This window comes from Tardiphaga sp. 862_B3_N4_1 (assembly GCF_051811085.1).
GTDB classification, from domain to species: Bacteria; Pseudomonadota; Alphaproteobacteria; order Rhizobiales; family Xanthobacteraceae; genus Tardiphaga; species Tardiphaga robiniae.
On the sequence record NZ_JBPWQB010000001.1, the window covers coordinates 1,027,982 to 1,083,786 of the forward strand.

Consider the following 55,805-nt stretch of genomic DNA (forward strand, 5'->3'; position numbering starts at 1 on the left):
ATGCCTTGCGACCCCGCGACGGCCTGAGAGGGATCAGTGCGATGACCGGCATCTCCGATTTTTCTGCGAACGCACTGACAGGTGAGCCTGTCGCGCTCAAGCAGTTCGAAGGAAAGGTGCTGCTGATCGTCAACACCGCCAGCGCCTGCGGATTCACGCCGCAATATGCGGGGCTGGAGAAGCTGCAGCAGGATTTTGCGCCGCGCGGATTTTCCGTGCTGGGCTTTCCCTGCAACCAGTTCGGCGCGCAGGAGCCGGGCGACGCCAAGGCGATCGAGCGCTTCTGCGAGGCCAATTACCACATCACCTTCCCGCTGTTTGAGAAGATCGACGTGAATGGCGCCGGGGCGCATCCATTGTATAATTACCTGAAATCTGAAAAGTCCGGATTGCTGGGTTCGGGGATCAAATGGAATTTTACCAAATTCCTGATCGACCGTTCCGGACGGGTCGTCGAGCGTTTTGCGCCGACCGCCAAACCTGAATCACTGCGAGAGAAAATCGAGGCGCTGCTATGACCGATAACACCAATGCATCAGCCGATCTGCCCGATCGCCTGTCCACCGATCCGCGAAGCCCGTTCTACAATGCCGAAGTGCTGCAGCGCGATGTCGGCATTCGCTTCAAGGGCGCCGAGAAGACCAATGTCGAAGAATATTGCGTCAGCGAAGGCTGGGTGAAGGTGCCCGCCGGTGCGGCAAAGGACCGGTACGGCAATCCGCTGCTGATCAAGCTGTCCGGCCCTGTGGAGCCGTATTTCCGCGACTAAACGCACCAAAAGCGCCGAAAGTCCTGCTGCGGGAAACTGACTTGTTCGCAGCAGGCGCTGACTAGCAAAAAGGCGTTGCCCGCATAAATTTGAAGCTTAAAGTAATTGCAGTTTCCGGCTACGCTGTGTCCGTCAGCATGATGGACACAGTCGGGCCGTCGTGATTGCAATGCGTGCATGGCAAATGAAGGACCGGGAATGCAGGTGGTGTCGCTACGTTCGGACGCTCACGCCGAGTCGGAACCTTTATCCGGCCGCAAACCCGCTTCAGCCATGATCGAGATCGAGCACGTCTCGCAGCGCTTCCAGACCTCCGGCAAGCAAAGCCATCTGGCGCTGTCGGATATCAACCTCACCATCGAAGATGGTGCCTTCGTCTCGATCCTCGGACCCTCAGGCTGCGGCAAGTCGACCTTGCTCTATATCGTCGGCGGCTTCGTGCAGCCCACCGATGGCGTCGCCAAGGTGAAGGGCAAGGCGATCACGGGACCTGGTCCCGATCGCGGTCCGGTGTTTCAGGAATTCGCGCTGTTTCCGTGGAAGAACGTGCTCGGCAATGTCATGTATGGCATGCGCCAGCAGGGCATTAAGAAGGCTGAAGCCGAAACGCGCGGCCGCAAGCTGCTCGAGATGGTCGGCCTGAAGGGCTATGAGAATTTCTATCCGAAAGAACTCTCCGGCGGCATGAAGCAGCGCGTCGCGATCGCGCGCACGCTGGCCTACGATCCCGCCGTGCTGCTGATGGATGAGCCGTTCGGCGCGCTCGATGCGCATACCCGCACGCGGCTGCAGAACGATCTGCTCGACATCTGGGATACACAACGCAAGACGGTGCTGTTCGTCACCCATTCGGTCGAGGAAGCCGTCTATCTCTCAGACAAGGTGATCGTGATGTCGCGCTCGCCGGGCAGTATCAAGGAAATCGTCGATATCGATCTGCCGCGGCCGCGCAAGCGCGCCGATCTGCTGCTCGACGCACGTTTCCAGAAATACATCGTCGATATCGAGAAGATGATCGACGACGGCAAGGACCATCTGTGATGACCGTGCGCGGGGTGCTCAAGACACTTTCGCCATTGTTCGCCTGCATCGGGTTGCTGTGTGTCTGGCAGATTGCCTCGCTGCGGCTGGATACCGAAAGCTTCCCAACGGCACTGGAGTCGATCAAGGCCATTCCGTCGATCCTCGGGGACAAGGGATCGCTGCTGAACATTCTCGATTCCATCCGTCGCATGGCCATCGGCCTCGTACTCGCGGTGATGTTTGCGATCCCGCTCGGTTTGCTGATGGGGCGCATCAAGGCCGTGGCGTCGTTCTTCAATCCGCTGATGATGATCATCTATCCCGTGCCAAAAGCAGCGCTGATGCCCATCATCATGCTCTGGATGGGCGTTGGCGACGTCTCCAAGATCCTCGTCATCTTCCTTGGTGTCAGTCTGCCGATCATCTATCACGCTTTCCAGGGCTCCAAAGCCGTTGAAGAAAAAATGCTGTGGTCTGGTGCGGCGATGGGCATGTCGGCGCCGATGCGCATGCTCCGCATCGTGCTGCCCGCGGCGCTGCCTGAAATTCTCACGGGCTGCCGCACCGGTCTCGTGCTGGCGCTGATCACCATGATCACCTCCGAGATGATCGCGCGCCAGTCCGGCGCCGGCAACATCCTGTTCAACTCGCTCGACATGGCACAATACGACACGGTGTTTGCGATGATCCTGATCATCGGCGCCATGGGCATCATCTTCGATGCGGCCTTCGAGAAGCTTCGCCTGTCGCTCGTGCGCTGGTCGCAACCGCGCGACGACATGCCTCTCAGCTTTACGTGAGCGCAACATGAACCAGGAACGCATCAATTCGGTTCTGCTGGGCATCACGCCGATCGTGCTGTTCATCGCGCTGTGGCAGTCGCTGATCTCGTTCGGCTTCGCGCCGACGAGCTTGTTGCCGCCGCCGGGCGCGGTGTTCGGAAAGCTGGCGAAGGACTTCTTCAACGGCGACTTTCTGCACGATATCGCCGCGACGCTGATCCGTCTGTTCGCCGGCTTCGGCATTGCCGTGGTCGTCGGCGTGTTCATCGGTCTTGCTGCAGCGGTGAGCCCGGCAGTCAATGCCGTCGTCAAGCCGCTGGTGCGCGTGCTGGCGCCGATCCCGAAGATCGCGCTGTATCCCGCGCTGCTGCTGATCCTCGGCTTCGACCACGCCTCCAAGATCACGCTGGTGACTGCCGACGCGCTGTTCCCGATCCTGCTTTCGACCTATTACGGCGCGTCGATGGTCGAGCAGAAGCTGATCTGGTCCGCGATGGCCGCCGGCACGCCGCGCTGGCAGATCCTGTTCAAGGTGGTGCTGCCCGCCGCGATGCCATCGATCCTCACCGGCTGCCGCATCGGCCTCGTGATCTCCTGCATCGTGGTATTCCTCGCCGAGATGATCACCTCGACCGATGGCCTCGGTCACATGCTGGTGCAGGCCGCGCGCACGTTTCAGACCGTGGATATGTTCGTGCCGCTGATCATGATCTCGATGCTCGGCCTGATCCTGAACAGCCTGCTGCACTGGCTGCGCAGCTATCTGCTGCGGGGCTTCCCGGAAGTGTAAAGACGGCTATCAAACACTCAGCCCTCATGGTGAGGAGGCGCCTCTTCGGCGCCGTCTCGAACCATGAATGGATGTGCGGCCATCCTTCGAGACGCTGCGCAAGTGTGCGGCTCCTCAGGATGAGGGGCCGAGTTCGCAGTCGCTACAAAACCGGCGGCTTCTGCAACTGAAAGTGCTTCAGCAGATCCACGAACGCCGACAGCCGTCCTTCGCGATAGGCATCGACATCGAGCCCCTCGTAATTGAGAAAGCCTTCGCCGGTCTTGAGGCCGATCTTGCCCTCGGCCATGTTGCGGCCGACGATCTCCGGTGACGAATAGCGATCGTTGTTCAGCGCGCCTGTCAGGTACTTGCTGGCGTAATAGAGAATGTCGCCGCCGCCCCAATCGACGAATTCGAGCAGACCCAGCACCGCGAAGCGGAATCCGAAACCGTATTTGATCGCCTTGTCGATATCCTCGGGACTGGCAACGCCTTCCTCGACCATGCGCGCGGCTTCGTTCATGGCCATTGCCTGGATACGCGGCACAATATAGCCGGGTGTCGCGGCGCAAACCACGGGAACCTTGCCGATGCCTTCGAGCATCTCCTTCACCCGCACGGTAATCGCCGGATCGGTCTTGGCGCCCGGCGAGACTTCGACCAGTGGCACGAGATAGGCCGGGTTCAGCCAGTGTGCGTTGAGGAAGCGCTCGGGATGCTCGACGGCGCTGGAGATGTCATCGACGAGGATGGTCGACGTCGTCGATGCGATGATCGGCGTGGGGCCTGCGAGTTGTGAGGCGCGCGCCAGCGCATCGCGCTTCTGATCGAGCACCTCAGGCACGCCTTCGAAAATGATCGCCGAACTGCTGAGCGCAGCGCCCGCACCGGCTTCCGGCACAACGCTGATGCGTGACACCAGTGTTTCGATGTCAGCTTCTGTGAGCAGGCCGAAGCGCGCCATGCTGGCAAAGGTCTTGCGGATCTCGCCAAGCGCCTCGGCTTCCAGTGCCTTGAACTTGTCGAGGTCGCGCGCCTTGAAGTCGACGATCGCGACATTGTGGCCCGCATAGGCAAAGGCGACGGCGATGCCGCGGCCCATGCGACCCGCGCCAAGACATGCGATGGCGGCACGGGCGCTCATGCGGCAAAGCCTTCGCGCAGTAGCTTCAGCAGCGCGGCCTGATCGAGATCGCCGAAGCCGAGGCTTGCGAGCGTGCGGCCACCCTGCAGGAAATTTTCGCCGCAGATCGCGCCGCCGATGGCGAGGAAGGCTTTGGCCAGCGGTGTTTCGACGCCCGCGAGCGTGGCGCAGGACAGGAAGAACGACAGGCCCGTGCGCAGATCCTCGCGCATGTAGCGGTGCTCGGTGAGCACGATGTGCTCGCGCCAGTCACCGCTGTCGGTGAGACGATCATGCGAGCCGCGGCCATACATCCACTCTTCGCCTTCCTTGGCGTAGTGATCCGCCAGCGGGAAATGCGCGCCGTTGTAGCCAAAGGCCTCGCGGATCGCGATGCGCTCGGCGTCGAGTTGGTCGGTGACGCGGCGGATAGCCGGCTGCGTACCTTCCTTGTGAATGTCCCAGGTCGGAAAATGCTCAAGCGGCCCGGCATTCATGACGATGAGCGGCGGATGGATGATCGGGCCGGCATTCATCAGTGCGCCGGACAGCGCATCGCCGCAGGGCTCGATCACGCCGGGGAAGGCCTTGTCGATGACCTTGCAGGCATAGTCCATCATGTGAAGCGGGAACACGCCGGTCGGCAGCCGCTTGGCGCGGATGGTGATCGCCACTTCGAACGGTCCGTGTTTGCGCGCGAGCCAGGGCAGCGTGCCGGTCTCGGCGAAGGCGACCTTGGCGGTGTTGCCGGCGTCATGCGCAGCCTTGGCGAATATCATCGAGCCGAAGGTTGCAGGCGGCAGATAAACGACCTGACCATCTTTGAGGTGAGGTGCGATCCGCTTGGCGATATCAGGCTGCGCAAAGGCGGGTGCGGGGCACAGGATCAGTTCGACGTCCTTGATCACCTCGGCGATATCAGTCGTCACCAGCGTCAACTGGGTGTCGTGTGTGCCCTGGGCATTCTTGACCTTGATGCGCGAGCCGGCCTTGTTGTGTTCGGCGACAGCATCGGCGTCGCGGCGCCACAGGCGGACGTCATGGCCCTGCAGTGCGAAATCACCCGCGGCTGCGAACGAACCGTTGCCGCCACCCAATACTGCGATCTTCAATTGGTCTCTCCGTCGCTCGGCGTTGCCGCCTGAACCTGCTTCAGTTTGAAATGCTGCACCTTGCCGAGCGCTGTGCGCGGCAGGTCAGTGACGAATACGATGTCGCGCGGCTGCTTGTAGCGGGCGAGCTGCGTGAGAACATGGGCCTTCAGTGTTTCGGCGCTCACGCTGCAATTCGGCCGCAGCAGCACATAGGCGACTGGTACTTCCTGCCATTTCGGATCGGGCACACCGACGACGCCGCAATCGGCGACATCGGGATGTTCGAGCAGCACGCGTTCGACTTCGGCGGGATAGACATTCTCGCCGCCGGAAATAATCATGTTCTTCTTGCGGTCGTGGACCCAGAAATAGCCGTCATCGTCGCGCGTGCCGATATCGCCGGTGCGATACCAGCCGTCATGCAGTGCCTCGCGCGTCGCGCCCTCGTTGCCCCAATATTCGTAGAACACGTTGGGGCCGCGCACCGCGATCTCGCCGGTGGCAGTGGCAGGCAGCTCGTTGCCGTCGTCGTCGATGATGATGGCTTCGCAGCACAGGCCGGGCAAACCCGTCGATCCCGTACGCGACAGGTCGCCGCCGAGCCGCGTATAGACCGAGATCGGGCAGGTCTCCGTCGAACCATAGACCTGCAGCACGGGAATGCCGCGCGCCGTCAGGCGCTCGATTAGATGCGGTGGCACGATGCTGGAGCCGGTGGACACGGCCTTGAGGCAGGAAACATCGGTCGCAGCCCAGCCGGGATGCTCGCTCATCGCCTGGATGATCGCGGGTACCCAGACGGTCAGGGTCGGTCGCTCCTGCGCGATTGCAGCCAGCGTGGAGTCCGGGGTGAAGCGCGCATGGATTGTCACGGTGGCGCCGTGATGCAGCGCCGGCGTGGTCTGGATGTTGAGGCCACCGACATGGAAGAACGGCAGCACGGTCAGGACGTGATCGTCCGATGTGAGGCCATGCATGTGCTGGCTCATCACGCCGTTCCACAGCAGCGCTTCCTGGCGCAGCACGGCGCCTTTCGGGCGGCCTGTAGTGCCTGACGTGTAGACGATCAGCAGCGGGCAGGAGAGGTCGGTATGCGGATTGCGGCCATCTCCGGAAGCGCGGGACAGCAGTGTGTCGAATGTCTGGCCGGGGGCATCAAGCGCGAAATCGAACGCGATCACGCGCGTATCCGGCAAGTCCTTCGCAAGCGACGGGAGGATGGCCGCAAAGCCTTCCTCAAGCACCAGCACCTTTACCGAAGCATCGGACAGGATGAAGAGCTGCTCGGCGACCGCGAGCCGCCAGTTCAGCGGCACCATGATCGCGCCGAGGCGGGCGCAGGCATAGAGCAGGACCAGATAGTCTGGCCGGTTCATGCTCAGGATCGCGACGCGATCACCGCGACTAACGCCGCATTCCGTCTTCAGTGCCTTCGCCGTCGCCTCGATCCGCGCGTTGAACACGGCATAGCTGAGTGTCTTGCCCTCGAAATGAATCGCGGGCTTGTCCGGCGTGAATGCGGCGTTGCGGGCGATGAGGCTGGAGAGATCCACGATTACTCGTCTTTCTCACCGGCCTCATAGAGTGCTTCTCGGCCGATGCGGTCGAGGCAAAGCTCGGCGGTCCAGGGCAGCATCAGCGCACCGCAGCGGCTGTCGCGATAGATGCGCTCCAGCGGTAGCGTCTTCAGCATGGCCTGACCGCCGCAGGTGCGGATCGCCAGTGCCGCAAGTTCGTTGGCGCCTTCCATCACGGTGTATTGCGCGGTGTAGGCGCGCAGGACCTGCTCCTTGCTCGGATTGGCACAGGCTTCGGTCACGGCCTGGAACCAGGTCGACTTGAGCTGCTCGAGCTTGATCTGCATCTGCGCCACGGCGATCTGCTTGGTCGGATACATCCGGCGCTTGACTGGCGGCATGCCCGGGATTTCGCCGCGGAGATACTTCACGGTGAAATCGTACGATGCCTGCGCGAGACCGACGTAAGTCGGTGACAGCGTCAGGAACATGTGCGGCCAGCGCATCGCGGCCTGGAAGTAGACGCCGCGCGGCATCAGCGCTGCATCTTCCGGAACAAACACGTCCTTGAAGATCAGCGTGCGGGAGACCGTGCCGCGCATGCCGAGTGGATCCCAGTCGCCAACGACCGAGACGCCTTCGGACTTGGCGGAAATCGCCAGATACAGCGTGTTGCGGCGCGAAGCCTTCTCACCCTCAGCGACTTCGGTGCAGAGCACGCCGTAGTAATCGGCGAAGCCCGACAGCGACGCAAAGATCTTCTTGCCGTTGACGATCCAGCCGCCTTTGACGGGCTTCGCTTCGGTTCCGAATGCAACGCCGCCGGCGGCTGCTGCGCCGCCTTCGGAGAACGGCTGCGAATAGATCGCGCCGTCTTCGACGATGCGCTTGTAGTGGATAGCGCGGCGGCGGTGCTGTTCGGCGCGCATCTGGTCATCCATGTCGAGGTCGTCGGCCAGCGGGCCGGACCACAGCGTCGAGCAGACATGCATGTTCCAGGTGAGTGCCGTGGCGCCGCAATAACGGCCGATTTCGGCGGCAGCGAGCGAATAGGTCTGATAGCCGGCGCCCGAACCGCCATTGGCTTTCGGGATCGAGATGCCCAGCAGACCCGCCTTGTGCAGGTCCTTGTAGTTCTCCAGCGGGAAGGTGGCCTCGGTATCCCACTTCGCCGCGCGACCGGCGAAGTTAGCCTGCGCCAGCTCGCGCGCCTTGGCGATCAGCCCGGCCTGTTCGTCATCGAGACGATAGGCTTTCGGATCGAACATCGGCTTGTCGAGGACGATGCTGTCGAGGACGATGCTGTCGAGGTCTGGCTTACTGGCGGGCTTGTTCATGAGGATGACCCCGAAAGGTTGTGGCTGGTTTTGAGGAAGTCGGCGAGTACTTCGTTGAATTCGTGCGGACGTTCGAAACTGGCGAGATGGCCGACGCCCTCGAGTTCGACATAGGTCGACCCGGGCACGAGGCCCGCCATCTTTGCCATCGTCTTTGCCGGCGCGTTGTTGTCTTTCGAACCGGATAGGACTAAAGTCGGTATTTTGATGTCCGCGATGTTCTTGCGCAGATCGAACCCGATCATCGCCTTCATCGAGGCGCGGTAGGTGTCGGGCTTCACAGCGGCCATGCAGTCGCGTGCGAGTTCAAGGCCGGCAGGATCCGGATTGTCGCCGATCAGGCCTGCCACCAGCTTCGGCGCCATCGACACCATGGTCTCGCCACGGTCGAGCGGGCCAAGCCGGGCGTCGATGAAATTCTTCTGCCATTCGCCGTCGGAGCTGCCGAAGGCGGAGGTGGTCTGCGCCAGCACGATGGCGCAGGCGAGATCGGGATAGTCCACCATGAAGCGCTGCACGATCATGCCGCCAATGGAATGGCCGACCAGCACCGGTTTCCTGGAGCCAATCTGCGCGAGAAAGTCCTTCAGGGCTTCGGCGAAGGCCGGGATGCTTGGCTCTGGCAGTTGTTCTGAGCCGCCATAGCCCGGCATGTCCCAGCCGATGGCGTAGTAGCGGTCGCCGAACGCTTCGAGCTGGTGGCGCCAGCCGCGGCCCGCACCGCCGATCCCATGCAGAAACACCAGCGGCGTTGCCGCGGAATCGCCTTTGGCTTCAAAGCCGAAGCGGCCGTCCTTCGTCGTCAGGGCTGCAGAATTTGGCACGCATAGGCCTCCTGTGCTGTCGGACAAGGGCGATCCTAGCATGTCCGAGATATATGAAAAGCGATAGTTTTAGACTTAAAGGGTTGTGGATTGCCTCATCCGGAGGCACGTCGTTTTTAGAGGTCGGCTCTCCGGTGACGGACTATGCGCCTTCCGGTTGGCGATGTTGTGATGTCCGGCCATCGCCCTTGTCCGAAATTTCTTTAGGTTTAAAACAATGTCGATTGCCGATGCATCGAGGGAGGAAGCCATGTCCGATCAGTCATTTTTGTCCTGGCCGTTTTTCGAGGACCATCATCGCGAGCTGGCCACGGGCCTGTCGCGCTGGGCCAAGGCGACGCTGCCCGGTCTGGTCGATCACCATGACGTCGATGGCTCCTGCAAGCGTCTGGTGAAGGCGCTCGGCGACGGCGGATGGTTGCGCGCAGCGGTGCCGGCGAGCCACGGTGGATTGTATCCGACTTTCGATGTGCGCTCGCTGTGTCTGATCCGCGAAACGCTGGCCTATGAGAGCGGTCTCGCCGACTTCGCATTTGCGATGCAGGGACTCGGCACCGGCCCGATCAGCCTGTTCGGTTCGGAAGCGTTGAAATTGCGCTATCTGCCGCGCGTCGCCAGCGGTGAGGCCATTGCAGCTTTCGCATTGTCAGAGCCCGATGCAGGTTCGGATGTCGCTGCGATGACGACGACAGCGGTGCCTGATGATCCGGATCATGTCCGCATCAATGGCCTCAAGACCTGGATCTCCAATGGCGGCATTGCCGACCAGTATGTGGTGTTCCTGCGTACTGGCGAATCCGGCGCGCGCGGCATCAGCGCATTCGTTGTCGACGCGGATACGCCTGGCTTCACGATTGCAGAGCGGATCGATGTGATCGCGCCGCATCCACTGGCCACGCTGAAATTCGAGAATTGCCGCGTGCCTCTGGCGAACCGTATCGGCAAGGACGGCGAAGGCTTCAAGGTCGCGATGGCGACGCTCGACGTGTTTCGCTCGACCGTCGGTGCTGCCGCGCTCGGCCTCGCACGACGCGCGCTCGATGAAGCGCTGCATCGCTCGGTCACGCGGAAAATGTTTGGCCATACGCTGGGCGATCTTCAGCTGACGCAAGCGGGCCTCGCGGAGATGGCCACGTCGATCGATGCCTCCGCACTGCTGATCTATCGCTCGGCCTGGACCAAGGATCAGGGCGCGGCGCGCATCACACGCGAAGCCGCCATGGCCAAGATGTTCGCGACCGAAGCGGCACAGACAGTGATCGACCGCGCGGTTCAAATCTTCGGCGGCATGGGCGTGCAGTCGGGCGTCAAGGTCGAGGAGCTCTATCGCGAGATTCGCGCGCTGCGCATCTATGAAGGCGCAACCGAAGTCCAGAAGGTCATCATCGGTCGCGAGCTGATCAAGGCTGCCCAGACGGGGGCGTAGTAGTTAGTCGCCAATCTATCCATGTGTCGTCCCCGCGAAGGCGGGGACCCATACACGCTGGAGATCTGGTCGGAACACAGTCGGGGTAACTCTGCCGTTTGGACCACGTTGACCGTGGTTATGGGTCCCCGCCTTCGCGGGGACGACAATGGAGGGTGAAGCTACGTGGCCGCAGCCTCCGCCTTGTAGTTCGGCGCCGATGCAAGAAACCGCGCATAGGCGTCCGCATCTGGCGGCGTGAATTTCTCCACCAGCGTGCTGCGCCGTTTGCTGGTGGCGCCCATGTCGTCGAGCAGTTCGTCGAAGTGCTTGAAGTGATAGGGCGCCACGCATAGTCCGCCATAAACGCCGGCTGCGGGCCGTTCGACGCGTTTGAAATGCAGCATCTTGTCCATATCCGCATGCATCTGAGCGGCGGTCGGCTGTTTCGCCAGCTTGCCGTCGGCATAGCGCACCAGCCAGTTGGCGGCCATTTCCGCCGTCAGCACCGAGCAGAAGCTGGAGTTGAAGCCGACAAATCCCATGTCTGGCAGATCCGGATTGGCAATGACGCGATACAGCCGATACTGCCCGTCATCCTGGATGAGCTTGTCGCGATATTGCTGCGGCAGGAACGGTACGCCGAGTGTGAAGCCGATAGCCAGCACGGCAACGTCAGCTTCGACGCGCTGGCCTGATGACATCACAATGGTCTTGCCGTCGTAGTGATCGAAGGTACCGCGGATAGCCTTGATGCGTCCGTCGGCAACCATCGGGAAGAAGTTAGGTGTAGCGATCGGTACCGAGCAGTTGATGCCGTCCTCGATACGGCCTTCCGGCACCATGTCGCATTTCTTGAGCTTGAGCTGGGTCTTCAACATGGCCTCCAGCCCGCGCCAGTTGGCCCAGATGAATGGCTTGGCAATGGCGTGATTGAGTCGCGAGAGCGCAGTCAGGCCCCAGCCCCGAAACATCTCCTCCTGGGCGCGGATATAGAGGATGCGCTTGAAGTTGATCAGGCCGCCGATGAAATAGGGAATGCGCCAGACCGGCTCGCGATAGACGAAGGTAACGGCGCTGGCGCCGGCATTGACCGAATGCACGGCGATATCGGTGGCCGATTTCGAGCCGCCCAGCACGATGACCTTCTTGCCTTTGACGATGGATGAATCCGTGTGCTCGGCCGAATGCAGGATCACGCCGCCGGCGGCCTTGAACGCGTCTTCGCCGGGATGATGCAGTTCCTTGCGCTCGTTGAATTGCCCGGTGCAGACCGCCACGAAATCGAATGTTTCCGGCGCGGTGTTGCCAGCCGCATCGCGTGTCTCAAGCGTCCAGCCGGGGAGTCCATCTTCGCGGCGTTTCATGCTCACGACGGTCGTGTTGAAACGCATCAGCGGGATCAGATTGTAGTCGCGTGCATAATCTGTGAGATAGGCATGGACCTGCGGCCCCTTGGGCCATTTCGGATAGCTCGCCGGCATCGGCTTGTCGGTGAAGCGATAGAGTTCCTTGGGACTCTGGGTCTGCACCTCTGGATAAGAGCGGGCTGGCTCCCAGACGCCGCCGAGGTCGCCGCTGCGTTCAAGCATCGTGACCTTGTGTCCGCATGCTGTGAAGGATTTGGCGGCGGCAAGGCCGGCGATACCGGCGCCGATGACGCAAACGCTCTTCTGTTTGACCATGGCTCGTCTCCTGTCTGAATGCGGCGTTGGATCGCGGACGTGCGGGTTCGCGCGCGCAGACGGACATCTGCGCGAAACGTTCGCGTGGAGTGTTGAGTGCCGTTCGGCTGTTGAGCCTAGTCGTTGGCTTCCGGTGGCAGGAAGTTCACTTCATGCTCGGCGGAGACCCGCACGATGGCTTCGATATCGCTCATATTGTGCAATTGCTTGAACAGGGCTTCGAGCTTCTGTGTCGGCGAGACCCAGAACAGCGCGCGGGCGGGCTTGTCCGATTTGTTGAAATAGCCATGCGGAATGCCGCGAGGCAGGCGAACCAGATCGCCGGCGTGAGCGCGGACCCACTGGCCGTCGAGCTTGAGGTCGAGAATACCCTCCTGAACCAGGATGAACTCTTCCTGGGTCGGATGGATATGCACCGGCACGAACTGGCCGGGATCGCTGTTGGTCTCGAAAGCAAAGGTGGAGTCGGTCACGGCCTTCGGGAAATAGACCTGTCCAAGGATATTCCACGTGGTGCCGTTATATCCGGTGCCGTTCTGGGTAATGCCTTTTTCAAGTGCCGCCATGGTCCTGCTCCCTTGGGTTTCACGTCTGCAAGGATGCTGCGTGACCTCGGGGCCTGTCTCTAGCCGTTGAACGAATCCGCTATCCAAACGACGAAATAATTACCGGCGCAGGCGAGGGCGCGCGGCCACGCTGCGCTGCACACTCATCTTTGGAAGACGCCGGCCTGCGCATTCGTTGTGCAGCACGGCAATATTTGCGGCGCGGCGCCGACTATGCGGCGTGATGCGACATGGATAGTCTAGGCTTCAAATAACGCAGGCGATCGGACCATGGTGTTGGACGCAGCCGTATCAGGGAATGCCCAGCCGGCCCGCGCCGCAAGGCTTGCGGCGTTCTCCCGCGTCTTCGCCAGGGATATCGACGAGGCTGCCGATTCGATCGGGCGCATCTTCTGCCCGCATGCGCTTGATCCCTTACAGCGCTCCTGGCCGGATTTTCATGCGCTCCATAACTGTGCCGCGTTCGATGGCTTCTCGGTGAACTACGTCTCCTATGGCGGCTCGGTGGCGATCGATCCCGGCTGTCTCGATCGCTTCTTCTTGCTGCAGATCCCGATGCATGGCGGGGCCCGGATCAATACGGGAGGCCGGAAGATCGAGGTATCTGCAGGGCGTGTCGCGTCCTTGCTGTCACCGACCATGCCGACAAAAATGGTCTGGCAGGACGATTGTGCAAAATTGATCCTGCTGGTTGAACGACGGCTCGTCGAGGAGCGCGCGGCGGCGCTGGCGGAGAGATCCGGAGCGGTCATTGAATTCGATCCGCAGGTCGATCTCAATACGCCGTTCGGTCTAGCGATCCGGTCCCAGATCGAATACCTGGTCGATCTCGCGGAGCATCGCGGACCCGGGCAGCAGATCTCGCCGATGATGGCGGCGACCCTGCGTGACTCCGTGATTGGACTGTTGCTGACCGGTCAGCAACATACGCTCACCGATACCATCGACCGCACCCTTGCGCGCCTTGGCCCGCTGCCGTCAGTGCTGAGAAAGGCACGGGACTATCTTGAGGCTCATGCCACTGAGCCGCTCGATCTCGATCGGCTCTCGCGCGCAGCTGGCATCGGGATACGTTCGCTGCAGCTCGGCTTCCAGAAGCATTTCGGCATGTCGATCTCCGATGCGCTGCTCGATATCCGGCTGACGCATTTGAATGCGAGGTTGCTGCGGGCTGCGCCGGGCGAGCGCGTCATCGATATGGCCTTCGATCTCGGCTTTACCCATCCGAGCCGGATGGCCAGCTTCTACCGTGCCCGTTATGGCGAGAGCCCGTCGGATACGCTCCGCCGCAGCCGCTAGCAGCATGGCCTGCCTGTTTCTTGCAAAAGCTTGAAGTCTAAAATAATATCGAGGCAGGCTCATGGAGAGCCTGCGGAAGGTGACGCATGTCCGGATTGTCTCGCTCCTCCCACGCTCTGGTGACCGGCGGCGGCCGCGGCATCGGCCGCGCCATTGCAGCATCGTTGGTGCAGGCCGGCGCGACCGTCACCATCCTGGGTCGCAATCTTGCAGTGCTGAACGAGGTCGTTGCCGCTGGTGACGCGCACCATGCGATGGCCGCCGACGTGTCCGATCAAGCCGCGCTGAATGCCGCGATTGCGGATGCCGCGAAACGCCAGCCGATCGATATTCTGGTGGCGAATGCGGGTGTTGCGGAGTCTGCGCCATTCGTGAAATCGGATGCGGCACTGTTCCAGCGCATGATGGATGTTAATTTCATGGGCGTCGTTTATGCGACGCAGGCTGTGCTGCCGGATATGGTCAAGCGCAAGAGCGGCCGCATCGTTGCGGTGGCTTCGACGGCTGGCCTCAAGGGCTATGGTTATGTGAGCGCCTACAGCGCTGCGAAGCACGCCGTCATCGGTCTGGTGCGCTCGGTGGCGCCGGAAGTGGCCAAGAGCGGCGTCACCGTGAATGCGGTTTGCCCCGGTTTCACCGAAACCGATCTGCTCGAAGGCAGCATCGACAACATCATGAGCAAGACCGGCCGTACGCGGGAACAAGCTGTTGCCGAATTGGCGAAGCACAATCCGCAGGGCCGTCTGGTGACGCCTGGGGAAGTCGCCGATGCGGTCCTGTGGTTGTGCGGCGCCGGCGCCAGTTCCATCACCGGCCAGAGCATCGCCGTCGCCGGCGGCGAAGTCTGATCGAACCGTAACAACAAGAACCGAACAAATTACTGGGAGCCAATATGTCAGTCATGGTCAAGAACAAGGTCGCCAATCCCGTCACGCTGCCGCTGGCCGAGTTCAAGCCTGAGCATTTCCTGCTGGCGGTGGCCGATGGCATCGCGACGGTGACGCTGAACCGGCCCGAGCGTAAAAACCCGCTGACCTTCCAGAGCTACCGTGAGCTGACGGATTTCTTCCGCGCCTGCGCAATGGATGACGACCTCAAAGTCGTGGTCGTCACCGGCGCCGGCGGTAATTTCTCGTCGGGCGGCGACGTGTTCGAGATCATCGGCCCGTTGATTGAGATGAACACCAAAGATCTCACCGCCTTCACGCGCATGACTGGCGATCTGGTCAAGGCGATGCGGGCCGCTCCGCAGCCGATCGTGGCCGCAGTGGAAGGCATCTGCGCCGGCGCCGGCGCCATCATGGCGATGGCCTCCGACATGCGTCTGGCTGCGACCGGCACCAAGGTCGGGTTCCTGTTCAACAAAGTGGGGCTGGCCGGCTGCGACATGGGCGCTTGCGCGATCCTGCCGCGTATCATCGGCCAGTCCCGTGCGTCGGAGCTGCTCTATACCGGCCGCTTCATGACAGCCGAGGAGGGCGAGCGCTGGGGCTTCTTCAGCCGCATCGTCGCGCCTGCAGAGGTGCTGAGCCAGGCGCAGACACTGGCCAGGCAGATTTCCGAAGGCCCGACCTATGCCAACACCATGACCAAACGGATGCTGTCGATGGAGTGGGCGATGTCGGTAGAAGAGGCGATCGAGGCTGAGGCGGTGGCGCAGGCGCTGTGCATGACCACCGAGGATTTTGCCCGGGCGTTCCATGCCTTCGCGAACAAGCAGAAGCCGAAGTTCGAGGGTAATTGAGACCCTCAATATGCGGGATCGACCATGAGCGCGCTGGTCACGATGATAATTTGATGTGCATCAAAGCTGGCGAATTGCCGGTTTGTCAGGCTTGCCAGGAATTGTTTTAGGTTTAAAATATCTCCATCCAGGCACGACTGCGGAGGCTGTCATGAAGATCGCGATTATCGGTGGCGGGCCGGCGGGCCTCTATTCTGCGATCCTGCTGAAGAAGCAGCGGCCGCAGGCAGAGATCACGGTCTATGAGCGCAACCGCCCTGACGACACCTTCGGTTTCGGTGTGGTGTTCTCCGACGCCACCCTCGACAATTTCGAGAAATATGATCTTCCGAGCTATCAGCGCATCACCCAGGAATTCGCGTACTGGGATGATATCGCCGTGCACTTCCGCGGCACTGTCCACCGCGTCGGCGGCAACGGCTTCTGCGGCTGTTCGCGCCGTACGCTGCTGATGATCCTGCAAGATCGTGCCCGCGAACTCGGCGTCCATCTGCTGTTCGAAGTCGATATCACCGACGAAGCGCGTTTCGCCGATGCCGATCTGATCGTGCTGGCTGATGGCATCAACAGCCACTTCCGTAACAAGTATATCGAGCACTTCGCGCCCGAAGTGGATTTGCGTTCGAACAAGTTCACCTGGATGGGCTCCACCAAGCCGCTCGATGCCTTCACCTTCCTGTTCCAGGAAACCGAGTGGGGTCCGTTCATCGCCCACGCCTATCAATATGAGGCGGGCCGCTCGACCTGGATCTTCGAGACCGATCCGGAGACCTTCAGGCGCGCCGGCCTCGAAGGCCTCGGCGAGCAGGAATCTGCTGATCGCATGCACGATATCTTCAAGGGCTTCCTCGGCGACCACAAGCTGCTGATCAACCGTTCGATGTGGCGCAACTTTCCGATGATCCGCAACAAGCGCTGGGTCAAGGACAATATGGTGCTGCTTGGCGACGCCAAGGCGACCGCGCATTTTTCCATCGGTTCGGGCACCAAGCTCGCCATGGAAGATGCCATCGCGCTGCATGATGCGATGGCGAAGGCGCCCACTGTCGAGGCCGGGTTGCACGATTACGAACACGGTCGCCGCGAGGAGGTCGAGAAGATCCAGCATTCAGCGGATGTGTCGCTGGTCTGGTTCGAGCACGTGGATCGCTTTTGGGATTTCGACCCCGTGCAGTTCGCCTTTGGCGTCATGACCCGTGCCAAGGCGATTACCTACGATAACCTGACGCTGCGCGCGCCGGACTTCGTCAAGGAAGTCGACAAGTCGTTTGCGCAGAAGGTGCGCGCGCAGGGCTTCGACGTCGATATTGATAAGCCGGAAGTGCCGATGTTCCAGCCGTTCAAGATGCGGGATATGGTGCTTGCCAATCGCGCCGTAGTGTCGCCGATGTGTATGTATTCGGCGGAAGAGGGCGTGCCGAACGATTTCCATCTGGTGCATTACGGCTCGCGTGCCATTGGCGGCGCAGGTCTCGTCTTCACCGAAATGGTCTGCGTCGGCCGCGACGCGCGCATCACGCCCGGCTGCGCAGGTCTCTGGACCGACGAGCAGGAAGCGCAGTGGAAGCGCATCGTCGATTTTGTGCACAGCACGTCGGCTGCGAAGATCTGTCTGCAGCTCGGCCATGCCGGCCGCAAGGGCGCGACCAAGCTGATGTGGGACGGCATGGACCGTCCGCTCGCCGATGGCGCGTGGGACATCGTCTCGGCGTCGCCGCTGGCTTACTATCCGGATAGTCAGGTGCCCGCGGAAATCGATCGCACCGGTATGGACCGCGTCAAGGCGGAGTTCGTGGCCGCCACGATCCGCGGTGAGCGCTGTGGCTTCGACATGCTTGAGATGCATACGGCGCACGGCTATCTGCTGGCGAGTTTCCTGTCGCCGCTCACCAACAAGCGCACCGATGAATATGGTGGCTCCCTGGAGAACCGTCTGCGCTTCCCGCTCGAAGTGTTCACGGCGATGCGTCAAGCGTGGCCGGCACACAAGCCGATGTCGGTACGTTTCTCGGCGACCGACTGGGCCGAAGGTGGCAACACCGGTGACGATGCGGTGCAGATCGCCCGCGCCTTCGCCGAAGCCGGTGTCGATCTCGCCGATATCTCGACAGGCCAAACCGTCAAGGAGTCGCGTCCGATCTACGGCCGCATGTTCCAGACGCCGTTCTCGGATCAAGTCCGCAACGAGGCCCGCGTTGCCACTATGTGCGTCGGCAACATCACGTCCGCCGATCAGGTCAATACGATCCTGGCCGCCGGCCGTGCGGACCTCGTCGCGCTTGGTCGTCCGCACCTGACCGACCCGTCCTTCACCATCAAGGCGGCCGCCTGGTATGGTGCAAAGGATGCCTATTGCCCGCCACAATATATGCCCGGCAAGGATCAGATTTTCCGCAACAGCGTCAGGGACAAGCAGGATTTCGAAGACCTGAAAATTAAGGCTAAGCCGAAGACCCGCGCCGAGATGCGGGCGGAGGCCGCCAAGCCACTTGCGGCTGAATGACTGGGCATGCGAGTTTATTGATCACAAACGTAGGGTGGGTAGAGCGAAGCGAAACCCATGACTGCGGCGCGTATCGTTGATGGGTTTCGCAAGGGCTCTACCTATCCTACGGCATTGTATCGAGTGGAGTTGAGCTGATGAAAGCAATCATCGTGGGCGGCGGCGTTGGCGGTCTGACCACCGCCTTGATGCTGCGGGCGCGGGGCATCAATTGCGAACTCTACGAACAGGCTGACTCAATCCGCGAACTCGGCGTTGGCATCAACACGCTGCCACACGCGATCCGCGAACTCGCTGGTCTCGGTCTGCTCGATCGCCTCGATGCGGTGGCGATCCGCACCGATGAGCTGCATTATCTCAACCGTCACGGGCAGGAAGTCTGGCGCGAGAAGCGCGGCTTCGGCGCCGGCCATGACGTGCCGCAATTCTCGATCCATCGCGGCCGCCTGCAGAGTGTGATCCATCGTGCGGTGGAAGAGCGCCTTGGCGCCGAGGCGATTCACACCGGTCGTCGCCTGGGCCACTTCACGCAAGACGAAGGTGGTGTCACCGCTTATTTCTTCGATCGCAATAACAACCATGTCGAAACCGCGCGCGGCGATATCCTGATTGGCGCTGACGGTATCCACTCCAAGGTTCGGAGCACGCTGTTCCCGAATGAAGGACATCCGGTCTGGAATGGCCTGATGCTGTGGCGCGGTGCGCGCGACTGGCCGGCTTTCCTCAGCGGCAACTCGATGATCGTCGCCGGCGGTCTCCACGCCAAGGTCGTGGTCTATCCGATTGCCGAAGGTGAGACGCCGGGCAACCGGCTGACCAATTGGGCCGTGCTGGTGAAGACCGGCGAGGGGGGCACGCTGCCGCCGCGCCGCGAGGACTGGTCACGTCCCGGCAAGCGCGACGAATTGATGCCGCATGTGGCGCGTTTCAATGTGCCGCATATCGACGTGCCGGCGCTGATCACGGCGACGCCTGAGTTCTGGGAATATCCCTGCTGCGACCGCGATCCGCTGCCATACTGGTCGGGTGGCCGCGTCACCCTGCTCGGCGACGCCGCACACCCGATGTATCCGGTCGGCTCCAACGGCGCCTCGCAGGCGATCCTCGATGCGCGCGCGCTGGCCGACTCGCTGGCCCATGCCGAACATCCGCGCCAGGCGCTGATGGCCTATGAGCGCAAGCGCCTGCCGATGACCGCGGAGATCGTGCGCTCCAACCGCCGCGGCGGTCCGGAAGGCGTGATCGATGCTGTCGAGCAGATCGCGCCGGATGGCTTCGACAATGTCGAGAACGTTCTGAGCTACGCGCAGCGTGAAGCGATTGTGAAGGGCTATGCGCACAAGGCTGGCTTTGCTGCGCAGCCCGGGCTAGCGGTGGTGAACGGCTGATCCAACCGCTACACGCGCGATCAAGTTGATACGAAAATGGCCGGGCTTTGCCCGGCCATTTTGCGTTGGTGTCTGAAGCTAAAAGCGCCGCGCCTTACGCGCCGGGAGGCGGCGGCAGGAAGTGGATGTTGTATTCGGCGGCGAGCGCCACCACGTCCTCGGGCTTCTGTTCTTTCATGTTGTGGATCGCCCAGAACAGGTCATAGAGCCGGCGGCTCGGCGAAACCCAGAACAGCACTTTGGCGTTCTGATCGGACTTGTTGAAGATGCCGTGCGGAATGCCGCGCTGCAGCCGCACCAGATCGCCCGGCGTGGCCGAAGTTTCGGAGCCGCCGAGGAAGAAGTCGAGCTTGCCTTCGAGGATGTAGAGATACTCATCCTGGTCGGGATGGATGTGCGGCGGCACGAAGGTGCCGGGCGGGAAGGTGGCGTGCCACGAGAACGAATCCTCGGTGCAGTTCTTGGGCACATATGTCTGGCCGAGGATGTTCCAGGTGATGCCCTGCATGCCTTCATTGGCGCGGGTGATGCCGGCGATCTCGGTTTTCATGGTTGGTCCTTCCTTGGGTCACGCATTACGACGCGTCGGGTGGTACTCGAAAACAGTTGATCAAACGTGGAGGAAACGGTCCTTCACGGTGGAGTCGCTCTTCAGTTGCTCGGATGTGCCGGTCCACACGACGCGGCCCTTTTCGATCACTACATGACGATCGGCGAAGCCGGCGAGCGCATCGACATTCTTGTCGATGACCAGAATGGACTGACGCTCGGCCTTGAGCTTCTTCAGGCAATTCCAGATCTCAAGGCGGATGAGCGGGGCGAGGCCTTCGGTGGCTTCATCGAGAATGAGCAGCTTCGGATTGGTCATCAGCGCGCGCCCGACCGCTAGCATCTGCTGCTCGCCGCCCGACAATTGCGTGCCGAGATTGCTGCGGCGCTCCTTGAGGCGTGGAAAGAGCTCGTAGATCTTGTCCAGCGTCCAGCGCGCCGGCGGATGCCGCACGGCGGCGGTGGCAACCAGGTTTTCTTCCACGGTGAGCGTCGGGAAGATCTGGCGGCCCTCGGGCACGAGACCGATGCCGGCCTGGGCGATACGATAGGACGGCAAGCCGGCCATCGGCTTGTCGTCGAAGGTGACGGTGCCACCGGTTGGATGAATCAGGCCCATGATGGCGTTGATGGTGGTGGTCTTGCCCATGCCGTTGCGGCCGAGCAGGGTAACGACTTCACCGGCATTGATGGTGAGCGAGATATCGAACAGCACCTTGGCCGCGCCGTAAGCAGCCTGAAGATTTGAGACTGAGAGCATCAGGCGGCCTCCTCGCCGAGATAGGCAGCGCGGACTTCCGCATTGTCGCGAATGCTCTGCGGTGAACCGGACGCGATGATGCGGCCATAAACCAGGACCGAGACCCGGTCAGCCAGCGCGAAGACGGCGTCCATATCGTGTTCGATCAGCACGATGGGAAGCTCCTTGCGCAGCTCCTGCAACGTGTTGATCAGTCGCTGCGATTCATCGTGGCTGGTGCCGGCGAGCGGTTCGTCGAGCAGCAGCAGCTTCGGCTTTGCAGCCAGCGCAATGGCGATTTCGAGCTGGCGTTTCTCGCCATGCGACATCTGCCCAGCCGGCACGCCTGCGCGAGCGGCGAGGCCGAAGCGCGACAGCAGGGTCATGGCGGTGTCGTTCAGCGCCGGCTCCTTGGATGCATTGCCGAAGAAACTGAAGCTCGAGCCGCTGCGCGCCTGCACGGCGATGGCGACATTCTCTAGCGCCGAGAAGCGTGGCAGGATCGAGGTGATCTGGAACGAGCGCACCAGGCCCATCCGCGCGCGCTCCGCCATCGGCAAACGCGAAACGTCCTGTCCATCGAAGATGATACGGCCGGAGTCTGATTGTGCATGACCGGAGATCTGGTGGATCAGCGTGGTCTTGCCGGCACCGTTGGGGCCGATGATGGCGTGCAACTCGCCGGCTTCGATGTTCAGCGACACATCGTCGGTGACGCGCAGGGCGCCGTAGTTCTTGCAGATGTTCTGCAGCTGAAGCGGAGCGCTGCTCATGACTTGCTCCCGAACAGTCCGGTGATGCCGCCGCGGGCATAGAGCACGACGAGAATGAGGATGGGTCCGAAGATCAGTGCCCAGTTCTCCGTGTAATGCGACAGGATATCTGCGAGCAGGCTGAACACGGCTGCGCCGATGATCGCGCCATGCAGTGAGCCGAGACCGCCGAGCACGAGTACGAAGATCAAGTCGCCAGAGCGCTGCCAGGCCGTATAGGCCGGGCTGACGAACTCGGTCTGGTTGGCCAGCAAAAAGCCCGACACGCCAGCAATCATGCCGGCAATGACATAGGCCGTGAGCTGATAGCGATACGGCGCAAAGCCGATCGCCTCCATGCGCACGGGATTCTCGCGAATGCCGCGTAGCACCCGACCGAAGCGTGACGCGACGATGGCGCGGAGCAGCAGATAAGCGCCGAGCAGCACGCCGAAGGCGACGTAATACATCGCCACATCGTTCTTCAGGAACTTCGAGCCGAAGAACATGCTGCGCGAGGCCAGTGTTAGCCCGTCGTCACCGCCATAGGCAGCCAGCGAAGTGCCGAGGAAGAACAGCATCTGGCCGAAAGCCAGCGTGATCATGATGAAATAGACGCCCTTGGTCCGCAGCGAGATCGCGCCTGTGAAGAGAGCGAAGATGAGCGAGACACCAAGCGCCACCGCAAGCTGGATGAAGCCGTCGGTGATGCCGTGGCTGGAAAGGATCGCGACGCTGTAGGCGCCGAGACCGACATAGGCGGCATGGCCGAACGAGATCATCGCGCCGTAGCCGATCAGCAGATCGAGCGACATGGCGGCGAGCGCCAGGATCATGATGCGCGTGACCAACGCCAGGATGAAGCTCTGCGATCCCCACAGCACCGAGAGCGGCACCAGGGCGAAGATCGCGAAAACGATCAGCGGCAGCACATAGGCGCGGCTAGTACGCAGCGGCGTTGCGAGGGCAGGCGAAGCGGGGGTGTCGAGGTCGACGAGATTGTTCATGGTCTGCTCCCGTTACTGCTTGGACGGGAACAGGCCGGATGGCCGGAAGAACAGCACCGCAGCCATCAGGATATAGATCAGCATCGGCGCAATGGCGCGGCCGGTCTGGCTGGCCGCCGAGGGATCGAGCAGCAGCTTGAGCAGCGTGGGCGCGAAGAAACGTCCGAGCGTATCGACGAGACCTATCAGCAGCGCCGCGATGAAGGCACCGCGGATCGAGCCGATGCCGCCGATGACGATCACCACGAAAGCAAGAATGAGCACATTGTCGCCCATGCCGGGCTCTACCGAGAGGATCGGTGCAACCATGGCGCCGGCGAAGCCCGCGAGCATGGCGCCGACGCCGAACACGATGGTGAACAGCAGGCGGATGTTGACGCCCAGCGCGGAGACCATGGCAGCGTTGCTGGCGCCGGCACGCACGAGCATGCCAAGCTTGGTCTTGTTGACGACGAGATAGAGCGCGAGGCCGACAGCAAGACCGACGGCGATGATGACGAGACGCCAGACCGGATAGAGCATGCCGTCCGTGATCTCGACCGCGCCCGACAGCGCGTCAGGAATTGCAACATTTAGCGGCGCAGCGCCCCAGATGTATTTGACGGCCTGATTGAGGAAGATGATGACGCCAAAGGTCGCGAGCACCTGATCGAGATGGTCGCGATCATATAAATGTCGAAAGATCAGGACCTCCAGCAGGAGCCCGAAAATCAGGGCTGCTGGTAGCGCCAGTGCGAGGCCGGCGACGAAACTTCCGGTCATGGCGGTGAAGGCGGCGACAAGATAGGCGCCGACCATGTATTGCACGCCATGTGCAAGATTGATGAAGTCCATGACGCCAAACACCAGCGTGAGGCCGGCGGCGATCAGGAACAGGATCAATCCGAACTGCAAGCCGTTCAGGATCTGGACGAGGGCAAGCGTGAGGGTCATCAGATAACTTGGTTTCTATACTGAGATAAACACGGGCCGATAAAGCACCGGGCCGTCCCGCCTTCGCGGCAACGGCCCGGTGATGAGTGATCGCCAGGGCGATTACTGCGCAGCGCAGTCCTTGGCGTAGCGATCGCTGTAGTTCGAGAACACCTTCTCGACGATCTCGGTCTGGAACTTGCCGTCAGCGCGCTTGGCAACCTTGGTCAGGAAGAAGTCCTGAACGGGGTAACCGTTGTTGCTGAACTTGAAGCCGCCGCGGATCGACGGGAAGTCGGCCTTCTTCATGGCTGCAGCCACCTTGGCCTTGTCCGAGAGGTCGCCCTTCACGGCAACGACGGCGCTGTTGATCAGCATGGCCGCGTCGTAGGACTGGAAGGCGTAGGTCGCCGGCACGCTGTTATAAGCTTTCTCGTATTCTGCCACGAACTTCTTGTTCTGCGGAGTGTCGAGGGTCGGTGCCCAGTTCGAGCCACCGAACATGCCGATCGCCGCGTCCTGCTGAGCCGGCAGCGTCGATTCATCGACGGTGAAGGTCGACAGGAACGGAATGCGGTCGAGCAGGCCGGCCTGCTTGTACTGCTTGACGAGGTTCACGCCCATGCCGCCCGGCATGAAGGTGAGCACGGCATCAGGCTTCATCGAAGCGATCTTGGAGAGTTCGGCCTGGAAGTCGAGTGTGCCGAGCGGGATGAAGGATTCCTCAAGGATCTCGCCCTTGAAGTCCATCTTCACGCCGGCGACGAAATCCTTGCCGGCCTGATAGTTCGGGGTCATCAGATAGATCTTCTTGTAGCCGCGCTTCTGGGCGACATTACCGAGGATCTGGTGGATCTGGTCGTTCTGATACGACGTCACATAGAAGTACGGATTGCACTCCTTGCCCGCGTAGCTCGACGGGCCGGCATTCGGAGAGATCAGGAAGGTCTTGTTCTCGGTCACCGGCTTATGGATCGCGCCCAGGATGTTGGAGAAGATCGGACCGACCACGAAGTCGACCTTGTCGCGCTCCAGCAGACCCTTGACCTTGGTGACGGCGACGTCCGGCTTGAGTTCGTCATCAACAACGATGACTTCGACGTCCTTGCCGCCCATCTTCCCGCCGAGATCCTTGACAGCGAGGTTGAAGCCGTCGCGGGCCTGCTGTCCGAGCACGGCACCGGCACCCGACAGCGACACGATCACGCCGACCTTGATCTTTTCCTGAGCCATGGCCGGGATGGCCGAAACGCTCATCATCAGGGCGGCCAAACCGGCCAATTTGAGAGACTGCTTCATTAACTTCTCCTCCACTCGGCCGCGACAGGCAGCCGAAAAACGTGCCAACCCAGAATTCTGTTCTTTTGCCTAGATTATGCTCACGACGGGCGCAGCCGCAAGCAATGTAAATGACTTCCAGGCGTCAGAAATCAGCCGAATACCCTATGCAAACCGTAGGCCAATTTATTTGAACCTTAAAGAAATATTCAAAATCGACGGCGGTCAAGGCTGCGGCGTTTTGGCTTGCGGTCGGACGGAAATTCCTTGAAGGTCAAAGGATCGGTATGGGGCGGTACGAGATTGTGGATTGCCGGTCTCTCGGCCGCCGCAGGAGCTTCAAGCAGGTAAGATTGCATCATGATTCTCGATTCCGAGACCAAGGCCGTCGAACTTCCCGATGATCACGGCGATGAGCTGCGCCTGTGGCTGCGGCTCCTGACTTGTACGACGTTGATCGAGGGTGAAGTCCGCAGCCGCTTGCGCGAACGCTTCGATGTCACGCTCCCGCGCTTCGATCTGATGGCCCAGCTCGACAAGGTGCCGGACGGTATGACCCTGTCGGATGTCTCGAAACGGATGATGGTGTCGAACGGCAATGTCACCGGTCTGGTCGAGCGCCTCGTGGAATCCGGCCATGTCGATCGCCGTACCTCTGACACCGATCGCCGGGTGCAAGTGATCCGGCTCACCAAACTCGGTCGCGCCGAGTTTCGCAAGATGGCCGAAGAGCACGAGACCTGGATCGCCGAAATCTTCACGGATTTGGCGCCGAAGGATGTTCGCGAACTGATGCGGCTGCTGGCCAAGACCAAGGCTTCCGCGCAGAAGGCGGCGCAAAAGGCAGCGAACGGCAAGGCGCCGTAAACGCGACGCGGTGAGTGCAGTGATCGATCTCGAAGCCGAATACAATAACCGCGCAAAAGTGCCGGAAAGCTCTGCGCTGATCGCCGGCTGGGCACAGGACGCCAAAGCCTATCGCGACAGCGGCGTGCCGATGCGGGCCATTCCATATGGCTCGGGCGCACGGCACAGGATCGACTACTTTCCCGCCGGCGACAAAGGTCCGATTGTCGTCTTCATTCACGGTGGCTACTGGCAGGCGCTGGATGCCTCGTTCTTCAGCCATCTGGCGCGTGGGCTGAACAGCCATGGCATCAGCGTGGTGATCCCCAGCTACGATTTGTGTCCGAACGTCTCGGTCGGTGATATCATCGCGCAGATGCGTGCGGCGACCCGAGAGCTGGCGAAGCTCGGCAGGCGGCTCGTCGTGTCGGGCCATTCGGCGGGCGGTCATCTCGCGGCCTGCATGCTGGCGACGGATTGGCGCGCGCTCGATTCCGCGCTGCCGCAGGACCTGATTGTCGGCGCCTATGCGATCTCTGGGCTGTTCGATCTGGCGCCGCTGGTGCCGACGTCCATCAACAATGCATTGCATTTGAATGATGCCGGCGCCCGTGAGGTCAGTCCGTTGTTCTGGCCGGCGCCTTCGCACGGATCTCTCGATGCCGTGGTTGGTGGCGACGAGGGTGTCGAATATTTGCGGCAGAGCCAAAGCATCGTCGACGCCTGGGGTGTCCATATTCCCGCGCGCTTCGAGGCGCTTCCCGGCGCAAATCATTTTACCGCCGTCGCGCCACTGGCCGATCCGCAGTCCGCCATGGTGCTGCGGCTGAAGGCGCTGGCCACGCTTTAGGCTGACTTGCCTAAACAATCCGCGCAAATCGACGTTGTCAGCCGAAAATTTCGGCGTGCCGCAAGACTCCGCAGTTGCGGAAAACTGTTTTAAGTCTAAAATGATATTTGGATGACGTTGCCGGGCATCTGACGTGACGGGAGCATTGCAATGGCCGCTGATACTCAGCTGACAAAGCCTTATACGGCGCATGTTGATACGTTTGCGCGGGACAATATGCCCCCGCCGGAACAGCTACCGGAGTTTCTTTTCACCCGGCCAGAATTTCACTATCCACCGCGCATCAATTGCGTGGTGCCGTTTCTCGATCGCTGGGTTGCTGAAGGGCGCGGCGATGCGCCGTGCATGATCGGGCTGAACGAGAGCTATACCTATCGCGAACTCTATGAGCTCGTGAACAAGATCTGCAACGTGCTGGTCAACAAGCTCGGTCTTGTTACCGGTGGCCGTGTGCTGCTGCGGTCGGCCAATAATCCGATGATGGTTGCGACCTATCTCGCCATCATCAAGGCCGGCGGCGTTTGCGTGTCGACCATGCCGCTGCTGCGCGCCAAGGAACTGTCCTATCCACTGCAGAAGGCGAAGATCTCGCTGGCGCTCTGCGACAGCAAGCTGTCCGACGAGATGGAGAAGGCCAAGGCGGTTTCGCCTGAACTCAAGCGCGTCGTCTATTGGGGGGCCGGTGAAGCCGAACTCGACAAGATGATCGCCGAGGCCAGCCCGGAATTCACCGCCGTCGATACGGCCTCGGATGATATCTGCCTCATCGCCTTCACGTCGGGCACAACGGGCGACCCGAAGGGCACCATGCATTTCCACCGCGACATGCTCGCGGTGTGCGACGGATTCGCACGCAATGTGCTGCGCGCCAGTCCGGAAGATCGCTTCATCGGTTCGGCGCCGCTGGCCTTCACGTTCGGCTTCGGCGGCGTGCTGTTTCCGCTGCATATCGGTGCGTCCTTCGTGGTGCTCGAGAAGGCCGGCCCGGACGAGCTGCCTCTGGCTGTTGCCAAGCACAAGGTCACGGTCTGCTTCACCGCGCCGACCGCCTATCGCGCGATCCTCGGCAAGATTGATCAGTACGATCTTTCGACGCTCCGCAAATGCGTGTCGGCAGGCGAAACGTTGCCGAAGGGCACCTATGATGCATGGCTGAAGGCGACCGGCATCAAGCTGATGGATGGCATCGGCGGCACCGAAATGCTGCACATCTTCATCTGCGCCATTGAGGAAGAAATCCGCCCGGGCTCGACCGGCAAGCCGGTGCCGGGCTATGTGGCCAGGATCATTGACGACGAAGGCAACGAAGTGGCGCCGGGCACGCTAGGCCGTCTCGCCGTCAAGGGCCCAACGGGTTGCAAATATCTCGCCGATCCGCGTCAACTGAAGTTCGTGCAGAACGGCTGGAATATCACCGGCGATACCTTCCTGATGGATGAGGATGGTTACTTCTGGTACCAGTCACGTTCTGACGACATGATCGTGTCGGCGGGTTACAATATTGCCGGCCCCGACGTGGAAGCTGCGTTGCTCACCCATGAAGCCGTGGTCGATTGCGGCGTTGTCGGTTGCCCCGATGCCGATCGCGGTATGATCGTAAAGGCTTATGTCGTTCTCGCTCCCGGTCAGGCAGGGAGCGACGCGCTGGCGACCGAGTTGCAGAACCACGTGAAGCGCGAGATCGCGCCTTACAAATATCCGCGCGCCATCGAATTCGTGACGCAACTGCCCAAGACCGAGACCGGCAAGCTGAAGCGCTTTGCGCTTCGCCAGCAGGCTGCGGCGGGCGCGTCACCGACCGTTGCCGCATAAGTTTGAAGACGTTTCTTTCAGGGAGGATTGCCCGGTGAATGCACCAAAGGGCCCGACATTGACCGTGGTGCCAAACGCAAAGGGCGATGTTGCAGCATCCGTTTCGCGCGCATTGCAGCCGAGTGGCTGGCCGAAGCCCAAAGGCTATGCCAACGGCATGACGGCAGATGGCCGCATCGTCGTGACCGGTGGTGTAATTGGCTGGGACGCCGAGGAGAAGCTGAAGCCGGATTTTGTATCGCAGGTGCGTCAGGCACTGCAGAACATTTCCGACATCCTCGCGGAAGGTGGCGCGAAGCCCGAGCATCTCGTGCGGCTGACCTGGTATGTCGTCGATATGGAAGAATATCTCGGCAATCTCAAAGCGCTCGGTCAGGCCTATCGCGAGATCTTCGGTGCACACTATCCGGCAATGGCGCTGGTGCAGGTCGTGCGTCTGGTTGAACTCGCTGCGCGCGTCGAGATCGAAGCGACTGCGGTGGTGCCGCGCTAAGCGGCGCTACTTCGCCTCGATAAACTCTGTCGGGCTCTTGCCCGTCACTTGCCGGAACGCGTGCGAAAACGCCGAGAAGCTGGCATAGCCGAGATCGGCAGCGAGCTGCTTCACCGACACGTTGCGGTTCATCGATAGTCGTTCGATCGCCTCTGCGATCCGGGCGCGTTGACACCAGCTCTTGAAGCTCAATTGCGTCTCTGCCGAAAAAAGCCGCGATAGTGTACGTGCAGACGTGCCGACGGTGCGCGCCAATGTTTCGATCTCGTAAGTCTGCGTCGGATCGGTCAGCACCATCTCCGCCGCACGTCGGCAGCGCGGCTCTTGCGGCAGCGGCATGAACGTCGCGGGATCGCCTGCCTGATGCAGTTCGAGCATGGCAATCTCGATCAACAACCGATTCCGTGCGACGTCATCGCGCCCATCGAACAGCGCCAGGATCGACTCGTGCAACAGGCGCGACACGCGAACCACGAACTCCGCTGCGAGATCGCCATTGCGTCGATCCCGCGCCAGCCAATCGACGTTGAAATACAGCGAGCGCATCTCGATGTCGGCCAGAACGTCGATGGCGTGGGGCAGGTGGGCCGGCACCCAGACCGCGCGATCCGGTGGCACCAGCCAGCGGCCCTTTGGAGTCGTGACCTGCATAGTGCCCGCAGCGGCGAATACGAGTTGCGCCTCGCGATGGGCATGAGTGTCCAGCCGGATACCCTTGGGGTAGCGCGTCGCCAGGATGTGGACACCGTCCGTCGCCGGGCGCCGTCGCTCCGATAAGTCCAGGATTGGCGGTTCTGCGACATTCATTGGCAACATCCCGTTAGAGCAAGCTCATATAACGGCATTCCAAGGTTGCCAAGGAATCGATTCATGAACGTCCCCAGCCGGGTCATCACCCTCGTTAATGTCGCCCATTTCATCGACCACTACGCGATGCTGATCTTTGCGGCAGCGGTGCTCGTGATGGGTCCGGCCATGAATATGACCTATACCGAGTTGCTGCCCTATGCGACGCCGGGCTTCATGGCGTTTGGAGCCGGCTCGCTGGTGACTGGCTGGCTCGGGGACCGCTGGAGCCGTCGCCACATGATGGTGATCTTCTTCTACGGCATCGGTCTGTCGATGATGGCTGTCGGCCTGGTGCAGACGCCTTTGCAGCTTGGTGCGGCGCTGTTCTCGGTTGGCCTATTCGCGTCGATCTATCATCCGGTCGGCACGGCGATGATCGTCTCCTATGCCGACAAGCTCGGCAGCGCGATGGGCATTAACGGCGTGTTCGGCAATTTCGGCGTGGCATCTTCCGCACTGATCACCGGCGTACTTGGTCAGTTCCTCGGCTGGCGCTGGGCCTTCATCATTCCCGGCCTCGTCACTGTTGCAGCTGGTGTTGTCTTCATGCGCGAGGTCGCACATGAAGATCGCTCGGGATTCAAACAGGCTGCGGCGCAAGCGCGCGTCGCGAAGTCCGACATGTGGCGTGTGATCCTTGCACTGTTGGTCACGGTGGTCGCGATCTCCACCGTCTTCAACGCCATCACCGTCGCGCTGCCAAAACTGTTTGCCGAGCGTCTGTCCGACATGACGGACAGCCCGGCATTGCTCGGCATTATTGCCGCCTGCGTCTACGTCTTCGGCGCGGCAACCCAGTACAACATCGGCAAGCTGATCGATAAGCACTCGCTGAAGGCGGTGAGCGTTCCATTGTCGCTGGTGCTCGCGCCGTTCCTGTATTTCGCAGCGTCGCAGTCGAACATCTCACTGATTGTCGTCGCGATTGGAATCATCATTGGTCTGTTCGGGCAGATCACCGTCAACGAGGCGATCGTCGGCAAGTATACAAGCGAGGAGTGGCGGTCGCGCGCCTACGCCGTGCGTTATTTCGTTGGCTTTACCGCAGCGGGAGCCTCGGTCGGGCTTGTCGCGTGGTTGTACGAGCAGGGTGGCTTCATCATGATGTTGCACGCCTTTGCCGCCTTGTCGGCGCTGGTGATCGTCGCTGCATTGATTTTGCCGCGGGAGTTGCCACCGGCAAAAGCACCTCTGGCGTAAAACTTCTCGCTTTACACTGGCGAGCAGCGCGGGACCGGTCTAGTTAGGCGGTGAATACCATTCGCCTCCTGAACGGCGGCTGGCGAAAGTGGCATTTCGCGCACATCAGCATCGTGGTCGCAGATTTCCGAATGGTCTCGGGAATTGTCTGGTGTCTGCGGTGTTGCATGATGGGTGCTGCTTTCTCACCGTGATGACCGAGACGCGAGCCGCCGGAAACCGTTTTGCTGGATACGTCCGTGAATTTTGAAACGCTCGTTGACGAGATTTATGAAGCGGGAGTTTTGCCGGAGCGTTGGCCGCAGGTGTTTGATCGCCTGGCGGAGATGGCAGATGCCGAAGGTGCGATGATTTTCGCATCCGCGCCTGGCATTCCGCGGTGGACGTCATCTGAGAGAATTCGCGAGCGGATCGATCGTTGGACCAAGAGTCCCTATGCGACCAAGAATCCACGAAGCGCCAGACTAATCGCGGAAAACGAGCCGTGGTTTCTGACGGACCTGGACCGTTTCACGATGGAAGAACTCGACAATGAGAGCTTCTATCGGGACATTCTCCGGCCGGCGGGTCTCGGCTGGTGCGCCGGTACCTCGGTACGGTCTCCCTCCGGTGATACGCTCGTGATTTCGGTGGAGAAGGCTTATGCCAAGGGGCCGGTTGAACGCGCTGTGGCGGATCAACTGGATGGCCTCCGGCCTCATCTGGCCCGTGCGGCGGTGTTGTCCGGTCGTCTGGGCTTCGAACGCGCCCGTACGGCGGTTGCAACACTTCAGATGATTGGCCTTCCCGCGAGTGCTGTCAGTCAGGAGGGGCGCGTTATCGCGGCCAATCCTGGGTTCATTTCCAGCACGACGATTGTCGGCATTGGCGCGCAGGATCAGGTGCAGTTCGCCTCGCAGGTCGCTCAGACCATGTTTATCGAGGCGCTGAGCAAGCCCTTATCTCTGTCGAAAACGGGCCGTTCAATTCCAATTTCTGGGACTGAGCACAGCCCACCCTTGATCGCGCATGTGCTGCCGCTCCGTTTGGCTGGTCTCGATGTTTTTGCGGGCGCTATGTCGATCCTGCTCCTGACGCCGATCACCCACCAGCAGCGCAGCCCGGGTCCGGAGCTTCTGCAGGCTTTGTTCGATTTGACGCCGGCTGAAGCGCGGATCACCAGCCTTTTGATCGATGGCAACTCAGTCACCGCCATCTCGAAAATGCAGAGCGTCAGCCTGAATACCGTGCGGACCCAGCTGAAATCCGTCTTCTTGAAAACTGGCGTCGAGCGGCAGGTGGACCTGGTTCGGCTTCTGGGCCAGCCGCGAGTTCAATTGATCCCGGACCGGGACGCCTGAAAAATCAACGAAAAAGGCCGGCACGATGGCCGGCCTTGATGCGTAAGTATGTCCGGTGAAAAATCGTGCAGTCGTCAATACACGGTCCGCCGAAGCGGTAATAAGAAACCGCTGCTATGCTGCTGAAGCAGCGGCGAAACAATTCCCGGTATCGACGTAGGTTATTCCTGCGACATCCGCGTCACCAATTTGGGTGAAGCGCCCGACTATTTGTATACAACGCAGGGTTTCACGAATTCACGTGAACAAAATCCCGCAGCAGCGGGTAGATCTCGTTGTTCCAACGGCGTCCGCTGAATACACCGTAGTGGCCGACACCGGCCTGCATGTGATGGACTTTGCGATAGGCGCGAACGCCGGTGCAGAGATCCTGGGCTGCTAGAGTCTGGCCGATCGAGCAGATATCATCCTTCTCGCCCTCGACCGTCATCAGCCCCATGCGCTTGATCGATGCGCAGTTCACGGTCCGGCCCTTGTAGGTCAGCTTGCCTTGCGGCAACAGATGCTCTTGGAACACATCGCGGATGGTGTCGATATAGAACTCTCCTGGCAGATCCATCACGGCGAAATATTCATCATAGAACGTCTTGATGACTTCCGCCTTCTCGGTCTCGCCCTTGGCGAGATGATTGGCGAGATCGACATGTGACTTGATGTGCCGCTCGAGATTCATCGAGACGAATGCAGTCAACTGAATGAAGCCGGGATAGACCTGCCGGAACGCGCCTTTGCACTGGAACGGCACGTAGTTGATCATGTTCTCTTCGAACCACTTCAACGGCTTGCTCTTGGCGAACTCGTTGACCTTGGTCGGCTGAATGCGCGTATCGATCGGGCCCGCCATTAGTGTCAGGCTTGCCGGGCGGGCGGGGTGATTGTCTTCCGACATGATAGCTGCTGCAGCCAGCGCCGACACGGACGGCTGGCAAATCGCGACCATGTGCGAACGCGGGCCGAGCTCATTCATGAATGTGATCAGGTGCTCGGTATACTCGTCGAGGCCGAACTTGCCCTGATTGAGCGGTATGTCACGCGGGTTGTGCCAGTCTGTGATATAGACATCGTGATCCTGCAGCAGCGTCTTCACGGTGCCGCGCAGCAGCGTCGCGAAGTGGCCGGACATTGGCGCCACCAGCAGCATGCGGGGCTGCTCCGGTGCATTCTCTTTCTTGAAGTGTAGCAGCGATCCGAATGGCGTCTTGAAGGTGACTTCTTCCGTCACCTCATGCTCGCTGTTACCGACCATCACCTTGCCGATATCGAATTCGGGCCGATGATAGGTGAGGGCGGAGCGCGAGATCAGCTCAAGTGCTGCCGCGAGGCGACCGAACAGTTTCTCGGAGGTGCCGGCCGGGACGAGATTGAGGTACTTCAATGCGGCAGACGCACCGGTGCGCCAAGGTGCTGTCAGATCCATGTGATTCTGGTAGGCCTGATACATCATTGACATCATCCGGAGCTATCCCTGCTGTGTTGCTATGCAATATTGAAGCCAGAGAAGAGTCAATTCGTCTGGAAAACTGGCACGTGGTTTGCTGAATAAAATTAAAGCAGCACAAGCAATGGGCAGCCGGGAACCGGTTACCCCGAGGGCTGACGGGCTGCCTGGGTTCGGGCGTAAGGGGATAAGTCATGGCCAACGCAACACTCACCATCAGCAGCAAGAACTACTCGTCGTGGTCATTGCGAGGGTGGCTGCTGACAAAATTCTCAGGCCTTGAGTTCGACGAAGTCGTTACGGCGCCGGACGATGCCTCCGCCAAGGCCGAGATCCTGTTGCTGTCCTCATCGATCCTGGTGCCCTGCCTGCGCCATGAAGGGGCGGTGGTCTGGGATACACTGGCAATCGCCGAATATCTCAACGAGATCATGCCGGAAGCTAAGCTATTGCCGGCGGACCGCATCCTGCGGGCGCATTGCCGCTCAATTTCGGGCGAAATCCATTCCGGCTTCACGACATTGCGGGCATCGCTGCCGGTCAACATCAAAGGGCATTTTCCGAACTTCAAGATCTGGTCGCGGGCACAAGCCGATATCGACCGGATCTGCACGATCTGGCGCGAGTGTCTGTCGAAGTCCGGCGGCCCTTTCCTGTTCGGCACCCGCAGCATGGCGGACGCCATGTATGCGCCGGTGGTGACGCGCTTCGCGACCTATGACGTCAAGCTCGATCCGCAGCTATCAGCCTATGCCAGCATGGTGATGAACCTGCCCGAAATGCAGGAATGGATTGCCGCGGCCAGGCAGGAGCCTACCGATATCGAAGAGCTCGAGGTTGAGTACTGATTGATAGTTTGGCAACGCCCCGCCGGCTCACGGATCGGGCACGGCGTGCTCAACTTGTATCCAGAATTTGTAGTGCTTGCCCGGGGATTTGCGCGGTTTGGCCGCCAGATCACCTGCTAACGAGCGCGATTGGTATCAAAACGCCTTTGACGCCAGCTGGCGCGATTTTCGCATAGCAGCAATTTCTCGCGAGCCGCATTGCGTTGGCTGCCGATCGATTGCACGCCAATCACAGTTCGGTCCCCGGGTGTTTTTAAACACGTTGGAGGATCCCATGAATGTACATGCTGCGATCGACCTCAAATGGCCTGGGCTTAAGCACCCGAACGGCGATCCTCTCCGCCTGAATCATGGGGATTTCGTAGCGATCGATCGGCACAAGGACACGACATACGAGGCGACTTATCGCCCGCAGGCACTTTATAGCCGCGCCAATGAGGGCTTTCACGCCAACAACGAAACTTTCCTGCTCCATGAGGTCGCGACCAATCTGCCGATCTATCGCGAAGATACTGGTCCTACCGATTTCCATCTCCACCTGCCACCAGGCGGCTTCCAGCTCGTGCTGGTTACGTCGGGCATGTTCACCTTCGATTACGATGGGCGCTTCTACAATGTCGGCCCTGGCGCAGTGATGCTGCAAAGCGCGATCGTGCATCGTCAGCTGTTCTACACCTGGTCGGGATTGTCTACCGAGGAGAACCTGAAGACGCCGCAGACGGTGGTGCCCGATCCCCTCTCCATGGGCTACTCCGGCAAGTTTCTCGAAGCCTTCGTGACGGATCCGACGACCTTCCCGAACCCGACAATCGTGGGTCCGGATCAGATCAACGAAGCTGAAACGCCACGTATGGCCTGGACCCATGCGCTGCATGATCGCCCGGATGATGCAGGCTTCTGGCTTCAGGACCCGCTGGCACTGGATGCGCTCTTCAAGCCGCTGGTTGATGACAGCATCAAGTCGGCGGCGCCCGTCTATGTGCGCGATATTGGCATCGAGGCTCCGAGCGGTCATCTTGTTACGGGTCATATCATCGCAACCGATCCGCATGGCAAGTCGCTCTTGCCGAAGAGTTCAGCGCCGGCCGTGGATGCCGCTTCTTTCGCGAGAGGTGAGGTTGTCGTCTATCGCGTCATTCGCGGCACGGCCGAATTCGTGGATAGTGCTGGGAAGACGTTCGAACTTGCCGCCGGTGATGTCGTGACGGCGGGCAAGAATTCGACCAGTCTCATCGGGATGGGCGAAAATACGCAAGTCCTTCGGCTTGGCCTTCTGAAGGGCATGGAGCAGCTTCGAAGCTGGACGCCGACCCAGCGCGATGAAATCGACGGCCTGGCGGCCAAGATCATTACACAGAAGGACATTCGCCCCCTGCGGACCGAGGGCAAGCCTGTCGGCTATCTATACGCATAAGCGCCGGTCGGCGCAGTGCACCGCCGCCCCTGAAGCAGGCACACGGCCATCACGATGTACGTGACAGCCGCCATCCGACCACGCGTGCCTCGACCATGCTGCCCGTCTCGGCATTGCGCCATTCGCCATCCGTGAACACGCAAGGGAAGGGCAGTTGATAGGTGCCGCTGTGGTCCTCGCACAACACTTGCACCGCCTGATCAGGCTCAGGATCACCCTGGCCATCGAATTCGGCTAGCCGTCGTTCACGCGTCGCCATGAGGTGCTCCGGTCCAAGGAACGGGCGGACATCTTCTTCGTTTCCATCACACCTGGTTGACAGCCGGGCGCCAGCACCGCTTGGTCTTGGCGGCATGACGGACATGATGGGGAAAATGATGCGCGGCCGAACAATCCTAGCGATGACATTGCTGACCATTTTGGGCGCCGCCAAGGCGCAGGCGCAGGATGTGCCGGGAATCGAGATCTGCACGGTCGAAAAGACCATGGAGCGCCGCACCAGCTGCCTGCAAAGCAACGTCAATTTCCTCCAGCAGACGCTGGGGAAGCTGCGGCTTGATCAGCAACAGCGGCTTGATGCGACCAACCGTCAGGTCGAGGCGCTGAAGGCTACCGTCGTTGCCCTGCAGAAAACGGTGGAGGAGCTGCAGGCGGCGCAGAAGAAGCCGGCGCCGGCTGCGAAGGAAGCTCCAGCTGCCGCGAAAGACGCGCCGGCGGCCAAGGATGCACCAGCGCCTGCCAAGGATGCAGCGAAGTAGGGCGCTCTCGTCCTACTCGCTGCTCAGCACGGGTCCGAACAGTTCCCAGCGTTCGCCCTTGAAACGCATCATCTGCAACTGCTGCAGCGGGCTGTAGTCGGTTGGGCTGGTCTTGACGCGGGTACCGGGCAGGAAGATACCGACCTCATAGTCGAGACTGGTGGCCTGCTTCATCACGTTCTCCCGTGTGAGCGTGTCGCCGCAACGTTCGAGAATATGTGCCAGTGTGCGCGCGATGCCGAAGCCGTACAGCGTGTAGATGTCGTTCTTGTCGCCGTCGGGATAATACTTGTCCATGAAGGCAAGCCATTCCTTGATGGTCGGATCGTCCTTCCACTGCGGATCGGTGGGGTCCTTCATATAGGCTGCGCTGATCACGCCCTGCGCATTGTCGAAGCCTGCGGGCTTGATCACCGAGCCGACCGATTGCGACACGTTGACCAGCATCTGCACCGGTTTCCAGTTCAGCTCGGCCACCTTCTTGATCGCCTGCGCGGCGAATTTCGGCGAGGCGATGTTCAGGAACACATCGGGATTGGCGGTCCTGATCTGGACGATCTGCGAATCTACTGTCGGTGAGCTGGTCTCGAAGCTCGCCTGTACCGTGATCATCTTGTCAGCCTTGTCGCCGAGCCCTTCGCGCACGCCGCTGAAATAGTCCTTCCCCATGTCGTCGTTCTGGAACAGCACGCCGATCCTGGCATCGGGATGGTTCTTCAGGATCCATGCGGCCCAGATGCGCCCCTCATTGTGGTAGCTGGGCGACCAGCCCATGGTCCACGGGAAGTGCTTTGGGTCGGCCCATTTCGAGGCGCCGGACGATACGAACAGATGCGGCACCTTCTTGATGTTCATGTATTTCTGGATCGCGGAATTCGTCGCGGTGCCCAAGGGATTAAACAGCAGCAGCACTTCGTCGCTCTCGACCAGCTTGCGCGCCTGTTCCACCGTCTTCGGCGGCGAGTAGGCATCGTCATAGCTGATGAAATTGATCTTGCGGCCGTTGATGCCGCCCTGATCGTTGATCATCCGGAAATAGGCGGCCTCCGATTTTCCGATCGAGGCATAGGACGATGCCGGCCCGCTATAGGGCATGATGTTGCCGACCTTGATCTCGGTGTCGCTGGCGCCGGGATCGTATTTCTTCTGCGCGTGAGATGGCGTGGCCAGCGCGCCGAACATGAGCGCGGAAAGCGCGAGAGTCATCCCGCGGGGCAGTGTCCTGTGCATCGCTTCCTCTAACGTTTTGTATGCCCGCGGTGCGGTCCATCTGAGTGGACCGTCGATCGCCGCGGCTTGCGTCGAGTATGCACGATTGAGGAGAGCGGGCCAGCAACGAGAGCGCGTGGCTCAGCACGCGTGCGTCCCCTCTGGCTCAGGAGAGGGGACGCCGGAGCGTATCGCTTACGAGTTCTTCTCGCCGGACATCAGCGGTCCGAACAGCTCCCAGCTTTCGCCCTTGAACCGCTGCATCTGAAGTTGCTCCAGCGGGCTGAAGTCGGTCGGGCTGGTCTTGATCTTGGTGCCCGGCAGATAGATGCCGATCTCCATGTTCAGGCTCGCCGCCTGCTTCATGATGTTTTCGCGCGTGAGGTCGTCGCCGCATTGCTTGAGCACCTGGACGATACCCTGCGAGACGCCGTAGCCGAACACGGTGGCGCCGTCTTCCTTGTCGCCTTCGGGATAGTACTTGTCCATGAAGGCCGACCATTCCAGCATGCCGGGATCGTTCTTCCATGTTGGATCCTTGGGATCCTTCATATAGGCCGCGCTGAGCACGTCCTGCGAGTTGGCATAGCCCGCGGGCTTCATCACGCTGCCGACAGATGCCGAGACATTGGTGACGATGTGAACGGGCTTCCAGCCCATCTCGCCGACCTTCTTGATCGCCTGTGCAGCGAATTTTGGCGTGGCGATGTTGATGAAGACATCCGGATTGGCTGCCTTGATCTGCACGATCTGTGAATCCACCGTTGGTGACGCCGTCTCATAAGGCACCTCGGAGACGATGTAATCTTTGACCTTATCGCCGAACCCCTCGTGCAGTCCGATGATGTAATCCTTGCCGAAGTCGTCATTGGCATAGAGCACGCCGACTTTCTTGCCGGGATGATTCTTCATGATGTATTGCGCGTAGATGCGCGCCTCGGCCTGGTAGCTCGGCTGCCAGCCCATGGTCCAAGGGAAGTTCTTCGGATCGGCCCATTTCGCGGCGCCCGTCGAGACGAACAGCTGCGGCACCTTCTTGGTGTTCATGTATTTCTGGATCGCCGTATTTCCTGGCGTGCCGAGCGGGTTCATGATGAACAGCACTTCGTCATTCTCGACCAGCTTGCGCGCTTGCTCCACCGTCTTCGGCGGGCTGTAGCCGTCGTCATAGCTGATGAAGGTGATCTTGCGGCCATTGATGCCGCCCTTCTCGTTGATCATCTTGAAATAGGCAGCCTCGGTTTTTCCGATCGTCGCGTAGGAGGACGCCGGGCCACTATACGGCATGATGTTGCCGATCTTGATCTCGGTATCGGTGGCGCCAGTATCGTACTTCTTCTGCGCGTGGCTTGCGGTGGACGTAAGCGCTACGACAACGCCGGCGAGCAAAGTCACTCGCAGAACTTTCCAGTCATGCTGCATGGTCAAGTGTCCTCCCTGTGGCTCGATCAACCGCATCGGCCCGTCTATGCAGGTTTTTGTGATGCGGCTCGAATGCCGGGAGTATGCACCAAGCCCTGAAGTTGGAAAGCTGACTTAATCAGCAAAGCATGACGCGGCGCACAACACCGCGTCGATATGTTTGTGCGTCGCGCTCACTCACCGGTGAATTTGGCTGGGCGCTTCTCGAGAAACGACGCCATGCCTTCGCGGAAATCCGCTGTGCGAAACAGCGGCAGCAATTGCAGGAACACGTGATGGACGTGGTCGCCAAAGCTCTCGGACAGACCTGAGCGCATCATGCGTTTGGCAGCCTGCACTGCGAGCGGCGCATTGGCGGCAATCTCGGCCGCCACTGCATTGGCGCGCGTCATCAATTCCGCATCATCAACCACCTCGTTGGTAAGGCCCATTTCGAGGCTTTCGCGCGCCGACAGTGTGCGGCCTGTGAAGATCAGCTCGGCTGCCTTGGCCCAGCCAATCATCCTCGGCAGAAACCAGGTGCCGCCGGATTCAGGCACCACGCCACGTTTCACGAAGGCCGCGGCGAATTTGGCACTCTCCGCCATGATGCGCATGTCGCAGCCGAGCGCGACGTCCATGCCATAGCCGGCAGCGGCGCCATTCATGGCGCATATGGTAGGCTTCTCCATGTTGAACATCACGATCGGGGGCGCGGTCTTGAGATCGAGCGTGGTGCGGTTGTTGTTGGCGTCATTGGCGGAGCCGATGCCGGTGCCCTTGGTGGCGCTGGCCATGTCGAGCCCGGCGCAGAAGGCGCGGCCGGTGGCCGTCAGGATCACCACGCGGACTTCGGGATCAGCGTCCGCTTTCAGGAACAGTTCGCTGAGCTGCGACAGCATCTCGCGTGAGATCGTGTTCAACCGTTGCGGGCGATTGAGCGTGACGGTCGCGATGCCATGGGCGACAGAGTAGAGCACCTCTTCATCGGCTTCAGGCGCAACTGCGGTGTCGGTCGGCATCGGTTTCCTCGGACTTTCACGTTATCGTTGATTGCAGCTAAAGCCGAATGGAAATTCCACGCAAGTGGCCATGCATTTGCGCGGCTTGGCAGCGCCGGACATGTTTGCTCTACTTTCGTCACGCTGCGTCGCCCACCCAGGGGGCGATAACAAACCAAGAAAATGTCAGGGAGTTTCCATGTCCAGTCCCAACATCCGCGTCCTCGCCACCGATCTCGCATTCCCCGAAGGCCCGGTGGTGATGCCGGACGGCTCCGTCATTCTGGTCGAGATCCGTGCGCAGCAACTGACGCGGGTGTGGCCCGATGGCCGCAAGGAAGTGGTCGCGAAAATCCCGGGTGGCCCGAACGGCGCTGCGCTCGGTCCGGACGGCAAGATGTATCTCTGCAACAATGGTGGCTTCAGCTGGGCGGCGTCGCGCGGCGCCATCATGCCTGGCGCGCCGGAGCCGCATGAATATATCGGCGGCTCGATCCAGCGCGTGGACCTCTCTAACGGCAAGGTCGAAACCCTGTTCGACAAATGCGGTGCGCATCCGCTGAAGGGGCCGAACGATCTGGTGTTCGACAAGCAGGGTGGGCTCTGGTTCACCGATCTCGGCAAGCGTCGCCATCGCGACATGGATGTCGGCGCGTTCTATTACATGAAGCCGGGTGCCACCGAAGTCGTCGAAGGGCATTTCGGCATGTTGCCGGCCAACGGCATCGGCCTGTCGCCGGACGAGAAGACCGTCTATGTGGCCGAGACGCCGACGGCGCGGTTGTGGGCCTTCGACGTCGGCGCGCCGGGCGAAGTGAAGCCGAGCGAGGTGATCTATCGCGGCGAGCGCGGCCGTCCCATCGCGGGCCTTGGCGGCTATCAGATGTTCGATTCTCTCGCGGTTGAAGCCTCCGGCAACGTCTGCGTCGCAACGCTGGTCAGCGGCTGCATCTCGGTGATTGCGCCGGATGGAAAATTGGTGGAACAGATACAAACTGGCGACCGCGTCACCACGAATATCGCATTTGGCGGCCCCGAGCTGAAGACGGCCTATATCACGCTGTCGGGCAAGGGCGAGCTGATCGCAATGGATTGGCCGCGCGGTGGCTTGCCGCTCAATTTCTTGAACAAGTAGCCCGAGCGCGATCAGCAAAAGTGGAAGCCGGTTTTGCGTCCGATCGCGCGTCTAGAACGAAGGAAGACCGATGCCGTGGCTTGAACCCGTTACGCTCTCTGGCCCTCACGCCCGGCTCGAACCTCTTGCCAAAGATCACTGCGATGGTCTGATCGAGGCCGCCAAGTCAGGCGACCTTTCGAAGATCTGGTACACGGCGATTCCGACGCCCGAAAAGATGAGCGCCGAGATTGACCGTCGGCTCGCTCTGCAGGCATCAGGCGCGATGCTGCCATTCACGGTGAAGGATGCCGACGGCAAGATCGCCGGCATGACGACCTATATGAATGTCGATGCCGCCAACCGCCGGGTCGAGATCGGCTCGACATGGTATGGCAAGTGGGTGCAGCGCACCGCGCTGAACACCCAGTGCAAGCTCCTGTTGCTCGGGCATGCGTTCGAGAAGCTGGATTGCATCGCGGTGGAATTCCGCACGCATTTCTTCAACCACCAGTCCCGTCGTGCCATCGAGCGGCTCGGCGCCAAGCAGGACGGCATCCTGCGCAATCATCAGATCGCGCCGAACGGCACGCTGCGCGACACGGTTGTCTATAGTATCTTGCCCGGCGAATGGCCGACGGTGAAGGCGCATCTGACCTATCAGCTGGACGAGAAGCCGCGCTGACGATCAGACGGCGGTGCGTCGCTTGCGGGCTGGCGGATAAATCCGGTCAATCAGGCGATTGCAATAATCGGGTGTCGGTATCTGTTCGCTGAATAGCGCGCGATAGATGATCGGCGCCACCACATGGTCAATCACCTCGTCGATGTCGAAGGGCGTCTCGCCGCGCGCTTTGGCGCGTGCGTTAAGGGTGGTGAGGTGATCGCAGGTGAAGCCCGCGCAGGCGCTGGGCAGTCCCTCCTTCAGTCCCGACAACACGTCCCGCATCAAGGCCTGGCCGACTGGGGACGACATCTCTTCGGCATATTGCTCGATGAAGGCGCGGAGATCGGTTTCGACCGCACCAGTGTCGTCGGGATCTGCGATCGGCCGCAGCCGCGCCACGGCGACGTCGGCGAGCAGCGCGGAGAGATCGCCCCAGCGCCGATAGATGGTCGACGGCGTCACGCCAGCCTCGGCAGCGATTTGCGGCACGGTGATCTGGTTTCGGGTGGAAAGAGCCCCCAATTTGCGGACAGCATCATGCACGGCGCTCTGTATCCGCGCGCTGCGCCCACCAATCCGGACTCGTTCCTTCACCGTCACATCGGTCTCCCACGGTCGCACATGTGCAAAAAACTGAGATTCTTAACGCAAAATATTTGCATTAAGCTCTCGGGCGACCTAGATGCCTAATGCAATTACTTAGCTTTTAGGAATGAGCTATGCAAGGCAGTGCCGAAAAGACGTGTGTTTCCAATGCTCAAGCATCACCAGCCAGAACCGGTTGGGTGTTGAAGCCATCGGCCATGACGGCATTCAGTTTTGCCGGGGCCGCGCTGGTCGCGGCCAGCAGCAGCGCGGTGACGCCGCTGTACCGGCTCTACCAACAGTCGATGCACCTCTCGCCGCTGATGATCACGCTGGTGTTTGCGGTCTATGCGATCAGCCTGCTGGCCGCGCTGCTGACAGTCGGCGGCCTGTCCGATTATGTCGGACGCCGTCCGGTCATTCTCGGCGGTCTGTTGCTGAATGCTATCGCAATGGTGCTGTTCTCCTATGCCAGTGATGTCGGGCAATTGATCCTCGCGCGTGCCGTGCAGGGCCTGTGCGTCGGCACGGCGACAACGGCATTGGGTGCTGCGATCCTCGATACTGACCGCAAGCGTGGACCGCTCCTCAACAGCGTGACCGCCTTTCTTGGCCTGATGGTCGGCGCGCTCGGCGCGGCGGCGCTCGTCACCTTCGCGCCCGATCCGCTGCATCTGGTTTATGAGGTTCTATTCGCGCTGACGGCTGTGATGATTGTGCTGCTGTTCGTGATGCCCGAGACCGTGTCGCGCAAATCGGGAGCGCTGGCCTCGCTGCGGCCGCATGTGCGCGTGCCCAGCCAATCGCGCGCCGCGCTGCTGCGCGTTGCACCGGCCACCGTCGCCACATGGGCGTTGGGCGGCTTCAGTCTGTCCTTGATGCCCACGGTGGTCGCAACAACGATGGGCGTCTCCGCGCCTTGGGTCGGGGGCGTCGTGGTCGCGACCCTGATGCTGGCTGCAGCACTGACCGTGGCCGCCCTTCGGCAGCTTCCGGCGCAGCGGTTGCTGGTGATTGGCACGGCCGCGCTGTCGCTGGGCGTCTTCGTCTCGCTGCTCGGCATCTGGCAGCACAGCGTTGCGATGCTGTTTGCCGGTTCGGTGATCGCAGGTTTCGGCTTCGGCGCGTCCTTCGCCGGCTCGCTGAGCACGCTGCTGCCGACCGCCGAGGCGCATCAGCGCGCCGGTTTGCTGGCGGCGTTCTATGTGTTGTCCTATCTGGCCTTCAGCCTGCCGGCACTCGCTGCAGGTGTGGCTGTGCCATATGCCGGACTGGCCGTCGTGGCCTATGTCTATGGCGCCGTGGTCATCGTGCTCGCGATCATTTCGATGATTGCGTCGCTGCGCGGTGAACGCTGACGGTCAGACAGCGTCCGGCTGATACAACGTATCCACCGTCACCGTGCCGACGACGCGCGAGACGCAGGGACAGATCTTCGTATTGCCGCTCTTTTGGTGATCGCTGAAGAACACGTCGCGATGATCGATTTCGCCGTCGATGGCGAGGACATCGATGGCGCAGACGCCGCATTCGCCGCGTTCGCAGTCCGACATCACCTCGAAGCCGGCCTCGTTGAGCGCTGCTAGCATCGAGCGGCTTTGCGGCACCACGATCTCGGCACCGCTATCCTTCAGCCGGACGCGGAATTCCGTGGTCGGCAGGAGACCACTGGAGCCGAATGTTTCATAGCGCAGATCAGCGGGCGCGCGTCCGGCGGCGTTCCATTCGCGCCGGGCCGCTTCCAACATGCGCATCGGGCCACAGAGGATGACGATGGCATCGGGAGGCAGGGCGCCAAAGGTCGCGGTGAAATCCAGTCGAGCACCTTCATGGCTGGCGTGCACCGTCAGGCGGTCGCCGAGCAACGTCGATAGTTCATCGAGATAGGCGGCTTCGCTGCGAGCCTTCACTGCATAGTGTAGCTGCAGATCGATGGCTTTGCTGTGGAGCGCTGCGGCAATGCCGGTGATCGGGGTGATGCCGATGCCGCCGGCGATCAGGCAGTATGTCCCACGATTCCAGTCGATGTCGTAGAGCGATGACGGGCTGGAGATCTCCAGCCGCGCGCCGACTTGCAGTGCCCACATGGCTTTGGAGCCGCCGCGGCTATCCGGTGCCAGCCGCACAGCGATACGCAGCAACTCGTTGCTGCGTCCTCCCACCAGCGAATAGGATCGCGTCTGTGGCTGGCCGTCGATCAGGAGGCTGACATTAATATGGCTGCCGAGAGGGTAGGACGGCAGCGGTGTATCCGGCTTCAGTGTGATCTCGCGAATGTTCGGCGCCACATTGCGCGTGGCCTCGACGCGGCATCCCATCCAGTGTTCTGCAAAACGCATGAAGGTCTCCGTCAATCCGCCGGTGTCGAGGTCAGCAATGCCAGTGCAGGCAGCAGGTCGAGATGATTGCGATTGCGCAGTGCCAGCCGCAGATTGCGCACGGCAAGCCGCGCGTGCTCACGCATGATCGCCTCGGCGCGCGCACCTTCGCGATTCTCGATGGCGTCGACGACGATGCGGTGATGTTCCTGGCCGATCAGCAGGATGTTGTGCGCTTCCGGCAGCGCTGACTGCGCCATCACGAAGGCGCTGGGCGAGGCAAAGGGCATCGCCGAAACACGATCTATCTGCCGGATCACCGGCGCGCTGCCGGAGAGATCGGTCAGCAGCGCATGGAAACGGGCGTTCATGGTGACATAGGCAGAGAAGGCTTCCACGGAGATCGGATCCTGCCGCACCAGTTGATCCAGATCCGACAGACATTCTTTCAGTGGTTCAAGGTTGCGGGCGCTGGCGCCGCGCTCGGCGGCGAAGCGGGCTGCGAGGCCTTCCAGCGTACCGCGCAGTTCGATGGAGTCGAGAATGTCGCGCTCGGAAAACGCCTTCACCATGAAGCCGCCGGAGGGGATCGCCTGCAGCAGACCCTCATCTTCCAGACGCACCAGTGCGAGGCGCACCGGCGTGCGCGAGACGCCGGTGATTTCCACAGCCTGCAATTCGCTGATGCGCTCGCCCGGGCGCAGCGTGCCGGACAGGATCATGTCGCGCAGTGCGAGCTGCGCACGCACGGTCTGCGAGACGGAGCGTTCGGTATCGCGTTCGCTCATGATTTTACTCTGCCGCCTGCAGTTTGGGTGGCGTAGTTTCCTTTGCCACCATGCGGTCGATCACCCGTCGGCACCACATGGCACCGGCATCGATATTGAGGTTGTAAAATACGCGGTCCGGATTCTCGGTCATCGCCTTCTGCTGCGCTTCGAGAATGATCTCGTCCTCGCGGAAAATACCCGCGACGCCTTCGCGGATTTCCGTGGTGATCTTCTGTTCGGTGATGCGGTGGTTGCGTACAAAGGCCCAGAAATAGTGGCAGGTGGTCTCGGTTTCCGGCGTCATGGTGTTGAGCACGAAGCCGTTGACGCCCTGCGAGCGATCGCCTTCCGGTGCGCCGGTTCCGGCCGGTGCGACGCCGACGTCGATATTCACCGTGCTCGGCGCCTGGAAGTGGATGATCTGCCAGCGATCGACGGGGCCAGGCTTGCGCAACTGCGCGGCCCAGAATGGCGGCGCTTCGATGCCCTTCATCCAGCGCGTCACGGTGACGGTCTTGTCGCCATGGGTAACATCGAAAGGAGATTCAGCGACGTCGTCCTGACCGATGCTGGAGCCGTGCACGAAGGTCTCGTGGGTGAGATCCATCAGATTGTCGACCACGAGGCGGTAGTCGCACTTCGCGTGAATCGTCTTGCCGTCGCCGGCCCATTCCGGATCGTCATTCCAGTGCATGTCCGGCACTAGTGCCGGATCTGCCAGCGCCGGGTCGCCCATCCACAGCCAGATGAAGCGATGCCGCTCGACCACGGGATAGGAGCGCACGCAGGCGGAGGGATTGATGGTCTCCTGCGAGGGCATAAAGGTGCAGCGGCCTTGCGCGTTGTATTTCAGGCCGTGATAGCCGCAGACCACCGTGTCGCCCTCGAGACGTCCCTTGGACAGCGGCACCAGCCGGTGCCAGCAGGCATCCTCCAGCGCGCTGACGCCGCCATCGGAGCGTCGATAGATCACCACATGCTTGCCGCAGATCGTGCGCGGAAAAAGCTGGTGCTTGATGTCGGCATCCCAGGCGGCGGCGTACCAGGCGTTCAGCGGGAATGAAGCGGGCATCGTATTCCTCCGTGGCGCAGTTCTTGAGTCCTGTTTGTATACAGGGATGGCGTTTGAAGGGACGATATCTCAATAGAACGGGGATTAGAACCAGTTTATGTATACTGAAATTGGAAAATATCTCTGGAATAGGTATTAAAAAACCGCCCCTGAGGGCGGTTTTTCGTGAAGGCTGTATACCTCGATGGTGGGATCAGACTTCCCGTCTGTTCAAAAACGCCAGCCGCTCGAACAGGTGCACGTCCTGCTCGTTCTTCAGCAGCGCGCCGTGCAGCGGCGGAATCAGCTTGCGCGGGTCGCGCTCCCGCAGCATCTCCGGCGACATATCCTCATTGACCAGCAGCTTCAGCCAGTCGAGCAGTTCCGACGTCGATGGCTTCTTCTTGAGGCCGGGCACATCGCGCACCTCGAAGAAAATACGCATCGCTTCGGCGACGAGGCGATGCTTGATGCCGGGGAAGTGGACCTCGACGATCTGGTTCATGGTGTCGATGTCGGGGAACTTGATGTAGTGGAAGAAGCAACGGCGCAGAAACGCGTCGGGCAATTCCTTCTCGTTGTTCGATGTGATCATCACGATCGGGCGCTTTGCCGCCTTGATGGTCTCGCCGGTCTCGTAAACATGGAATTCCATGCGGTCGAGCTCGAGCAGAAGGTCGTTCGGGAATTCGATGTCAGCCTTGTCGATTTCGTCGATCAGCAGCACCGGTCGCTCTGCATGGGTGAAAGCTTCCCACAGCTTGCCGCGCTTGATGTAGTTGCCGATATCCGAGACGCGGGGATCGCCGAGCTGGCTGTCGCGCAGGCGCGAGACGGCATCGTATTCGTACAGGCCCTGCTGCGCCTTTGTGGTCGACTTGATGTGCCAGGTCAGCAGCGGTGCGCCCAGCGCCTTGGCGACTTCTTCGGCCAGTACGGTCTTGCCAGTGCCCGGCTCGCCCTTCACCAGCAGCGGGCGTTCGAGCACGATAGCGGCATTGACCGCGACCTTGAGATCATCGGTCGCGACATAGTTTTCGGTGCCGGTAAATTTCATGGAGACTTTGCCTTGTTCTTCTTGTCGCGCGGACGCGCGCCGCCGAAAATGATGGGAATCGCGGTAGGCGATCGCAGAGTGAGGGGATGCGACGTTAGCGCCGGATCAGCGACAGGATGACGAGCACGATCACCGCGCCGATGGTGGCGTTGATGATGTCGCGGATCGCCCCGACGCCAAGGCTCACACCCAATCGCGGCAGCAGCCAACCAGCGACCAGTGCGCCGATGATGCCGATTACGATATTGCCGAGCAGGCCGAAGCCGGCACCACGAACGATCAACCCGGCCAACCAGCCGGCAATGGCACCGATCAGCAATGCTGCGAGAATTCCCATGGATCAATCCTTCGCGGGCGACATCAAGTGACGCGCCATTCCTGTTGTGATCATCAGCCGTCGGCCAATTTGGCCAGCCGGCACGTTTCCGGGCGAAGTTTAATTGAATTATTGGTCAGGTCCAGCCACCATTCCGGGCACTTCGCGGGACCTTTTGCGATGACGAAGAACATATCATGGCGGGGAAAAGCCGGGCGGTCTGGCGGCAATTGGCGGATCAGCCGTTGTGAGAAAAGCCCGCGCTGAAATATTCGCGTTGCAGCGCCGAATTGGCGACAACGCAATCTCGACCACGTCGTTTGGCCTCGTAAAGCGCCAGATCGGCCTCGCCGACCAGGACGGCTTCGTTCGAGGTCAGGCTGTTCCGGCTAGCGACGCCGACGCTGATCGACAGGTGGCCACGGGTTGATGCCATATTTGGAATCTCCAATGCCCTGACTCGAAGACGCAGGGCTTCCGCGATAGTGATCGCATCGGCCTCGGATACGTCCGGCAAAACGATGGCGAACTCCTCGCCGCCATAACGTGCGGACAATGCCGGCGTATTGATCGTGGCATCGGCAATGACGGCCGCGACGCGTTTGAGGCATTCGTCGCCGGCCTGGTGGCCGTTGCTGTCATTATAGCCCTTGAAGTTGTCGACATCGATCAAAAGCACCGACATCTCGTCGTGCTGCTCAAAGACGCGGCGCAGAAAGCCGTCGAGTGTGCGGCGGTTGGCGAGCCCCGTCAGCCCGTCAGTGGTCGCGAGTTCTGCGAGCTTTGTATTCAACGACGTCAACTCGTCCTGCATGCTTTTTCGAAGGGTGACGTCGCGCAGCACGCCTACGATTTCGACCTTGTCGCGATCGATCTCGCGGGTGGCCAGTTTGAAGTTAACCTCCACCCAAGCGAGTGAATGGTCGTCACGATAAGTTCGAAAAATCACGGTGCGGTTCGCTGTGAGATCTTTCAATTGCGCGCTGGCCGCCTTCACGGCTTCCACATCCTCGGGGTGCACCAGTTCGAAGCAGGAGCGCCCGAGCAGATCTTTCGGATTATGCCCCAAAACGAATTCGACCGAATGCGAGACGAAGACGATATTTCCAAAGCGATCGAGCAGGATAATAACATCGGCGATGTTGTCGGCGAGCAGGCGATAGCGGGACTCGCGCTCGCGGAGCGCGTGTTCCATGTTGAGCCGGAAGCGAAACTGGGTCGATAGCAGGGCGGCGAGCAGGATCACGGTGCAGAGCAGGACTGAAGCAACGATAACGTCGGAGAGCAGATTGCTCTTCCATATCGCCAACACCTGATCTTCCGGAATCGCGACTGTGACGATCAGCGGATACTGCGTGGTTTGCTCGTAGCTGAAATATTTGGTGATGCCGTCGAACGGCGAATCGATCTTGTAGAAGCCTGCCAGACTCTGTTTCAGACGGGTCTGAATGAGCTGAGTTCCGGAGAGGTCCTTCCCAACTTCCATCGATGGCCAGTGAATCAGCAGTATGCCGTCGCTTCGGATCAGGCTGATGCCGCCGCTCTCGCCGATCTGGAATGTTTTGTAGAAATCGCTGAAGTACTGGTTGTCGATCGCGCCCGTCAGTACACCTTTGAAGCTGCCGTCGGGGCCGTCGATCCGCTTCGACAGGATGATTGATGTACGGCCGGTTAGCCGCGACGTGATGGGGGCGTTGATCCTGATATTGGAGTCGGTGTGGTCGCGATGATAAATGAAATAGTCGCGGTCGGAGTTATTGTGCGTTGGCGTTTCCGGCAGCGAGGAATAGCGCCAGTTCCCAAGCGTATCGAATACACCGATTTCGCGCAGCTGTGGCAGTGCATTCGCCGTGTTGGCCAGAAACGTGTTGAAGCGATCCGGCTGCGGGTTTTGGTACTTCAGCAGATCCGCCATCCCGCTCATGGCGATGTCGATGGCCTGTATCGAGCGCGAAGCATGTTCGACCAGCGAATGTGCGAGGTTTCGACTGTCGGTTTCGCTTTGCGCCAATACGGTCTGGCGGGCATCGAGCGCCTTCCAGACGACAAGCCCGAGCACGCACGCGCTCATCGCCAGCACGAACAGCGTGACGATCACACCCGGCGCGGAGAGTCGGCTCGGCGAACTGCTGGTCAGTGTCGTGGGTACGGTCATTCGTTTCAATGTTGACAGCAAAACAGGCCATCACCATGGCCGTCGTTGCTTTCACGATAGCTAAGAATGCCCGCCGATGGCGGGACACCGCGCTGCGTGGTTACTGACGCCGGAATTGTTGAAACAAATACCTGCAATCTGACAACGATTGCTTCACCATGCCGCGGAGCGGAATTCGCCCCAGTTTGACTGACAAATCTCGCTTATTTCGGATGTGCGCCGCGATGGCGAGCCACGGAGCTGTGTAGGCTTCTACCACATCCGGCCCTTGACGGACGCGGGTGGTCGGGCAATCTGTCAATCATGTTCTTGCAATTCTTCACATCGCTGCGCGATGCACAGGTCCCGGTGACCCTGCGCGAATATCTCACGCTGATGGAGGCGCTCGACGCCGACCTCGCTGATCAGTCGGTGGAGAATTTCTATTATTTGTCCCGTGCAGCGCTGGTGAAGGACGAGCGCAATCTCGACAAGTTCGATCGGGTGTTCGGCACGGTCTTCAAGGGGCTTGAGAGCCTGCTCGACGCCATGGAAAAGGCGGAGATTCCCGCCGAGTGGCTGAAGAAGCTCGCCGAGAAATATCTTACCGAGGAAGAGAAGAAGCAGATCGAGGCCATGGGCTGGGACAAGCTCATGGAAACTCTGCGGAAGCGCCTTGAAGAGCAGAAGGAACGCCATCAGGGCGGCAACAAATGGATCGGCACCGCCGGGACCTCACCGTTTGGCGCCGAAGGCTACAATCCCGAAGGCATCCGTATCGGGCAGGAGAAAAGCCGCCACCGGCGCGCGGTGAAGGTCTGGGACAAGCGCGAGTTCAAGGATCTCGATGGCAATGTCGAGCTTGGCATCCGCAATATCAAGGTGGCGCTGCGCCGTCTGCGCAAGTTTGCCCGCACCGGTGCGCCGGATGAACTCGATCTCGACACCACGATTCGGGAGACCGCCAATCACGGCTATCTCGACGTCCATATGCGGCCGGAACGGCGCAATGCGGTCAAGGTGCTCGTGTTCTTCGATATCGGCGGATCCATGGATTCGCATATCGAGCAGGTCGAGGAATTGTTTTCGGCGGCGAAGAGCGAATTCAAGCACATGGAGTATTTCTACTTCCACAACTGCCTCTATGAAGGCGTGTGGAAGCAGAACAAACGCCGCTTCACGGACCGCACGCCGACTTGGGACGTGCTGCACAAATATGCCCATGACTACAAGATCGTGTTCGTCGGCGACGCCTCGATGTCGCCTTACGAGATCATGGTGCCCGGCGGTTCGGTCGAACATGTGAACGAAGAGTCCGGCTCGGTCTGGCTGGAGCGCATCACGCAGACCTATCCGAATGCGGTGTGGCTCAATCCCGTCGCCAAGCGGCACTGGGACTACTCGGAGTCCACGACCATCATTCGCCGGCTGTTCTCGGAACGGATGTATCCGCTGACGATTGAAGGTCTCGAAGGTGCAATGAAGGAACTGGTGCGAAAAGCATGACGCAGACGATTACCCGCGGCTACAAGGCGCTGCTCGACGAAGCTAACGCGCAGATCGAGACCATGAGCGTCGAAGATGTGATGAAAGCGGCGGAAAGCCCGGATGTGGTTATCGTTGATATCCGCGATCCCCGCGAGATCGAACGCGAAGGCAAGATCCCCGGCTCGTTCTCCTGCACCCGGGGCATGCTAGAGTTCTGGATCGATCCCGAAAGCCCCTATGGCAAGCCAATCTTTCAGGAAGACAAGAAGTTCATCTTCCATTGCGCCAGTGGCTGGCGCTCGGCGCTGGCTGCCAAGACCGCGGCCGATATGGGCTTGAAGCCGGTGGCGCATCTGGGCGGTGGCTTCACCGCCTGGCGCAATGCAGGCGGCGCGGTCGAGAAGGTCGAGCCGAAGGCGTCGAAGTAGTCGATATTTGTCGTCATTCCGGGGCGCGCGTAGCGATAGCTGCGGGCGAACCCGGAATCTGGAGATAGCTTAACACCGCGAGATTTCGGGTCTGCGCAAGAGCGCGTCCCGGAATGACAGAAGAAAGAAACAGCATGACATCCACAGATCCTCTCGTCTCGACCGAATGGCTCGCCGCGCATCTCGGCGATCCCAAGGTGAAGGTCATCGATGCGTCGTTCAAGATGCCAGGCGTGCTGCCGCTGCCGGTTGATGATTATCTGGCGGCACACATTCCCAGCGCTGTGTTCTTCGATGTCGATGCGGTCTCCGATCACTCTGTGTCGCTGCCGCACATGTATCCGGCTGCCGACCAGTTTGCGCGCGATGTCGGTGCGCTCGGCATTTCCTCCGATGATACGGTCGTCGCCTATGATGCGGGTGGCTGGGTCGCGGCGCCGCGGGCGTGGTGGATGTTCCTCTCTTACGGCCACGCCAATGTGAAGGTGCTCGATGGCGGGCTGAAGAAGTGGAAGGCCGAAGGCCGTGCGACGGAAACCGGAAAGTCGTCACCGAAGCCTGGCACGTTCAGCGCCACGCTCGACAAGTCGTACGTCCGCAGCAAGGCGCAGGTCGTTGCCAATCTGGATTCGCGCAAGGAGCAATTGATCGATGCGCGTGCCGCCAATCGCTTCGAGGGAAGTGTCCCTGAACCGCGCGCGGGCATTCGCTCCGGTCACATCCCCGCCAGTCGCAACCTGCCTTACAACCTGTTGTTCGACGCCGCGACCGGCACGATGAAGCCGCTCGAAGAATTGCGCGAAGCCTTCACCGGCACGGGGCTCGATCTGGACAAGCCCATCGTCACCACATGTGGCTCGGGCGTATCTGCGGCGGTGTTGACGCTGGCGCTTTATCGTCTCGGCGTGCGCGGTTCAGCGCTCTATGACGGCTCGTGGTCGGAATGGGGGCAGCCCGACGGTCCGCCCGTCGAGACCGGACCGGCGTAACCGGGGTCGAGGTCAGCGCGCGACCGGCAATCCGAACGGGTCGGTTGGCTGTGGTGCAGCGGCCGCCATAGGCCTGGCGGCCACACGCCGCTTTTTGACGACGATGCGCTTCTTCACGATCTTCTTGGCGGGTTCTGCAGCAGGCTTCGCTTTCGGCAGTGGAACCGACTCGGTATCGACGGGCGGTCCGCCCAGCGTCGCAATTTTCGTCGAAGACAATTTTGCGTCGTCATCGGTCAGCGTCGCCGTCGGCTGTGACCCCGCTACAACCTCTGCGGCGGCGGCTGGTGCAGGAACGGTGGCAGCCTCGGGAGGAGGGGCAGCGACTGGTTCGACGAAGGTCGCTGGTGCGACGGCAACCGTCGTTAGAGGTTCCCGCTCTTCGATCTTCGTTGTTTCCGACTTCGCTGCAACTTCAGGCTTCGGCGTCGCCGCCACCGGGGCAGTAATCTCGACAGCCGCTGTGGCCGGCGTCGACGGGGGTGCGGCGGTCTCGGGTAAGGCGATCTTTTCCGGCTCCGCAGGAGCCGCGATGGGGGGCTCTTGTTCTGCCGCCGAGGTTACGGAGACCGCTGGTGGCGCGACAGTCTCAGGGGTGGGGGCTGCTGCCTCGACGCGCAGCATGGCCAATGTCGGCGGAGCTTCGACGGGCGGCTGCGCAAAGACGGTCGGCGCCGCGCGCCTGGTCGGAATGGTCGCGAATTCCTGATGGGCAGAGCGCAGCAGGGCTGCGGCACCAAGGCCGAAGACCACCAACGAGACTGTGAGCAGGACGGCTGCGAACAGAAATCGGAAACCCGGAAGCATGAATGGCAGTTCCGCCTTCGGACAGACCGTGGAAGGCTTTCGAACGACGGGGACGCGGTGACAACACTGGAAGCGGCCCGTTCCGCAGAATCGGCTGCCGCCAAAGCGTCGCGAATCAGGACCGTTTGAGGATAACGCACGGCCTCAGGAACCGTTTGTTAAAAAGTGAGATGCACAACTGAGGACGCATTCCTGAGCAGTGATTTCAGCGGGGGTGAGGCAAGATAGCCACGCCGGCGTGCGATCTCGCGAATATGACCGAAATGGGAAGCTTTTTTCCGGAATTGTCTTGAATGCGCCGCTATCCTGCGCGATCTCACAGCATGTTCCGGTTTTTGCTTGAGCTTATACAAGGGCAATGATGATCAAGCGTGTTTTGACGACATTGGCGACCGTGGCTCTCGGTAGCGTCGCGGGTCATTCGCTCGCGGTCGCGCAGGGCTATCCTGTGGGCATGCCAAGCGGCTACTCGATTCCGGCCGACCCCAACTATCCCCCGGGCGGCTATCCGGCCAATTCACGCGCCGATCGCGCACTGGACGCCATGCCGGATTTTGATGCGCTCGACGAAGATGACGCGCCGCCCTCTCGCGGTGGCCGGCCGATGACGGGGCTGTCCGCGCCCGGAATTGCGCCCCAGAGCCCGGTGATGTCTCCGGATGATCCGCGCTACGGTCGCCCTGCTGGTGCTGCCCCGGTTTATTCCGATCGCGCCATGCCGCAGGGCCCGGTGATGTCGCCGGACGACCCGCGTTACGGCCGCCCGATGGCGCCGCCGGTGGTGTATTCGAACCGCGGCAATGGCGATGGCGCAATGCGTCCGCCTGAAGGCATGGGCGGGCAGGGTGCCCCTGTGACCGGCTCGGTGCAGGGACAGGGTCTGGGCGCCAATGGCAGCTCCGTGATGGTGGCTTCATTGCCTCCGGAAGATCAGCCGGAAACCGGTCCGGCGCAGTTGCCGCCGCAGTTCCGCCGGCAGGAAGTGAATTTCGTGACGAAGGAGCCTGCGGGCACCATCGTCGTCGATACGCCGAACTTCTATTTGTACTATGTGCTCGGCAACAACCGCGCGATGCGCTATGGCGTCCGTGTCGGCCGCGATGGTTTCACCTGGAACGGTGTGCAGAAGATCACTCGCAAGGCGGAGTGGCCGGATTGGCATCCGCCGACCGAGATGATCGAGCGTCAGCCCTATCTGCCGCGCTTTATGGCGGGTGGCGAAGGTAATCCGCTCGGTGCCCGCGCGATGTATCTCGGCTCGACGGTCTATCGTATTCACGGCACCAACCAGCCGTCGACTATCGGCAAGTCCGTGTCGTCGGGCTGCTTCGGCATGCTCAACGACGACGTCTCGGATCTGTTCGAGCGCGTCAAGGTCGGCACCCGCGTGGTGGTGATGCCAGGCAAGGCTCCGGCAACGACCGCCTCCGCGCAGCCCGTGCCCGGTCCGAGCGCCAGCGCCGCGCCGGCGCCGCTGCCCGGTACCCAGCCGACATCGGTTCAGCCGCTACCGGCCCCGGTCAGCATTCGCTGATTTCTTTCAGCTGATTTCGA

General features: G+C 60.9%; 56 protein-coding genes (1 of these 56 cut by a window edge). 28 read left to right on the top strand and 28 right to left on the bottom strand.

Annotation, left to right across the window (positions count from 1 at the left end; all coding sequences use genetic code 11):
* The 6 genes from AB8B02_RS04790 to AB8B02_RS04815 form a co-directional block, all read left to right on the top strand.
* Positions 1-27: the end of an amidase family protein gene (locus tag AB8B02_RS04790; protein WP_439063283.1), read on the top strand. The gene continues 1,377 nt to the left of window position 1, outside the view; 27 of the gene's 1,404 nt are visible here — the last part of the coding sequence; its start codon lies off the left edge, out of view; it ends in the stop codon at positions 25-27.
* 14 nt (positions 28-41) lie between these two features.
* On the top strand, positions 42-518 hold the full coding sequence (locus AB8B02_RS04795; protein WP_439063284.1) for a glutathione peroxidase: 477 nt from the start codon (positions 42-44) through the stop codon (positions 516-518).
* Positions 515-769, top strand: a complete 255-nt coding sequence (locus tag AB8B02_RS04800) for a DUF3297 family protein (protein WP_068732134.1) — start codon at positions 515-517, stop codon at positions 767-769. Before AB8B02_RS04795 ends, AB8B02_RS04800 begins: the two co-directional genes overlap by 4 nt.
* A gap of 198 nt (positions 770-967) precedes the next feature.
* Positions 968-1,810: an ABC transporter ATP-binding protein gene (locus tag AB8B02_RS04805; protein ID WP_439064590.1), complete on the top strand. Its 843-nt coding sequence runs from the start codon at positions 968-970 to the stop codon at positions 1,808-1,810.
* Positions 1,810-2,592, top strand: a complete 783-nt coding sequence (locus AB8B02_RS04810) for an ABC transporter permease (protein ID WP_439063285.1) — start codon at positions 1,810-1,812, stop codon at positions 2,590-2,592. The genes AB8B02_RS04805 and AB8B02_RS04810 overlap by 1 nt, the downstream gene beginning before the upstream one ends.
* A 7-nt stretch (positions 2,593-2,599) precedes the next feature.
* Entirely contained in the window at positions 2,600-3,364 is a 765-nt protein-coding gene (locus tag AB8B02_RS04815) for an ABC transporter permease (protein ID WP_068732140.1), read from the top strand.
* A gap of 142 nt (positions 3,365-3,506) precedes the next feature.
* On the opposite strand, the gene AB8B02_RS04820 is transcribed toward AB8B02_RS04815, so the two are convergent.
* The 5 genes from AB8B02_RS04820 to AB8B02_RS04840 form a co-directional block, all read right to left on the bottom strand.
* Complete coding sequence (locus AB8B02_RS04820) at positions 3,507-4,490, bottom strand: 3-hydroxybutyryl-CoA dehydrogenase (protein WP_439063286.1); 984 nt, start codon at positions 4,488-4,490, stop codon at positions 3,507-3,509.
* On the bottom strand, positions 4,487-5,581 hold the full coding sequence (locus AB8B02_RS04825; RefSeq protein ID WP_439063287.1) for an NAD/NADP octopine/nopaline dehydrogenase family protein: 1,095 nt from the start codon (positions 5,579-5,581) through the stop codon (positions 4,487-4,489). The genes AB8B02_RS04820 and AB8B02_RS04825 overlap by 4 nt, the downstream gene beginning before the upstream one ends.
* Positions 5,578-7,116, bottom strand: coding sequence for a class I adenylate-forming enzyme family protein (locus tag AB8B02_RS04830; RefSeq protein ID WP_439063288.1), 1,539 nt, complete (start codon positions 7,114-7,116; stop codon positions 5,578-5,580). Before AB8B02_RS04830 ends, AB8B02_RS04825 begins: the two co-directional genes overlap by 4 nt.
* A gap of 2 nt (positions 7,117-7,118) precedes the next feature.
* Positions 7,119-8,348 carry an acyl-CoA dehydrogenase family protein gene (locus AB8B02_RS04835; protein ID WP_439064591.1) on the bottom strand — a complete coding sequence of 410 codons (1,230 nt, stop codon included), beginning with the start codon at positions 8,346-8,348 and terminating at the stop codon, positions 7,119-7,121.
* Positions 8,349-8,413: 65 nt separating this feature from the next.
* The gene (locus tag AB8B02_RS04840; protein WP_439063289.1) at positions 8,414-9,241 is read right to left on the bottom strand and encodes an alpha/beta fold hydrolase; all 828 of its coding nucleotides are present in this window, start codon (positions 9,239-9,241) and stop codon (positions 8,414-8,416) included.
* 250 nt (positions 9,242-9,491) lie between these two features.
* Here AB8B02_RS04840 and AB8B02_RS04845 point away from each other — a divergent pair, with 250 nt between their 5' ends.
* Positions 9,492-10,667, top strand: coding sequence for an acyl-CoA dehydrogenase family protein (locus tag AB8B02_RS04845; RefSeq protein WP_439063290.1), 1,176 nt, complete (start codon positions 9,492-9,494; stop codon positions 10,665-10,667).
* A gap of 161 nt (positions 10,668-10,828) precedes the next feature.
* Here the strand turns inward: AB8B02_RS04845 and AB8B02_RS04850 are convergent, their stop codons facing one another.
* Together AB8B02_RS04850 and AB8B02_RS04855 are read right to left on the bottom strand one after the other, a co-directional pair.
* Positions 10,829-12,331 (bottom strand): flavin-containing monooxygenase, encoded by a 1,503-nt coding sequence (locus AB8B02_RS04850; protein WP_439063291.1) that lies wholly within the window; start codon positions 12,329-12,331, stop codon positions 10,829-10,831.
* Positions 12,332-12,447: 116 nt separating this feature from the next.
* Positions 12,448-12,897: a cupin domain-containing protein gene (locus tag AB8B02_RS04855; RefSeq protein ID WP_175367248.1), complete on the bottom strand. Its 450-nt coding sequence runs from the start codon at positions 12,895-12,897 to the stop codon at positions 12,448-12,450.
* Between the two features lie 270 nt (positions 12,898-13,167).
* Here AB8B02_RS04855 and AB8B02_RS04860 point away from each other — a divergent pair, with 270 nt between their 5' ends.
* The 5 genes from AB8B02_RS04860 (at position 13,168) to AB8B02_RS04880 (ending at position 19,831) form a co-directional block, all read left to right on the top strand.
* On the top strand, positions 13,168-14,196 hold the full coding sequence (locus AB8B02_RS04860) for an AraC family transcriptional regulator (RefSeq protein WP_439063292.1): 1,029 nt from the start codon (positions 13,168-13,170) through the stop codon (positions 14,194-14,196).
* 86 nt (positions 14,197-14,282) lie between these two features.
* Entirely contained in the window at positions 14,283-15,044 is a 762-nt protein-coding gene (locus tag AB8B02_RS04865; RefSeq protein ID WP_439063293.1) for an SDR family NAD(P)-dependent oxidoreductase, read from the top strand.
* 53 nt (positions 15,045-15,097) lie between these two features.
* Entirely contained in the window at positions 15,098-15,940 is an 843-nt protein-coding gene (locus tag AB8B02_RS04870; protein ID WP_439064592.1) for an enoyl-CoA hydratase family protein, read from the top strand.
* Between the two features lie 151 nt (positions 15,941-16,091).
* Positions 16,092-18,443: a bifunctional salicylyl-CoA 5-hydroxylase/oxidoreductase gene (locus tag AB8B02_RS04875; protein WP_439063294.1), complete on the top strand. Its 2,352-nt coding sequence runs from the start codon at positions 16,092-16,094 to the stop codon at positions 18,441-18,443.
* A gap of 137 nt (positions 18,444-18,580) precedes the next feature.
* On the top strand, positions 18,581-19,831 hold the full coding sequence (locus AB8B02_RS04880) for a flavin-dependent oxidoreductase (RefSeq protein WP_439063295.1): 1,251 nt from the start codon (positions 18,581-18,583) through the stop codon (positions 19,829-19,831).
* 94 nt (positions 19,832-19,925) lie between these two features.
* Here the strand turns inward: AB8B02_RS04880 and AB8B02_RS04885 are convergent, their stop codons facing one another.
* The 7 genes from AB8B02_RS04885 to AB8B02_RS04915 all read right to left on the bottom strand — a co-directional run bounded on the left by AB8B02_RS04885 (position 19,926) and on the right by AB8B02_RS04915 (position 25,430).
* Complete coding sequence (locus tag AB8B02_RS04885) at positions 19,926-20,381, bottom strand: cupin domain-containing protein (RefSeq protein WP_089267419.1); 456 nt, start codon at positions 20,379-20,381, stop codon at positions 19,926-19,928.
* 60 nt (positions 20,382-20,441) lie between these two features.
* A complete protein-coding gene (locus AB8B02_RS04890; RefSeq protein WP_089267418.1) occupies positions 20,442-21,140 on the bottom strand; it encodes an ABC transporter ATP-binding protein in 699 nt (232 codons plus the stop codon).
* The gene (locus AB8B02_RS04895; RefSeq protein WP_439063296.1) at positions 21,140-21,892 is read right to left on the bottom strand and encodes an ABC transporter ATP-binding protein; all 753 of its coding nucleotides are present in this window, start codon (positions 21,890-21,892) and stop codon (positions 21,140-21,142) included. Before AB8B02_RS04895 ends, AB8B02_RS04890 begins: the two co-directional genes overlap by 1 nt.
* Positions 21,889-22,878, bottom strand: a complete 990-nt coding sequence (locus AB8B02_RS04900; RefSeq protein ID WP_184514561.1) for a branched-chain amino acid ABC transporter permease — start codon at positions 22,876-22,878, stop codon at positions 21,889-21,891. The genes AB8B02_RS04895 and AB8B02_RS04900 overlap by 4 nt, the downstream gene beginning before the upstream one ends.
* Positions 22,879-22,890: 12 nt before the next feature.
* Complete coding sequence (locus AB8B02_RS04905; RefSeq protein WP_089267415.1) at positions 22,891-23,811, bottom strand: branched-chain amino acid ABC transporter permease; 921 nt, start codon at positions 23,809-23,811, stop codon at positions 22,891-22,893.
* A 102-nt stretch (positions 23,812-23,913) separates the two neighbouring features.
* On the bottom strand, positions 23,914-25,089 hold the full coding sequence (locus AB8B02_RS04910) for an ABC transporter substrate-binding protein (protein WP_439063297.1): 1,176 nt from the start codon (positions 25,087-25,089) through the stop codon (positions 23,914-23,916).
* A 188-nt stretch (positions 25,090-25,277) separates the two neighbouring features.
* Positions 25,278-25,430 carry a hypothetical protein gene (locus tag AB8B02_RS04915; RefSeq protein WP_439063298.1) on the bottom strand — a complete coding sequence of 51 codons (153 nt, stop codon included), beginning with the start codon at positions 25,428-25,430 and terminating at the stop codon, positions 25,278-25,280.
* Here AB8B02_RS04915 and AB8B02_RS04920 point away from each other — a divergent pair.
* The 4 genes from AB8B02_RS04920 to AB8B02_RS04935 all read left to right on the top strand — a co-directional run bounded on the left by AB8B02_RS04920 (position 25,429) and on the right by AB8B02_RS04935 (position 29,069).
* Positions 25,429-25,935 carry a MarR family winged helix-turn-helix transcriptional regulator gene (locus AB8B02_RS04920; RefSeq protein WP_184514565.1) on the top strand — a complete coding sequence of 169 codons (507 nt, stop codon included), beginning with the start codon at positions 25,429-25,431 and terminating at the stop codon, positions 25,933-25,935. The genes AB8B02_RS04915 and AB8B02_RS04920 overlap by 2 nt on opposite strands.
* A 10-nt stretch (positions 25,936-25,945) precedes the next feature.
* Positions 25,946-26,764, top strand: a complete 819-nt coding sequence (locus AB8B02_RS04925) for an alpha/beta hydrolase (RefSeq protein WP_439063299.1) — start codon at positions 25,946-25,948, stop codon at positions 26,762-26,764.
* 144 nt (positions 26,765-26,908) lie between these two features.
* A complete protein-coding gene (locus AB8B02_RS04930; protein ID WP_439064593.1) occupies positions 26,909-28,576 on the top strand; it encodes an AMP-binding protein in 1,668 nt (555 codons plus the stop codon).
* A 34-nt stretch (positions 28,577-28,610) separates the two neighbouring features.
* Positions 28,611-29,069 (top strand): RidA family protein, encoded by a 459-nt coding sequence (locus AB8B02_RS04935; RefSeq protein WP_089267412.1) that lies wholly within the window; start codon positions 28,611-28,613, stop codon positions 29,067-29,069.
* A 6-nt stretch (positions 29,070-29,075) separates the two neighbouring features.
* Here the strand turns inward: AB8B02_RS04935 and AB8B02_RS04940 are convergent, their stop codons facing one another.
* Positions 29,076-29,876, bottom strand: a complete 801-nt coding sequence (locus AB8B02_RS04940) for an AraC family transcriptional regulator (RefSeq protein ID WP_244528438.1) — start codon at positions 29,874-29,876, stop codon at positions 29,076-29,078.
* 63 nt (positions 29,877-29,939) lie between these two features.
* Between AB8B02_RS04940 and AB8B02_RS04945 the strand changes: the two genes are divergently transcribed.
* Together AB8B02_RS04945 and AB8B02_RS04950 are read left to right on the top strand one after the other, a co-directional pair.
* Entirely contained in the window at positions 29,940-31,118 is a 1,179-nt protein-coding gene (locus tag AB8B02_RS04945) for an MFS transporter (protein ID WP_089267410.1), read from the top strand.
* Between the two features lie 239 nt (positions 31,119-31,357).
* Positions 31,358-32,458, top strand: coding sequence for a helix-turn-helix transcriptional regulator (locus tag AB8B02_RS04950; protein ID WP_141137173.1), 1,101 nt, complete (start codon positions 31,358-31,360; stop codon positions 32,456-32,458).
* Between the two features lie 229 nt (positions 32,459-32,687).
* Here the strand turns inward: AB8B02_RS04950 and AB8B02_RS04955 are convergent, their stop codons facing one another.
* Entirely contained in the window at positions 32,688-33,911 is a 1,224-nt protein-coding gene (locus AB8B02_RS04955) for a polyhydroxyalkanoate depolymerase (protein ID WP_439063300.1), read from the bottom strand.
* 179 nt (positions 33,912-34,090) lie between these two features.
* Here AB8B02_RS04955 and AB8B02_RS04960 point away from each other — a divergent pair, with 179 nt between their 5' ends.
* The gene (locus AB8B02_RS04960) at positions 34,091-34,744 is read left to right on the top strand and encodes a glutathione S-transferase family protein (RefSeq protein ID WP_439063301.1); all 654 of its coding nucleotides are present in this window, start codon (positions 34,091-34,093) and stop codon (positions 34,742-34,744) included.
* A 274-nt stretch (positions 34,745-35,018) separates the two neighbouring features.
* Positions 35,019-36,158, top strand: coding sequence for a hypothetical protein (locus AB8B02_RS04965; protein WP_439064594.1), 1,140 nt, complete (start codon positions 35,019-35,021; stop codon positions 36,156-36,158).
* A gap of 49 nt (positions 36,159-36,207) precedes the next feature.
* On the opposite strand, the gene AB8B02_RS04970 is transcribed toward AB8B02_RS04965, so the two are convergent.
* A complete protein-coding gene (locus AB8B02_RS04970; protein WP_309946718.1) occupies positions 36,208-36,417 on the bottom strand; it encodes a hypothetical protein in 210 nt (69 codons plus the stop codon).
* Positions 36,418-36,535: 118 nt separating this feature from the next.
* On the opposite strand from AB8B02_RS04970, the gene AB8B02_RS04975 reads away from it, so the two are divergent.
* Positions 36,536-36,916, top strand: a complete 381-nt coding sequence (locus AB8B02_RS04975; RefSeq protein ID WP_374725678.1) for a hypothetical protein — start codon at positions 36,536-36,538, stop codon at positions 36,914-36,916.
* A gap of 12 nt (positions 36,917-36,928) precedes the next feature.
* On the opposite strand, the gene AB8B02_RS04980 is transcribed toward AB8B02_RS04975, so the two are convergent.
* From AB8B02_RS04980 to AB8B02_RS04990, 3 genes are all read right to left on the bottom strand, one after another.
* Positions 36,929-38,122 (bottom strand): ABC transporter substrate-binding protein, encoded by a 1,194-nt coding sequence (locus AB8B02_RS04980; RefSeq protein ID WP_439063302.1) that lies wholly within the window; start codon positions 38,120-38,122, stop codon positions 36,929-36,931.
* A 198-nt stretch (positions 38,123-38,320) separates the two neighbouring features.
* Entirely contained in the window at positions 38,321-39,547 is a 1,227-nt protein-coding gene (locus AB8B02_RS04985; protein WP_120288995.1) for an ABC transporter substrate-binding protein, read from the bottom strand.
* A gap of 173 nt (positions 39,548-39,720) precedes the next feature.
* Positions 39,721-40,548 carry an enoyl-CoA hydratase/isomerase family protein gene (locus AB8B02_RS04990; RefSeq protein ID WP_439063303.1) on the bottom strand — a complete coding sequence of 276 codons (828 nt, stop codon included), beginning with the start codon at positions 40,546-40,548 and terminating at the stop codon, positions 39,721-39,723.
* A 178-nt stretch (positions 40,549-40,726) separates the two neighbouring features.
* Between AB8B02_RS04990 and AB8B02_RS04995 the strand changes: the two genes are divergently transcribed.
* Together AB8B02_RS04995 and AB8B02_RS05000 are read left to right on the top strand one after the other, a co-directional pair.
* The gene (locus AB8B02_RS04995) at positions 40,727-41,662 is read left to right on the top strand and encodes an SMP-30/gluconolactonase/LRE family protein (RefSeq protein ID WP_068732201.1); all 936 of its coding nucleotides are present in this window, start codon (positions 40,727-40,729) and stop codon (positions 41,660-41,662) included.
* Positions 41,663-41,732: 70 nt separating this feature from the next.
* Complete coding sequence (locus AB8B02_RS05000) at positions 41,733-42,326, top strand: GNAT family N-acetyltransferase (protein WP_175367228.1); 594 nt, start codon at positions 41,733-41,735, stop codon at positions 42,324-42,326.
* A gap of 3 nt (positions 42,327-42,329) precedes the next feature.
* Here the strand turns inward: AB8B02_RS05000 and AB8B02_RS05005 are convergent, their stop codons facing one another.
* Positions 42,330-42,908 (bottom strand): TetR/AcrR family transcriptional regulator, encoded by a 579-nt coding sequence (locus AB8B02_RS05005; RefSeq protein ID WP_439063304.1) that lies wholly within the window; start codon positions 42,906-42,908, stop codon positions 42,330-42,332.
* A gap of 203 nt (positions 42,909-43,111) precedes the next feature.
* Here AB8B02_RS05005 and AB8B02_RS05010 point away from each other — a divergent pair, with 203 nt between their 5' ends.
* The gene (locus AB8B02_RS05010) at positions 43,112-44,251 is read left to right on the top strand and encodes an MFS transporter (protein WP_439063305.1); all 1,140 of its coding nucleotides are present in this window, start codon (positions 43,112-43,114) and stop codon (positions 44,249-44,251) included.
* Between the two features lie 3 nt (positions 44,252-44,254).
* On the opposite strand, the gene AB8B02_RS05015 is transcribed toward AB8B02_RS05010, so the two are convergent.
* From AB8B02_RS05015 to AB8B02_RS05040, 6 genes are all read right to left on the bottom strand, one after another.
* On the bottom strand, positions 44,255-45,232 hold the full coding sequence (locus AB8B02_RS05015) for a PDR/VanB family oxidoreductase (protein WP_093761149.1): 978 nt from the start codon (positions 45,230-45,232) through the stop codon (positions 44,255-44,257).
* 11 nt (positions 45,233-45,243) lie between these two features.
* Complete coding sequence (locus tag AB8B02_RS05020) at positions 45,244-45,999, bottom strand: GntR family transcriptional regulator (protein ID WP_093760616.1); 756 nt, start codon at positions 45,997-45,999, stop codon at positions 45,244-45,246.
* 4 nt (positions 46,000-46,003) lie between these two features.
* The gene (locus tag AB8B02_RS05025) at positions 46,004-47,053 is read right to left on the bottom strand and encodes an aromatic ring-hydroxylating dioxygenase subunit alpha (RefSeq protein WP_115033826.1); all 1,050 of its coding nucleotides are present in this window, start codon (positions 47,051-47,053) and stop codon (positions 46,004-46,006) included.
* A 193-nt stretch (positions 47,054-47,246) separates the two neighbouring features.
* On the bottom strand, positions 47,247-48,089 hold the full coding sequence (locus tag AB8B02_RS05030) for an AAA family ATPase (RefSeq protein ID WP_068732213.1): 843 nt from the start codon (positions 48,087-48,089) through the stop codon (positions 47,247-47,249).
* 94 nt (positions 48,090-48,183) lie between these two features.
* Positions 48,184-48,426 carry a GlsB/YeaQ/YmgE family stress response membrane protein gene (locus tag AB8B02_RS05035; protein WP_068732215.1) on the bottom strand — a complete coding sequence of 81 codons (243 nt, stop codon included), beginning with the start codon at positions 48,424-48,426 and terminating at the stop codon, positions 48,184-48,186.
* A gap of 217 nt (positions 48,427-48,643) precedes the next feature.
* Positions 48,644-50,560: a diguanylate cyclase gene (locus AB8B02_RS05040; protein WP_439063306.1), complete on the bottom strand. Its 1,917-nt coding sequence runs from the start codon at positions 50,558-50,560 to the stop codon at positions 48,644-48,646.
* A gap of 303 nt (positions 50,561-50,863) precedes the next feature.
* On the opposite strand from AB8B02_RS05040, the gene AB8B02_RS05045 reads away from it, so the two are divergent.
* The 3 genes from AB8B02_RS05045 (at position 50,864) to sseA (ending at position 53,444) form a co-directional block, all read left to right on the top strand.
* Positions 50,864-52,045: a vWA domain-containing protein gene (locus AB8B02_RS05045; protein WP_068732219.1), complete on the top strand. Its 1,182-nt coding sequence runs from the start codon at positions 50,864-50,866 to the stop codon at positions 52,043-52,045.
* A complete protein-coding gene (locus tag AB8B02_RS05050) occupies positions 52,042-52,455 on the top strand; it encodes a rhodanese-like domain-containing protein (RefSeq protein WP_068732221.1) in 414 nt (137 codons plus the stop codon). The genes AB8B02_RS05045 and AB8B02_RS05050 overlap by 4 nt, the downstream gene beginning before the upstream one ends.
* A 134-nt stretch (positions 52,456-52,589) precedes the next feature.
* Entirely contained in the window at positions 52,590-53,444 is an 855-nt protein-coding gene (gene sseA / locus AB8B02_RS05055; RefSeq protein ID WP_439063307.1) for a 3-mercaptopyruvate sulfurtransferase, read from the top strand.
* A 12-nt stretch (positions 53,445-53,456) separates the two neighbouring features.
* Here the strand turns inward: sseA and AB8B02_RS05060 are convergent, their stop codons facing one another.
* Entirely contained in the window at positions 53,457-54,251 is a 795-nt protein-coding gene (locus tag AB8B02_RS05060) for a hypothetical protein (protein ID WP_439063308.1), read from the bottom strand.
* Positions 54,252-54,609: 358 nt separating this feature from the next.
* Between AB8B02_RS05060 and AB8B02_RS05065 the strand changes: the two genes are divergently transcribed.
* Positions 54,610-55,785 carry a L,D-transpeptidase family protein gene (locus tag AB8B02_RS05065; protein WP_439063309.1) on the top strand — a complete coding sequence of 392 codons (1,176 nt, stop codon included), beginning with the start codon at positions 54,610-54,612 and terminating at the stop codon, positions 55,783-55,785.
* Positions 55,786-55,805: the final 20 nt, after the last annotated feature.

Bases quoted from the DNA above. Each gene is read 5' to 3' on its own strand.
- AB8B02_RS04860 (WP_439063292.1), top strand. From the start codon at position 13,168: ATGGTGTTGGACGCAGCCGTATCAGGGAATGCCCAGCCGGCCCGCGCC.
- AB8B02_RS04800 (WP_068732134.1), top strand. From the start codon at position 515: ATGACCGATAACACCAATGCATCAGCCGATCTGCCCGATCGCCTGTCC.
- AB8B02_RS05060 (WP_439063308.1), bottom strand. From the start codon at position 54,251: ATGCTTCCGGGTTTCCGATTTCTGTTCGCAGCCGTCCTGCTCACAGTC.
- AB8B02_RS04980 (WP_439063302.1), bottom strand. From the start codon at position 38,122: ATGACTCTCGCGCTTTCCGCGCTCATGTTCGGCGCGCTGGCCACGCCA.
- AB8B02_RS04940 (WP_244528438.1), bottom strand. From the start codon at position 29,876: ATGAATGTCGCAGAACCGCCAATCCTGGACTTATCGGAGCGACGGCGC.
- AB8B02_RS04905 (WP_089267415.1), bottom strand. From the start codon at position 23,811: ATGACCCTCACGCTTGCCCTCGTCCAGATCCTGAACGGCTTGCAGTTC.
- AB8B02_RS04945 (WP_089267410.1), top strand. From the start codon at position 29,940: ATGAACGTCCCCAGCCGGGTCATCACCCTCGTTAATGTCGCCCATTTC.
- AB8B02_RS05045 (WP_068732219.1), top strand. From the start codon at position 50,864: ATGTTCTTGCAATTCTTCACATCGCTGCGCGATGCACAGGTCCCGGTG.
- AB8B02_RS04990 (WP_439063303.1), bottom strand. From the start codon at position 40,548: ATGCCGACCGACACCGCAGTTGCGCCTGAAGCCGATGAAGAGGTGCTC.
- AB8B02_RS05010 (WP_439063305.1), top strand. From the start codon at position 43,112: ATGACGGCATTCAGTTTTGCCGGGGCCGCGCTGGTCGCGGCCAGCAGC.
- AB8B02_RS04845 (WP_439063290.1), top strand. From the start codon at position 9,492: ATGTCCGATCAGTCATTTTTGTCCTGGCCGTTTTTCGAGGACCATCAT.
- AB8B02_RS04855 (WP_175367248.1), bottom strand. From the start codon at position 12,897: ATGGCGGCACTTGAAAAAGGCATTACCCAGAACGGCACCGGATATAAC.
- AB8B02_RS04970 (WP_309946718.1), bottom strand. From the start codon at position 36,417: ATGGCGACGCGTGAACGACGGCTAGCCGAATTCGATGGCCAGGGTGAT.
- AB8B02_RS04985 (WP_120288995.1), bottom strand. From the start codon at position 39,547: ATGCAGCATGACTGGAAAGTTCTGCGAGTGACTTTGCTCGCCGGCGTT.
- AB8B02_RS04850 (WP_439063291.1), bottom strand. From the start codon at position 12,331: ATGGTCAAACAGAAGAGCGTTTGCGTCATCGGCGCCGGTATCGCCGGC.
- AB8B02_RS04920 (WP_184514565.1), top strand. From the start codon at position 25,429: ATGATTCTCGATTCCGAGACCAAGGCCGTCGAACTTCCCGATGATCAC.
- AB8B02_RS04885 (WP_089267419.1), bottom strand. From the start codon at position 20,381: ATGAAAACCGAGATCGCCGGCATCACCCGCGCCAATGAAGGCATGCAG.
- AB8B02_RS04910 (WP_439063297.1), bottom strand. From the start codon at position 25,089: ATGAAGCAGTCTCTCAAATTGGCCGGTTTGGCCGCCCTGATGATGAGC.
- AB8B02_RS04835 (WP_439064591.1), bottom strand. From the start codon at position 8,348: ATGTTCGATCCGAAAGCCTATCGTCTCGATGACGAACAGGCCGGGCTG.
- AB8B02_RS04880 (WP_439063295.1), top strand. From the start codon at position 18,581: ATGAAAGCAATCATCGTGGGCGGCGGCGTTGGCGGTCTGACCACCGCC.
- AB8B02_RS05040 (WP_439063306.1), bottom strand. From the start codon at position 50,560: ATGACCGTACCCACGACACTGACCAGCAGTTCGCCGAGCCGACTCTCC.
- AB8B02_RS04815 (WP_068732140.1), top strand. From the start codon at position 2,600: ATGAACCAGGAACGCATCAATTCGGTTCTGCTGGGCATCACGCCGATC.
- AB8B02_RS04870 (WP_439064592.1), top strand. From the start codon at position 15,098: ATGGTCAAGAACAAGGTCGCCAATCCCGTCACGCTGCCGCTGGCCGAG.
- AB8B02_RS05030 (WP_068732213.1), bottom strand. From the start codon at position 48,089: ATGAAATTTACCGGCACCGAAAACTATGTCGCGACCGATGATCTCAAG.
- AB8B02_RS04900 (WP_184514561.1), bottom strand. From the start codon at position 22,878: ATGAACAATCTCGTCGACCTCGACACCCCCGCTTCGCCTGCCCTCGCA.
- AB8B02_RS04915 (WP_439063298.1), bottom strand. From the start codon at position 25,430: ATGATGCAATCTTACCTGCTTGAAGCTCCTGCGGCGGCCGAGAGACCG.
- AB8B02_RS04955 (WP_439063300.1), bottom strand. From the start codon at position 33,911: ATGATGTCAATGATGTATCAGGCCTACCAGAATCACATGGATCTGACA.
- AB8B02_RS05000 (WP_175367228.1), top strand. From the start codon at position 41,733: ATGCCGTGGCTTGAACCCGTTACGCTCTCTGGCCCTCACGCCCGGCTC.
- AB8B02_RS05025 (WP_115033826.1), bottom strand. From the start codon at position 47,053: ATGCCCGCTTCATTCCCGCTGAACGCCTGGTACGCCGCCGCCTGGGAT.
- AB8B02_RS05020 (WP_093760616.1), bottom strand. From the start codon at position 45,999: ATGAGCGAACGCGATACCGAACGCTCCGTCTCGCAGACCGTGCGTGCG.
- sseA (WP_439063307.1), top strand. From the start codon at position 52,590: ATGACATCCACAGATCCTCTCGTCTCGACCGAATGGCTCGCCGCGCAT.
- AB8B02_RS04810 (WP_439063285.1), top strand. From the start codon at position 1,810: ATGACCGTGCGCGGGGTGCTCAAGACACTTTCGCCATTGTTCGCCTGC.
- AB8B02_RS04890 (WP_089267418.1), bottom strand. From the start codon at position 21,140: ATGCTCTCAGTCTCAAATCTTCAGGCTGCTTACGGCGCGGCCAAGGTG.
- AB8B02_RS04795 (WP_439063284.1), top strand. From the start codon at position 42: ATGACCGGCATCTCCGATTTTTCTGCGAACGCACTGACAGGTGAGCCT.
- AB8B02_RS04995 (WP_068732201.1), top strand. From the start codon at position 40,727: ATGTCCAGTCCCAACATCCGCGTCCTCGCCACCGATCTCGCATTCCCC.
- AB8B02_RS05035 (WP_068732215.1), bottom strand. From the start codon at position 48,426: ATGGGAATTCTCGCAGCATTGCTGATCGGTGCCATTGCCGGCTGGTTG.
- AB8B02_RS04895 (WP_439063296.1), bottom strand. From the start codon at position 21,892: ATGAGCAGCGCTCCGCTTCAGCTGCAGAACATCTGCAAGAACTACGGC.
- AB8B02_RS04805 (WP_439064590.1), top strand. From the start codon at position 968: ATGCAGGTGGTGTCGCTACGTTCGGACGCTCACGCCGAGTCGGAACCT.
- AB8B02_RS04965 (WP_439064594.1), top strand. From the start codon at position 35,019: ATGAATGTACATGCTGCGATCGACCTCAAATGGCCTGGGCTTAAGCAC.
- AB8B02_RS05065 (WP_439063309.1), top strand. From the start codon at position 54,610: ATGATGATCAAGCGTGTTTTGACGACATTGGCGACCGTGGCTCTCGGT.
- AB8B02_RS04975 (WP_374725678.1), top strand. From the start codon at position 36,536: ATGCGCGGCCGAACAATCCTAGCGATGACATTGCTGACCATTTTGGGC.
- AB8B02_RS05050 (WP_068732221.1), top strand. From the start codon at position 52,042: ATGACGCAGACGATTACCCGCGGCTACAAGGCGCTGCTCGACGAAGCT.
- AB8B02_RS04960 (WP_439063301.1), top strand. From the start codon at position 34,091: ATGGCCAACGCAACACTCACCATCAGCAGCAAGAACTACTCGTCGTGG.
- AB8B02_RS04875 (WP_439063294.1), top strand. From the start codon at position 16,092: ATGAAGATCGCGATTATCGGTGGCGGGCCGGCGGGCCTCTATTCTGCG.
- AB8B02_RS05015 (WP_093761149.1), bottom strand. From the start codon at position 45,232: ATGCGTTTTGCAGAACACTGGATGGGATGCCGCGTCGAGGCCACGCGC.
- AB8B02_RS04820 (WP_439063286.1), bottom strand. From the start codon at position 4,490: ATGAGCGCCCGTGCCGCCATCGCATGTCTTGGCGCGGGTCGCATGGGC.
- AB8B02_RS04865 (WP_439063293.1), top strand. From the start codon at position 14,283: ATGTCCGGATTGTCTCGCTCCTCCCACGCTCTGGTGACCGGCGGCGGC.